The 43,865-nt window shown below is 60.8% G+C and carries 61 protein-coding genes and 1 pseudogene; 38 read left to right on the top strand and 24 right to left on the bottom strand.

Annotation, left to right across the window (positions count from 1 at the left end):
* Window positions 1-24: 24 nt before the first annotated feature.
* Both L286_RS27325 and L286_RS27330 read left to right on the top strand, forming a co-directional pair.
* Window positions 25-2,907 (top strand): Tn3 family transposase, encoded by a 2,883-nt coding sequence (locus tag L286_RS27325; RefSeq protein WP_021222998.1) that lies wholly within the window; start codon window positions 25-27, stop codon window positions 2,905-2,907.
* Between the two features lie 142 nt (window positions 2,908-3,049).
* A complete protein-coding gene (locus L286_RS27330) occupies window positions 3,050-3,916 on the top strand; it encodes a recombinase family protein (protein WP_006953933.1) in 867 nt (288 codons plus the stop codon).
* Between the two features lie 6 nt (window positions 3,917-3,922).
* Here L286_RS27330 and L286_RS47660 read toward each other — a convergent pair whose 3' ends face one another.
* Genes L286_RS47660 through L286_RS0124150 form a run of 9 tightly spaced genes read right to left on the bottom strand, consistent with a single transcriptional unit; the run spans window position 3,923 to window position 9,748 of the window.
* Window positions 3,923-4,207, bottom strand: coding sequence for a type IV secretion system protein (locus L286_RS47660; RefSeq protein ID WP_238559285.1), 285 nt, complete (start codon window positions 4,205-4,207; stop codon window positions 3,923-3,925).
* Between the two features lie 40 nt (window positions 4,208-4,247).
* Window positions 4,248-4,553, bottom strand: a complete 306-nt coding sequence (locus L286_RS27335) for a hypothetical protein (RefSeq protein WP_031293045.1) — start codon at window positions 4,551-4,553, stop codon at window positions 4,248-4,250.
* A gap of 2 nt (window positions 4,554-4,555) precedes the next feature.
* Window positions 4,556-5,269 carry a type IV secretion system protein gene (locus L286_RS27340; protein WP_021223006.1) on the bottom strand — a complete coding sequence of 238 codons (714 nt, stop codon included), beginning with the start codon at window positions 5,267-5,269 and terminating at the stop codon, window positions 4,556-4,558.
* A 13-nt stretch (window positions 5,270-5,282) separates the two neighbouring features.
* A complete protein-coding gene (locus L286_RS27345; protein WP_021223007.1) occupies window positions 5,283-7,667 on the bottom strand; it encodes a VirB4 family type IV secretion/conjugal transfer ATPase in 2,385 nt (794 codons plus the stop codon).
* A complete protein-coding gene (locus L286_RS27350) occupies window positions 7,654-7,998 on the bottom strand; it encodes a type IV secretion system protein VirB3 (RefSeq protein ID WP_006949650.1) in 345 nt (114 codons plus the stop codon). The genes L286_RS27345 and L286_RS27350 overlap by 14 nt, the downstream gene beginning before the upstream one ends.
* 6 nt (window positions 7,999-8,004) lie before the next feature.
* Window positions 8,005-8,346: a TrbC/VirB2 family protein gene (locus tag L286_RS27355; protein WP_004213202.1), complete on the bottom strand. Its 342-nt coding sequence runs from the start codon at window positions 8,344-8,346 to the stop codon at window positions 8,005-8,007.
* Window positions 8,347-8,367: 21 nt separating this feature from the next.
* A complete protein-coding gene (locus L286_RS27360) occupies window positions 8,368-9,042 on the bottom strand; it encodes a lytic transglycosylase domain-containing protein (protein ID WP_021223008.1) in 675 nt (224 codons plus the stop codon).
* Between the two features lie 14 nt (window positions 9,043-9,056).
* Window positions 9,057-9,380, bottom strand: a complete 324-nt coding sequence (locus L286_RS47665) for a hypothetical protein (protein WP_004213198.1) — start codon at window positions 9,378-9,380, stop codon at window positions 9,057-9,059.
* A gap of 59 nt (window positions 9,381-9,439) precedes the next feature.
* Window positions 9,440-9,748 (bottom strand): hypothetical protein, encoded by a 309-nt coding sequence (locus tag L286_RS0124150; RefSeq protein ID WP_004213195.1) that lies wholly within the window; start codon window positions 9,746-9,748, stop codon window positions 9,440-9,442.
* 192 nt (window positions 9,749-9,940) lie between these two features.
* On the opposite strand from L286_RS0124150, the gene L286_RS27365 reads away from it, so the two are divergent.
* The 6 genes from L286_RS27365 (at window position 9,941) to L286_RS27390 (ending at window position 15,307) form a co-directional block, all read left to right on the top strand.
* Complete coding sequence (locus L286_RS27365; RefSeq protein ID WP_235862799.1) at window positions 9,941-10,156, top strand: hypothetical protein; 216 nt, start codon at window positions 9,941-9,943, stop codon at window positions 10,154-10,156.
* Between the two features lie 298 nt (window positions 10,157-10,454).
* Complete coding sequence (locus L286_RS27370; protein ID WP_021223010.1) at window positions 10,455-11,237, top strand: hypothetical protein; 783 nt, start codon at window positions 10,455-10,457, stop codon at window positions 11,235-11,237.
* 111 nt (window positions 11,238-11,348) lie between these two features.
* Entirely contained in the window at window positions 11,349-12,230 is an 882-nt protein-coding gene (locus tag L286_RS27375) for a DUF7146 domain-containing protein (RefSeq protein ID WP_021223011.1), read from the top strand.
* Complete coding sequence (locus tag L286_RS27380) at window positions 12,224-12,814, top strand: thermonuclease family protein (RefSeq protein ID WP_021223012.1); 591 nt, start codon at window positions 12,224-12,226, stop codon at window positions 12,812-12,814. Before L286_RS27375 ends, L286_RS27380 begins: the two co-directional genes overlap by 7 nt.
* 116 nt (window positions 12,815-12,930) lie before the next feature.
* Complete coding sequence (locus L286_RS27385; RefSeq protein WP_021223013.1) at window positions 12,931-13,251, top strand: hypothetical protein; 321 nt, start codon at window positions 12,931-12,933, stop codon at window positions 13,249-13,251.
* Window positions 13,252-13,531: 280 nt separating this feature from the next.
* Window positions 13,532-15,307: a ParB/RepB/Spo0J family partition protein gene (locus L286_RS27390; protein ID WP_021223014.1), complete on the top strand. Its 1,776-nt coding sequence runs from the start codon at window positions 13,532-13,534 to the stop codon at window positions 15,305-15,307.
* Between the two features lie 80 nt (window positions 15,308-15,387).
* Here the strand turns inward: L286_RS27390 and L286_RS48850 are convergent, their stop codons facing one another.
* The gene (locus L286_RS48850) at window positions 15,388-15,534 is read right to left on the bottom strand and encodes a hypothetical protein (RefSeq protein ID WP_021223015.1); all 147 of its coding nucleotides are present in this window, start codon (window positions 15,532-15,534) and stop codon (window positions 15,388-15,390) included.
* Window positions 15,535-16,005: 471 nt separating this feature from the next.
* Here L286_RS48850 and L286_RS27395 point away from each other — a divergent pair, with 471 nt between their 5' ends.
* From L286_RS27395 to L286_RS27425, 8 genes are all read left to right on the top strand, one after another.
* Window positions 16,006-16,878 (top strand): ArdC family protein, encoded by an 873-nt coding sequence (locus L286_RS27395; RefSeq protein WP_021223016.1) that lies wholly within the window; start codon window positions 16,006-16,008, stop codon window positions 16,876-16,878.
* Window positions 16,879-17,026: 148 nt separating this feature from the next.
* Complete coding sequence (locus L286_RS0124160) at window positions 17,027-17,287, top strand: hypothetical protein (RefSeq protein WP_031293049.1); 261 nt, start codon at window positions 17,027-17,029, stop codon at window positions 17,285-17,287.
* 3 nt (window positions 17,288-17,290) lie between these two features.
* A complete protein-coding gene (locus tag L286_RS27400; RefSeq protein WP_021223018.1) occupies window positions 17,291-18,571 on the top strand; it encodes a Fic/DOC family protein in 1,281 nt (426 codons plus the stop codon).
* A 328-nt stretch (window positions 18,572-18,899) separates the two neighbouring features.
* A complete protein-coding gene (locus tag L286_RS27405) occupies window positions 18,900-19,289 on the top strand; it encodes a DUF3768 domain-containing protein (RefSeq protein ID WP_021223019.1) in 390 nt (129 codons plus the stop codon).
* Between the two features lie 11 nt (window positions 19,290-19,300).
* Window positions 19,301-19,588: a hypothetical protein gene (locus tag L286_RS27410; protein WP_031293052.1), complete on the top strand. Its 288-nt coding sequence runs from the start codon at window positions 19,301-19,303 to the stop codon at window positions 19,586-19,588.
* A complete protein-coding gene (locus L286_RS27415; protein WP_021223021.1) occupies window positions 19,585-19,851 on the top strand; it encodes a hypothetical protein in 267 nt (88 codons plus the stop codon). Before L286_RS27410 ends, L286_RS27415 begins: the two co-directional genes overlap by 4 nt.
* A gap of 12 nt (window positions 19,852-19,863) precedes the next feature.
* Complete coding sequence (locus L286_RS27420; protein ID WP_031293055.1) at window positions 19,864-20,073, top strand: hypothetical protein; 210 nt, start codon at window positions 19,864-19,866, stop codon at window positions 20,071-20,073.
* Entirely contained in the window at window positions 20,070-20,603 is a 534-nt protein-coding gene (locus tag L286_RS27425; protein ID WP_031293056.1) for a hypothetical protein, read from the top strand. The genes L286_RS27420 and L286_RS27425 overlap by 4 nt, the downstream gene beginning before the upstream one ends.
* A gap of 41 nt (window positions 20,604-20,644) precedes the next feature.
* On the opposite strand, the gene L286_RS27430 is transcribed toward L286_RS27425, so the two are convergent.
* Entirely contained in the window at window positions 20,645-20,863 is a 219-nt protein-coding gene (locus tag L286_RS27430) for a hypothetical protein (protein ID WP_238559286.1), read from the bottom strand.
* Window positions 20,864-21,400: 537 nt separating this feature from the next.
* On the opposite strand from L286_RS27430, the gene L286_RS27435 reads away from it, so the two are divergent.
* The 9 genes from L286_RS27435 (at window position 21,401) to L286_RS27470 (ending at window position 26,628) form a co-directional block, all read left to right on the top strand.
* Window positions 21,401-21,637: a hypothetical protein gene (locus L286_RS27435; protein WP_008831822.1), complete on the top strand. Its 237-nt coding sequence runs from the start codon at window positions 21,401-21,403 to the stop codon at window positions 21,635-21,637.
* A gap of 135 nt (window positions 21,638-21,772) precedes the next feature.
* Complete coding sequence (locus L286_RS48855) at window positions 21,773-21,919, top strand: hypothetical protein (protein ID WP_021223025.1); 147 nt, start codon at window positions 21,773-21,775, stop codon at window positions 21,917-21,919.
* A 117-nt stretch (window positions 21,920-22,036) separates the two neighbouring features.
* Window positions 22,037-22,297, top strand: a complete 261-nt coding sequence (locus L286_RS27440) for a hypothetical protein (protein WP_021223026.1) — start codon at window positions 22,037-22,039, stop codon at window positions 22,295-22,297.
* Window positions 22,298-22,314: 17 nt separating this feature from the next.
* Window positions 22,315-23,751 (top strand): DUF4942 domain-containing protein, encoded by a 1,437-nt coding sequence (locus tag L286_RS27445; RefSeq protein ID WP_031293058.1) that lies wholly within the window; start codon window positions 22,315-22,317, stop codon window positions 23,749-23,751.
* Between the two features lie 317 nt (window positions 23,752-24,068).
* Complete coding sequence (locus L286_RS27450; protein WP_021223029.1) at window positions 24,069-24,317, top strand: hypothetical protein; 249 nt, start codon at window positions 24,069-24,071, stop codon at window positions 24,315-24,317.
* The gene (locus L286_RS27455; RefSeq protein WP_021223030.1) at window positions 24,314-25,123 is read left to right on the top strand and encodes a hypothetical protein; all 810 of its coding nucleotides are present in this window, start codon (window positions 24,314-24,316) and stop codon (window positions 25,121-25,123) included. Before L286_RS27450 ends, L286_RS27455 begins: the two co-directional genes overlap by 4 nt.
* Before the next feature lie 11 nt (window positions 25,124-25,134).
* On the top strand, window positions 25,135-25,758 hold the full coding sequence (locus L286_RS27460; protein ID WP_031293059.1) for a DUF6884 domain-containing protein: 624 nt from the start codon (window positions 25,135-25,137) through the stop codon (window positions 25,756-25,758).
* 73 nt (window positions 25,759-25,831) lie between these two features.
* Window positions 25,832-26,089: a hypothetical protein gene (locus L286_RS27465; RefSeq protein ID WP_037492888.1), complete on the top strand. Its 258-nt coding sequence runs from the start codon at window positions 25,832-25,834 to the stop codon at window positions 26,087-26,089.
* A gap of 221 nt (window positions 26,090-26,310) precedes the next feature.
* A complete protein-coding gene (locus tag L286_RS27470; protein ID WP_021223033.1) occupies window positions 26,311-26,628 on the top strand; it encodes a hypothetical protein in 318 nt (105 codons plus the stop codon).
* A gap of 94 nt (window positions 26,629-26,722) precedes the next feature.
* On the opposite strand, the gene L286_RS47680 is transcribed toward L286_RS27470, so the two are convergent.
* A complete protein-coding gene (locus L286_RS47680) occupies window positions 26,723-27,061 on the bottom strand; it encodes a hypothetical protein (RefSeq protein ID WP_079651155.1) in 339 nt (112 codons plus the stop codon).
* 183 nt (window positions 27,062-27,244) lie between these two features.
* On the opposite strand from L286_RS47680, the gene L286_RS48305 reads away from it, so the two are divergent.
* From L286_RS48305 to L286_RS27480, 3 genes are all read left to right on the top strand, one after another.
* Window positions 27,245-27,718, top strand: a complete 474-nt coding sequence (locus tag L286_RS48305; RefSeq protein WP_139385175.1) for a hypothetical protein — start codon at window positions 27,245-27,247, stop codon at window positions 27,716-27,718.
* Window positions 27,719-27,949: 231 nt separating this feature from the next.
* Window positions 27,950-28,171, top strand: a complete 222-nt coding sequence (locus tag L286_RS27475) for a hypothetical protein (RefSeq protein ID WP_004213291.1) — start codon at window positions 27,950-27,952, stop codon at window positions 28,169-28,171.
* A 62-nt stretch (window positions 28,172-28,233) separates the two neighbouring features.
* A complete protein-coding gene (locus L286_RS27480) occupies window positions 28,234-28,473 on the top strand; it encodes a hypothetical protein (protein ID WP_037492884.1) in 240 nt (79 codons plus the stop codon).
* Between the two features lie 15 nt (window positions 28,474-28,488).
* Here the strand turns inward: L286_RS27480 and L286_RS27485 are convergent, their stop codons facing one another.
* The gene (locus tag L286_RS27485) at window positions 28,489-28,749 is read right to left on the bottom strand and encodes a hypothetical protein (RefSeq protein WP_238559287.1); all 261 of its coding nucleotides are present in this window, start codon (window positions 28,747-28,749) and stop codon (window positions 28,489-28,491) included.
* Window positions 28,750-28,781: 32 nt separating this feature from the next.
* Window positions 28,782-29,039 carry a helix-turn-helix domain-containing protein gene (locus L286_RS47685; protein ID WP_056379689.1) on the bottom strand — a complete coding sequence of 86 codons (258 nt, stop codon included), beginning with the start codon at window positions 29,037-29,039 and terminating at the stop codon, window positions 28,782-28,784.
* A gap of 155 nt (window positions 29,040-29,194) precedes the next feature.
* Here L286_RS47685 and L286_RS27490 point away from each other — a divergent pair, with 155 nt between their 5' ends.
* The 9 genes from L286_RS27490 (at window position 29,195) to L286_RS27520 (ending at window position 35,626) form a co-directional block, all read left to right on the top strand.
* Window positions 29,195-29,929 (top strand): sigma factor-like helix-turn-helix DNA-binding protein, encoded by a 735-nt coding sequence (locus L286_RS27490; RefSeq protein WP_021223036.1) that lies wholly within the window; start codon window positions 29,195-29,197, stop codon window positions 29,927-29,929.
* Window positions 29,919-30,617, top strand: coding sequence for a recombinase family protein (locus L286_RS27495; protein ID WP_021223037.1), 699 nt, complete (start codon window positions 29,919-29,921; stop codon window positions 30,615-30,617). The genes L286_RS27490 and L286_RS27495 overlap by 11 nt, the downstream gene beginning before the upstream one ends.
* A 393-nt stretch (window positions 30,618-31,010) precedes the next feature.
* Window positions 31,011-31,325, top strand: coding sequence for a single-stranded DNA-binding protein (locus L286_RS0124165; protein WP_004213277.1), 315 nt, complete (start codon window positions 31,011-31,013; stop codon window positions 31,323-31,325).
* A gap of 108 nt (window positions 31,326-31,433) precedes the next feature.
* Entirely contained in the window at window positions 31,434-31,685 is a 252-nt protein-coding gene (locus L286_RS47690) for a helix-turn-helix transcriptional regulator (RefSeq protein WP_007016081.1), read from the top strand.
* 9 nt (window positions 31,686-31,694) lie between these two features.
* Window positions 31,695-32,042 carry a hypothetical protein gene (locus tag L286_RS27500; RefSeq protein WP_235862801.1) on the top strand — a complete coding sequence of 116 codons (348 nt, stop codon included), beginning with the start codon at window positions 31,695-31,697 and terminating at the stop codon, window positions 32,040-32,042.
* A gap of 30 nt (window positions 32,043-32,072) precedes the next feature.
* Window positions 32,073-32,831, top strand: coding sequence for a ParA family protein (locus L286_RS27505; RefSeq protein WP_011627740.1), 759 nt, complete (start codon window positions 32,073-32,075; stop codon window positions 32,829-32,831).
* Window positions 32,828-33,853: a ParB/RepB/Spo0J family partition protein gene (locus tag L286_RS27510; protein ID WP_021223041.1), complete on the top strand. Its 1,026-nt coding sequence runs from the start codon at window positions 32,828-32,830 to the stop codon at window positions 33,851-33,853. Before L286_RS27505 ends, L286_RS27510 begins: the two co-directional genes overlap by 4 nt.
* Before the next feature lie 191 nt (window positions 33,854-34,044).
* Window positions 34,045-34,596, top strand: coding sequence for a plasmid mobilization relaxosome protein MobC (mobC, locus tag L286_RS27515; RefSeq protein WP_021223042.1), 552 nt, complete (start codon window positions 34,045-34,047; stop codon window positions 34,594-34,596).
* A complete protein-coding gene (locus tag L286_RS27520; protein WP_021223043.1) occupies window positions 34,583-35,626 on the top strand; it encodes a relaxase/mobilization nuclease domain-containing protein in 1,044 nt (347 codons plus the stop codon). Before mobC ends, L286_RS27520 begins: the two co-directional genes overlap by 14 nt.
* Here the strand turns inward: L286_RS27520 and L286_RS27525 are convergent, their stop codons facing one another.
* The 10 genes and pseudogenes from L286_RS27525 to linE all read right to left on the bottom strand — a co-directional run bounded on the left by L286_RS27525 (window position 35,627) and on the right by linE (window position 42,857).
* Window positions 35,627-35,857, bottom strand: a complete 231-nt coding sequence (locus L286_RS27525) for a hypothetical protein (RefSeq protein WP_021223044.1) — start codon at window positions 35,855-35,857, stop codon at window positions 35,627-35,629.
* Between the two features lie 217 nt (window positions 35,858-36,074).
* Window positions 36,075-37,220, bottom strand: a complete 1,146-nt coding sequence (locus tag L286_RS27530) for an AAA family ATPase (protein WP_235862806.1) — start codon at window positions 37,218-37,220, stop codon at window positions 36,075-36,077.
* A gap of 8 nt (window positions 37,221-37,228) precedes the next feature.
* The gene (locus tag L286_RS48860; RefSeq protein ID WP_193746228.1) at window positions 37,229-37,369 is read right to left on the bottom strand and encodes a hypothetical protein; all 141 of its coding nucleotides are present in this window, start codon (window positions 37,367-37,369) and stop codon (window positions 37,229-37,231) included.
* A 41-nt stretch (window positions 37,370-37,410) separates the two neighbouring features.
* Window positions 37,411-38,175 (bottom strand): IS6-like element IS6100 family transposase, encoded by a 765-nt coding sequence (locus tag L286_RS27535; protein ID WP_001389365.1) that lies wholly within the window; start codon window positions 38,173-38,175, stop codon window positions 37,411-37,413.
* 60 nt (window positions 38,176-38,235) lie between these two features.
* A pseudogene (locus tag L286_RS0124175) lies at window positions 38,236-38,415 on the bottom strand (helix-turn-helix domain-containing protein); the annotation flags it as partial.
* A 188-nt stretch (window positions 38,416-38,603) separates the two neighbouring features.
* On the bottom strand, window positions 38,604-39,644 hold the full coding sequence (linD, locus tag L286_RS27540; RefSeq protein WP_031293069.1) for a 2,5-dichlorohydroquinone reductive dechlorinase: 1,041 nt from the start codon (window positions 39,642-39,644) through the stop codon (window positions 38,604-38,606).
* 59 nt (window positions 39,645-39,703) lie between these two features.
* Window positions 39,704-40,336, bottom strand: coding sequence for a YciI family protein (locus L286_RS27545; RefSeq protein WP_007686013.1), 633 nt, complete (start codon window positions 40,334-40,336; stop codon window positions 39,704-39,706).
* Between the two features lie 7 nt (window positions 40,337-40,343).
* Window positions 40,344-41,060 (bottom strand): alpha/beta hydrolase, encoded by a 717-nt coding sequence (locus tag L286_RS27550; protein WP_007686010.1) that lies wholly within the window; start codon window positions 41,058-41,060, stop codon window positions 40,344-40,346.
* Window positions 41,057-41,857: an alpha/beta fold hydrolase gene (locus L286_RS0124180; protein ID WP_218847786.1), complete on the bottom strand. Its 801-nt coding sequence runs from the start codon at window positions 41,855-41,857 to the stop codon at window positions 41,057-41,059. Before L286_RS0124180 ends, L286_RS27550 begins: the two co-directional genes overlap by 4 nt.
* A gap of 34 nt (window positions 41,858-41,891) precedes the next feature.
* Window positions 41,892-42,857 carry a chlorohydroquinone/hydroquinone 1,2-dioxygenase gene (linE, locus tag L286_RS27555; protein ID WP_007686007.1) on the bottom strand — a complete coding sequence of 322 codons (966 nt, stop codon included), beginning with the start codon at window positions 42,855-42,857 and terminating at the stop codon, window positions 41,892-41,894.
* 164 nt (window positions 42,858-43,021) lie between these two features.
* Between linE and L286_RS27560 the strand changes: the two genes are divergently transcribed.
* Window positions 43,022-43,865, top strand: an 844-nt coding sequence (locus L286_RS27560) for a LysR family transcriptional regulator (RefSeq protein ID WP_238559288.1), incomplete at its 3' end; no start/stop codon positions are given.

Raw genomic sequence — 43,865 nt, forward strand, 5'->3', positions numbered from 1 at the left:
GATCGGAGTATTCCGGGCGGGGATTTGATCGGACGATGGAGCCTGAGCTTTGCCGATATTGATTTTGTAAATTCGAAGCCGGCCCTGACGCGCCTTGGCCTCGCCGCGCAGCTGAAATTCTTCGCTTCCCTGGGGTTTTTCGCGATCGATCCCGGCTCAATCCCTACCGATGGCCTCTCGTATCTGGCCGAGCAACTCGGTGTCGAGGCTGGCGAGATAGCCGGTTATGACTTTTCCAGTCGGACAGCACGACGGCATTGTGCGGAGATCCTGATCCATCTTGGATATCACCGCATGAAGCGGGTGGATCGCGCGCAATTGACGGAATGGATTGCTGGCGAGCTGTGCCCGGGCGGCCAGTCGATCAATGCCATGCTTGAGCATGTTTTCCTGTGGTGCCGGGACCGGCGTATTTATGGGCCGTCGCGCAAGGAGCTTGAACGTGTCGTTCGCTCACAACGGCAAGATTATCTGGACACCTGGCTGATCGGAGCCAGTGATCGGCTTTCGTCAGATGCGGTGGCGTTATTGGAAGCCTCGCTTGCCGATCCGGACAGCTCGACCGGATTCAACAGGATGAAGGGTGACGCCGGACAGGCAACGCTCGACAACATTCTCGACGTGACCGAGAAACTCGCCTTTATCCAGAGACTTGATCTTCCCCATGATCTCCTGACGGCTACGGGCAAGCCATGGGTCGATCAGATTGTTCGCCGCGTTGCCGGTGAAAAGGCCTCGGAGATGCGCCGGCATGCGCCGGCGCGACAGCTCGGCCTTTATGCGATTTATCTAATGTCGCGGGAGGCGCAACTCACTGACGCGATGATCGACCTGCTGATCGAAACCGTTCACAAGATCGGAACGCGCTCGAAACGCAAGGTGGTGGGCGATATCGCGAAAGACATCGAGCGGGTCTATGGAAAGGAGCGCCTGCTGGTCGAGATCGCCAGCGCCTCGATCAATGAACCATCGGGGCGCATCTGCGATGTCATTTTCCCGATCGCCGGTAAGGCCAAGCTGGCGGCGATCGTCAAGGAGAGCCATGCGAAGGGCGCTCTGGACCGGCGCATCTACAAGGTGATGCGTGGTTCCTGGGCCAATCATTACCGGCGCATGCTGCCAAGCCTGCTTTCCGTACTTGAGTTCCGGTCGAACAACGCGGTGTGGCGGCCGGTCCTGGCGGCCCTCGACTGGATCAGGAGCAAGGTGGATGGCGGATGCCGCTTCGTGCCATTGCAGGATGTTCCGATCGATGAGGTGATTCCAGCGCGATGGCGCAGTTCCGTCATTGATGACGATGGGCGGGTAAACCGGATCAGCTATGAGCTTTGCGTCCTGACGCAACTGCGCGACCGCATCCGCTCCAAAGAAATCTGGGTGGTCGGGGCGGATCGCTATCGCAATCCCGATGACGATCTTCCCAAGGACTTCGAGATCAGGCGAGATGCGTACTATTCCGGCCTCAGCCTGACGCCAGATGCGCAGGCGTTTTGCGCCTCGATCCGGGAGGAGCTTGAACGGGAACTGTTGCTCCTCAATGCCAATATTCCACAAAACGACAAGGTCCGGCTCCTGTGGCGCGGCGACAACCGGATATCGATTACACCGTTCAAGCCCTTGCCCGAACCGAAGGGTCTCGCTTCGATCAAAAGCGAGATCGGTCAGCGCTGGCCGATGACCGGACTGCTGGACGTGTTGAAAGAGGCTGCTCTGGACACGGGATTGATGGATGCTTTCGAAACGTCGGCCTCGCGGGTTACCCTGTCGAAAGCAGCCTTGGCTCAGCGTCTTTTGCTGTGTCTCTATGGCTTGGGCACGAACGCCGGGCTCAAGCGGGTCGCTGGCGCAACACCCGATGTCAGTTACGAGGAATTGCTGCATGTCCATCGCCGTTTCATCCACGCGCCAGCGCTGAGGGAGGCGTGCGCGCGGGTAGCAAACGCGACACTGGCAATCCGCAATGCCGCAGTATGGGGAGATGCGGGCACGGCATGCGCGTCCGATTCAACGAAGTTCGGCGCGTGGGACCGCAACCTGATGACGGAATGGCACGCCCGCTATGGCGGCCGTGGCGTCATGATCTACTGGCATGTGGAGAAGCGCGCGACCTGCGTTTATTCCCAGCTCAAGCGGTGCTCTTCCTCGGAGGTCGCCTCCATGATCGAAGGCGTGCTACGCCATTGCACCGACATGGAAATCCAGCGCCAGTACGTCGATAGCCACGGCCAGAGCGCAGTCGGCTTTGCGTTCTGCCGACTCCTTGGATTTGAGCTTGCCCCGCGGCTGAAAGCAGTGGCACGCCAGAAACTGGCCCTTCCCCAAGCCGGCATGCGCACGCGGCTTTCCAATTTACTGCCGATCCTCTCCAGCCCGATCGACTGGGACGAGATCGAGCAACAATATGACGAAATGGTCAAATATGCCGCTGCCATGCAATCGCGCACCGCCGATCCGGAAGCGATCCTGCTCCGGTTTGCCAGAGCCGAAGTGATGCACCCGACCTACAAGGCGCTGAGTGAACTCGGCCGCGCGGTCAAAACAATCTTCCTATGCCGGTATTTGCGTCAGGAGGCATTCCGCCGCGAGATCCACGAAGGGCTGAATGTGGTTGAGAACTGGAACGGCGCTAATGGTTTCGTGTTCTTCGGCAAGGGCGGCGAGATCGCCACCAACCGCATCCATGAGCAGGAAATCTCCGTTCTGGCGCTACACCTCCTGCAAGCGTCGCTGGTGTATGTGAACACCCGCATGCTTCAGACCGTACTGGTTGAGCCGAAGTGGGCGGGGCGGATGACGCCGGAAGATTATCGTGGTCTCACGCCGTTGATCTACAGTCATGTGAACCCTTATGGCCGCTTCGACCTCGACCTGAACGACCGGATTGATTTTGGACGGCTTGCAGCGTGAGGCGGCTGATCGGCCTATAACATTTGGGTACACCCCAGAGTGATAGGGCCGAGTGACACCATTCGTCTGTCACAAAAGGGTGGGTTTGCGCTCAATGTGACGATACACTGCAAGAGCCACCCTAATGTGACGGATTTTGCACTTGGCTCGTATCGGATATGCCCGCGTCAGCACCACGGACCAGGATCTGGATATCCAGATTGGCCGCCTCAAGAATGCAGGTTGCGAAATTATCCGTTCCGAGACCGGATCGGGGGCCTCGCGGAGCGGGCGCACGGAACTGGAAACGATCATGCAGTTTATGCACACCGGCGACGAGCTGGTCGTGCTGCGGCTCGACCGGCTCGGCCGCTCCACGCGCGATGTCCTGAACCTGGTGCATGAGCTTGATGAAAAGGGAGCTTCGCTGCGCATCCTTGAGCCAGAGGTGACGACGGCGGGCGACATGGGGCGAATGGTCATCACCATACTCGGCATGGTCGCCGATATGGAGCTGAAGTTCATCAAGGATCGTCAGCGCGCCGGGATCGAAGCGGCGCGCGCCGAAGGCGTTTACAAAGGCCGGAAGAAGAACGTCGATGACGATGAAATCCGCCGTCGCCTTGCCGCCGGCGCCAGCAAGGCCCGCGTTGCCCGCGACCTGAAGGTCTCACGAATGACCGTCTATCGGGCGCTCGACATTATTCCGTCACAGACCAAACTGCCGGAAAAGCCGCCCACTGCCAGCATCGCCCTGCATCTGATTATCGAGAACTTCAACAAGCGTGGAAGAGGTAGAAAACCCGCTCGGGAGCGGATTGAGGCGATGCTGGAACGCGACTACGCCATGGTAAAAAACGGCAATTGTGATTACAAACTGACCGTCGCCTATGACCCCGATCCGGATGGCATTTCCCTTGATGAGGAAATCCAAAGCCTCCTCTCCGAGATGTTCAACATCGCAGAGAGCTACAATTGCTCCATGGAAGCCGATATCTACGAGGTCGGTGGTCAGCAACGGTCCTGGTAGAATCAATCAAGCGTTCAGTGTTCGTTCTTCAACCTGGCCAAAATCGCAGCTTCGGGCCGACTGGGCCCAATAGAGTGCAGCGAGCATGAGGGACCGATAGACGTATTCGCGGAATGGGTATTGCACAGCACCGCGCATGATGGCGTAGCCGAGCAGTATGATATAAATCACCATTCCCGTGCGGAGCGGCCCAGCGATCCAGCCAACAAACCCAGCGTAGTTTGAAACTACAGACGAGTTGAGTTCGTTGACGAAGCCCTGATAGGCATTTGTGAATAGATCGTATTCCACCAGATCGCTCCGCGTTATTATTCAATCGAGCTTCGAGCTGTCACATTCCCGCCGCTTTGCGAGCGCGAGCCATCTGATCTTCTCGATCACGGGAATATTTGATGGACGCGATGGCAGACTTGATGCCTCCGCAATTCTTGGCAACGGGAATGGGAAGATCGGATTGTTTGAGTTCGCTGTTCATGATCTTGTCGCACTCCGATACGATCACCGGAATTTGATCTTCATTGGCTTTGAGCCATTCCACGTCGTGATAGGTCATGAGGATTTCGGGAAAAGCGGGCGCGCGTTGGCAGCCGGCGATTATGCCGGCTGCGCTCAATGCTACTAAGGCCATCTTTCGCATTCTTACATTCCCGCCGCTGCTCGTGCGCGGGCCAGTTGCTCTTCACGATCGCGGGAATAGCTGGACAATGCTTCCGCCGTTTTGGCCGCTTGTTCGGCCCGACGCGCCCGCTCCATGGCATCGACGCGGAGCTGGTCGTTCATCATCGACGCACTTTCGAGCTGGATGCGCGCTTGAAGGTCAGCAACTTCCTTGGCCGTTGATGCCGACGCTAGGCGACTGCGCAGCTCTTCCAGGCCTTCGCCGCGCGATGTGGCCGCTTCGCCCATCCCTTCGGCCATGGCCTTGTCCATTGCGATAGAGCGCGCGGACTGATAGCGAACATCAGTCTGATCGCCATTCGCGGACACGCCGAGACGTTCGAGCATGTCCTGATAGATCGCATCGGAACGGCCGCCGTAGCCGCCGCCGCCGCTGAAATCGCCGCGCGCCATGCGTTCGAGGGAGTTCACATCGACGCCGAGCGTGCGAAGCGAATCCGTCTTGAGCTGGTTGGCGATCGAGGAAACATCGGTCAGCTGGTTCAGCCCTTGGTAGAGCTGCTGCGCTTCCGCAATCTGCTGGCGACCTTGCTCGATCATCTGCATGGTCTTCTGGATTTGTTCGATGTGCTTGAGCACGGACGTGCTATCGAACACAGGGATACCCTGCGCACTGGCCGGCGTCGCGGCCGCAAGGCTCCCGATCGACACAGCCGCCAAGAAAAGCTGCTTCATAGTCTCACTCCTTTCAGCTTGGGCGCCGGCGCCGGTGAAATTCCGGCAACCAGAGCTTCGGATCATTGCCCAGTTCGGCAATAACTTCGCGGGCCACGCCCGTTGTTTCAGCGCGTCCCGACAGCACGGCCAGTTCATCGTCCATGCCAATGAGATCCAGGCCAACGACAACGGAGTCATGGCCCTGCTTCACGAGGAATTTGCGGCTTTCCGGCGACAGCTCTTCGCGCACCAGCTTAAATTCGGCCTCCGACAGCGAGAAGCCTTCGATGTAATCCCGGCGCTGGCCGAACGGATTGGGCAGGAAGATTTTCGTTGCGACCTGCTCCAAGATCGAATGGCTGATCGTGGACCGCAGCGCGTCTGCCGGCGACTGCGTTGCAAAGACGAGGAACGCGTTCCGCTTGCGGTATGTCTTGAGGCCATCCTGCGCGAATGCCGTGAACGCCGGATCGGCCAGCGCCTTCCAAAATTCGTCAATCGCAATCACCATGCGCTCGCCTGTCAGGAGCGCGTCTATCCGCTCGAACAGGTAGAGCATGACCGGCGTGCGGATTTCCGCGTTTTCGAGGAAGTCGGTCATATCGAAGCCCACGAAACGAGCTTCGAGCGACATGGAATCTTCCTCATTATCGAAGACCCAGCCAAGGTTCCCCTCGGAGGTCCACTTGACCAGGCGCGCGCCGACGCCGCCCGAGTCCGACATGCCGAGCATGGTCCGCAGCGCCGACAGCGAGCGTTGCTCGCGTGGCAGCTTCATCACGGCTTCAATGCCATCGTCGATCAGGTGCGATTCCTGCACCGTGATCGGCGCACCCTCTTGCTTCACCAGCTGGCGGATGAAGCGACCGAGGAACGCGCGATGGGAAGCCGTATTGTCGAGCGCCTTGAGCGGAGCGAAGCCCGTAGGCTCCCCGTTGCGCAACGCGAGATAGGTGCCGCCGCTGGCGCGAACAAAGATTTCCGCGCCCTGATCCTTGTCGATGAAGATATGGCGCGCGTTGAACTTTTCGAGTTGCGCCATCAGGAAGTTGACCAGCACCGTCTTGCCGCCGCCCGATGGACCAATGACCATCGAATGGCCTAGGTCCGCCGAATGGAAATTGAAGTAATAGGGGCTGCGAGCGCTTGTCTTGAGCAAGGCGACCGCAGGCCCCCAATGATTGCCGTCCTCGTGCCCTGCCGGGAACGTATGGAAGGGCGAGAACGCCGAGAAATTATATGATGTGATCGGCGCGGGGCGCGCCCTCCACGCGAAATTGCCGACCAGCTGCGACCAATAGGCAGCTTCCAGCGCCGCGCTTTCGCGGGCGGCGACCATGCCCGTATCGGCCAGCGCAGCGCGCGCGATCGACATGTTATCGCGCAGCTTTTTCAAATCTTCCGCGAACACCGTCAGCGTGAAATGATGGTCCCCCAGCACAAAGCGGTTCGATTGCAAATCATCGGCCGCGTCGATCAGCTCATCCATCTGACTGATCGCCTTGTCACCGGCGTTCGCCATTTGGGTCTGGCGAAGCCGGAACCGTTCTGTTGCCGCCGTGCGCGACAGGAACGTGAACGACTGCGTTATGGCGAGGCTGAAATCGACCGACAGCAACGATTCAAACTGGCGCGGCGTTGTCGATGACGGATACTCGCGAATGCCGAAAATGCCGCCGAACATCGAATGATCGGCGTCGCGGACCTCAAATGTCTCAGCGCCGATGATCGCGCGGCTCGCATAGAGCGCCGAACCGAGACGGCCACGGACCAGAGGGCAGCGCCGATAGCGCCCTGTCATCACCTGGTTTAAGATTTCCAGCGGTTCGGAGAACAGGAGGCCGCGGTGCTCATAGATGCCGACACGGCGCGGACGAACGCGCAGCAGCAGCTTTTCCAGATCGCGCACCTTGTCTTCCAGCAGCTCTAGGGCTTCCGCGATATTGGCGTTCTTGTCCTCCTGCTTCTTGCGCAGGAAATCCATCAGCTTGTCGGTCGCGTTTGCTGTTGGGCGGATCACGACCGTCATGAAGAAGCGGTTGCGGAACATGCGTTCGGCCGTCATCCGCTCATAATATTTTTGATCGAGCTTCGCGGCGAAATGGGAGCGGAACGTGCCGCCTGGATAGTCGCGCACGCGCATCCGCAGCATGTGCGTCCAGATCGAAAGCCGCTCGTCATGGATATTGCGCCAGACCCCGTTGAGGCGCGTGTGCCAATCGTTCAGATCGCGCACGTCCGAAGTCTCGAAGGGCCGCCCATCCAGTTCGAGCATGAGCATCAGATCGCCATTATCGAGGGCGACCACATGCTCATTGACATGCCGCGAATACGGCAAGAATTTCTCGGGCATTTCCTCCCGCCTGGCCTTGTCAAAAGGCACCTTCTCCGCGAGCGCGCTCTTACCGAACACCACGACCAAATCCCTTTCGCTTGATTCCGTAGAGCGGCAGCGGCGTGTAGCTTGACCCACCCCAAAAGACGCGGTTCCGGTTCGCCGCTTTGGTCCGGCCCCACAGGAAGATCAGCCGGAACGCGTTCACGTCATGCCGAACGATAAGCCGCGCCATCGCATAAAGCGCGACGGCGGCCGCGCCGCCGTAGAGAGGATTGCCCGAACCAACCAACGTGATTGCGCCCGCCATGATGATGAGCGCGCCCGCTTCAATGGGAACACCCGCCCACAAAGCGGGGCGGGTGACGGCCAAGAACAGCGGGTCTTTTGTCATTTCTTCCTGACCGTCCATCCCCGATCACCCCGTAATCGTGTCGACGATCCACGGCGCGGAGAACACGATCACCACGCCAACTACGACCGTGACGAGCATCTGCACCGAAGCGCGGCCGAGGAACCACAGAAGGCCGACGACGATGATCGCGATGATCGCCAGCGTGCGGAGCAAACCGTTGCTCAGCAGGCCGAGAATGTTGTCGGCCAGGCCTTCAAAGTTTGCCTGCGCAAAAGCCGGCTCCGCTACGAGCAGGCTTGCCAGCAGCGACAGGGGCAGCGCGCGCGCCATGAGCGGCGAGGGCTTGAGACGCGCGAGCAGCGCATCGAGCCGGGATTCAGCCTTGATCTTCCAGATACGAAACATTCGACAACTCCTATCTTCGCCTTACGAACCAATCCGCGCGTGTTGGGCGCGGCCGAAAACATCCCACGCAGGCGGTGCAGGCGGTGCAGGCGGTGGAGCCGCCTCCATGTTCTCCGCTGCGATTTCCGCCAGCTCCACCGGCACACGACCGGCGCCAGTGTCGCTCATGGCGGCGCTGGCGGGCTGATCGCCCACGATGACAGTCGGGATTGCGGTCGCAGGCCGACCGCTAACGCGGCGGCCTGCATTCTCCACGCGGGCGACATAGCCGTTGCGGAAACCTCTCGATTGAGAGCCTGTGTTATACATGCTGAGTGCGACCCGAAGGGCCTCTTGCGGGGTGCGACCCGTCTTGGCCGAACGGAAATTGGACAGGAGCACACGGCCTGCCGCTTCGATATTGGCGCACTGCTTGAAAACAGTGTCCCACGTCAGGCCGAGCCAGCCCATGTTGCGTGAATTGATTTGGCCGAGGCCGAGATCCACGCTGTAGCCGCGCGCGACATAGGAGCGCGCGGTTGCGATGGCCTCAGCCTCATTACGCGGACGGCGCGGCTGACTGGCCACGCCGTTGACGTTGATCGCAAAAACATAGTTCGAAGATTCCGCATCCACGATCGCGGCGATCGTATGCGGTGCTACTGCTGGGGCGCATTGCGCCGCCAGCGACAGAACGGCTCCGGTTTCGAGGAACACGCTCCCGTTCCCGGTCAGTTGCGCGGCTGATAGTAGGTCTGTTGCCGCCCGTCAGTCCAAGTGACCGTCAAGCGCCCAGGCCTCCCATCATCCGGCTTCTTGTATTTGGTCTTGGCGATGCCTCCGCCCGTGCATGTCGGGAAGCTGCCGCCGAGAGCCAGCACGCGCCACAGTTTCGTTATCGGTGGAACACAGGCTGGATATTGCGTCGGACCACCCGGATTGGAGATGCACAGCACAACCTCACATGCCCAGGTATTATCCGATGCTACAGCAGGGGTCGATTGCACCGCAGCCCCCACCAGGGCCGTCGCGAGCGCGAAATTAAAAGCTTTCATCGCTTTCTCCCTCGTCATCGAGATTTATGCACATATCACGATGGAGGGGAAAGGGAAGCCTAAAACGCCAATTTGTTGCTGCATTGTTTGTCTGGGACTAATCGGATATGGTCATCCTCATATCCGTAATCGAGCACGACATGCCGCACAGCGCTTGACAGTCGTTTGTAGGTTTTAAGCGTCGGTTGCTCGAATAGGCAGACATTCAGCCACTTATCGCCACGCCACGATACTTTGACGTTGATGATCCATTCACTCGACGGCAGCTGCGCAATCTCGACTGCTTGGATCATTCCGCCAGCGGGGCGGCGGGTGGTTAGTTCGCGCTCAAGGATCGGATCATACTGCCAATCGTCGCTGTGCGGCATCGTGATTTATTCCCTTTTACCGATTATGATATGTCTATCCTCGCTTTGAAGGCGAGGGCAACCCGGCTTGTCATCTCTTGCCGCGCAACGACATTACAGCCATTAAGCGTGTCAACACGCTTATTCCGGCACCACACCAACCTCTTGTGTTTTAGACCTATGGCGCGCCCGAAAAGACAGGAAGACCCGTTGTTGCCGGTCCCGCTGCCGAAGCGGCGGCCAAGCCGTGCGAACACGCGCAACCTTGCGGCTTGGGTAAAACCTGAGCTAGCAGCTGAGATCAAGGGATTGGCAGAGCGCGAGCAAACCTCTGTTGCGGCTCTGGTTGAAGAGGCGACGATCAATCTCTTGAAGACGCGCGGGATCGAGTATCCCGACTATCTCCGTCATTACCGCAAAGCGGTCTAAAGATCGCACCATAAGCGTGTGCACACGCTTATTCTTGCCAATCCTTGAAACTTGAGCCAGTTATGACCCGCTGATTCCGCCTTGGAGTCGGCGATTCATCTGTTGCATTCGGGGTGGCTCCCCGCCTGCAACAGGCAACAAAAAACCCTCGCTTGGCTGAGCGAGGGCTGTTTGTGCCACCGAAGTGGGCGATTGCTTAACCCCTTTATCGGTGGCGCTGCGGCGAAAGTCAATCCTGAAAGCGTGCTTTCGGGAGCGATGGCGCTTGGCCTCGCGGGACCGACGAAGGGAGGTCCGCATGACCACTTCCATAGGCGCCGTGCTGCGTAGCACCGGCCTGGCCACGATCGACCGCGCCTTGCTTGCGCGTGCCGAAAAACCGCGCGTTAAAGTCTGGGCTGGCAGCATCGCCGTAGGCCATGAGAAGCGTGCCAAGGCTTACACGCCGATCCGTAATGCGCGCCAGATGCGCGAGATGATCGAAGCCGCAAAGCTCTACGAGCGGCAAACGCTCGCGCAGCGGCGAACGACCACACCGCGCATTCGCAACGGCGCGATCGGACAGGCCGGCATCCAGATCATTGAGTTCCTGGCCCGCGTCATCGACTATAGCACCGGCGCGCTGTTCCCCAGCCTTCACACCATCATGGATGGAACGGGCCTGAGCAAGAATTGCGTCGTTCAGGCGCTTTCGCGCCTCAAAGACGCGCGCATTATTGACTGGTTCAGGCGCTACGAGCCGGTTCCAGACCACGAAGCGCAAGGCGCTGGCCCGCGCATCAAGCAGGCCACGAACGCCTATCGCTTCCTCTTCCCTGCCTTCCTCTCGAAAATCTTCGCTGCTCGCCGCCGTCGCGGCATCGCGGCCGATCCAGCCCCCGCTTGCGAACAGTATCGCCAGATCGAGGCGGCGCGCGACATGGAGCGCATGAGGGATCAGCTGCCCCTATGGGAGCTTACCCGCGAAGAGCGGGACAAGCGCGAGCTGAGGGACATTCTCGCCAGCTTGGGCGAAGCGATTGAGGCGAAAGAACGCGAGTCATCCGCAAGTGAAGATAACCGGCGGAGATATTTATATTGAATGGCCCTAGTCGGGCCATGCGCGATATTGGCATATATCCCGACCGTTTGCCCGCCTCCGTGAAATGTGTATAAATCCCAATGTCGGGATACCGTTGACGAAAGAAGTTCGATGCAGATGGACGTCGAAGCACGCGCACGTCAGATCGTAGCGGATATGGGCGGCCACTGGCGCGGCTCATATGGGATGGTTTGCTGCCCAGCCCACAACGACCGCAACCCGTCGCTCCAAGTCACCCCCGGCAAGAAGGCGGTCCTGTTCAAATGTTGGGCCGGTTGCAGTCAGGAAGCCGTCTGGTCCGCGCTCAACAGCCGCAAAATCAATCGCCACACCAGCGGCGAAGCGGTCGAGCGCGCGCCCGAACCTTCGCGCCGGAAGCTCGCGCTGCAACTATGGGATTCCGCCGTGCCGATCGCAGGCACCGCGGCTGAACGCTATCTGCGTTCGCGCGCGATCGACCCGACCGGCCTCAAGGTCCGCTTCGCTCCGCGCTGCATCGTTGGTCCGCCCGACGCCCGCGAAGAGCATCCTGCCCTTCTCGTGCCGTTCGAGGCCGACGAAGGCATAATCGCCGTGCAGCGGATCTTGCTCGATCCGGCAACCGGCGAGAAACGCTACCATGCGGCGCTGCGCGAGGCGAAATTGACGCTCGGCCTGGTCCGACACGCCGCCATGCGGATCGGCGGCCAGCCAACCGGCGATGTGCTGCGCCTCGCGGAAGGCTTCGAGGAAGCCGTTTCCGTCACCCAGCTTAGTGACGGGAAATTCAAGGTGTGGGGCGCTGGCGGCATTCGCCGCTATGGCCTGATCGCGATCCCCGAACGCATCCGCAAAATCGTCATCTACTCGCAACACGGACAGGAAGCCGCACAGGCCATAGAAGACGCGCGCGACCACCTGACTGCAAACGACCGCGAACTGAAAATCATCCTCCCGCCAGCCCCGGCGCCGATGGACTGGAACGACATTCTTCAGGAGAGAGCCAGGTGCTGATCCGAGGTTTCAAAAAATGGCCGCGAAATCAGCAAATCGCGTTGCCCATTCTCTCTGTTTTCGCTTTCGGCGCGCTGTTCAATCAGATGCAGGCGAGGAATAGCGAGCCGGTTTCGATCCACGTCGAGAACCCGCGCATTATCGACGGCGATACGCTCGAAACGCTCGATAAAAAGCGGGTGCGATTGTCGGGAATTGATGCGCCGGATGAGGACGGTAAGGGAAATGTGCCCAAGATCGCAGCGGGCCTCTATCTGGAAGAGCTGGTGAAGCAAAATGGCGGCATGGATTGCACGAGCGATTTTCAGGACGAAAAGCTGACGATCGAACCGATATGCAACACGCGGCGGACAAGCTGGGGCCGGTCTAACCTTTCGTGCCGGTTTCGGTCGAATGGGGCATCTGTTTCGGCAACGATGGTGCGCCATGGATATGCCGTTGATTACAGGCAACATTCAGGGCTGGCCTATGCCCGTTTCATGAAAGACGCAGCCGATGAGCGCCGGGGCCTTTGGGGTGTCGATTACGAGGCGATGAGGAATCTGGCGATCGAGAGGGGCCAGCTGCCGAACAAGTGCAAATGATCGGAGCCGGGAACCTGCCCTATTCCACCACACGGCTGCGCCGCGCGGCTCCACGGAGCCAGCAAAGCCGTCTCCGCCCATTCGGGTGACGGTCAGGGCTATAAGGGAAGATCAGCATGAATGATGCGACGCGAACGACGATGCAGGCCGCGCCCAGGCACGGTGTATCGCCGCGCGTCGAGGCTATCGCGGCATGGCTGATCGCCGCGCTCATTCTCGCAGGCGGCGGGATCGTCGCACGCCTGATCGTCGATTATCCGCAGTTCCTGCCGAACAGCGATATCGGCTTCCTGATTTACCGCGCTGGACCCACAATTGCCCTGCTATGGGCCTGTGCCGGCGCTGCGATCACGATCAATGCCACGAGGATGCGCCTGATGCTCTTGTCCGCCTTGTGCGGTTCTATCGTTGCGGTTCTCGCGCTCGCCATTCTCTAGCCGCTAAATGAGCGGCCCAGGGCCGCACCCCGTCAGTGGTGGCAGCTGCCACCGGGGGAACACCAAGGGCACCCGCCCTTTCGTTCCCGAAGCATAATCGACAGGACCGGGTTGCCCGACAAGTTCGGCCAGTTCCGGCGCGCTCGCGCGCGCCGGGGCCTCCCTAGTCGTGCCGCCCGCACCACTCCCATCGATTTTGCTTCCCCCTCCCCATCCCGCGCTTCGCCAGCGGGTCAGAGCCGCAGGCCGCAGGCAGCGGCTTCGCCTAAAGGAGTGAAAAATGACCATCCAGACCATCCAACTGAACAAGCTGGCGCTTTCCGACCTCAACGTGCGGAAGGTGAAGCCCAAGGAAATCGAAGCCCTCGCCGCCGACATTCAGGCGCGGGGCGTGCTGCAAAACCTGATCGGCTATGACGAAGACGGCAAAATCAGGATTTGCGCCGGAGGGCGGCGCTACCGGGCCTTGAAGCTGTTGCAGAAGGCAAAGGCCATCCCCGGCACTTTCGAGGTTCCCGTTGAAATCCGCAGCAAGGACGAGGCGCTGGAAATCTCGCTTGCCGAGAACGCGCAGCGCGAGGACATGCACCCCGCCGATGCCATCGCAGCCTATCGGGCGATCATCGACAGCGGCAAGGACGTTGACGATGTTGCAGCATCGTTCGGCGTGTCCCCCGCCTATGTCCGCCGCGTGTTGAAGCTGGCGGCGCTGCACCCGACCATTCTCAAAGCCTTCCAGAAAGACGAAATCGGCATGGGCGCGGCGCAGGCTTTCGCGCTGACCGACGATCAGGACCGCCAGCTTGAGGTTTTCAAGCGCGCCGGCGACAACGCCCACCAAATCCGCGCCATGCTCACCCAGGAGAAGGTTGCTGATACCGACAAGCATTTCCGCATTGTGGGCGAGGAAGCCTATTGCGCCGCAGGCGGCACCTTCACCACCGATCTTTTCGGAGAACGTCGCTATTGTGATGATGCGGGCCTTGTCATGGACCTTGTGCAAGATCGGCTCGACGCCATCGCCAAGGCGGCGCGCGAAGATGGCTGGCGCGATGCAGAAGGGCAGCTCTACCGGCCCGATTCCTACTGGATGCGCGGCCATCTGGAACCCGCAGGCGAGCGCGACCCGACCGAGGAAGAAACCGAGCAGCTGGTCGAGATCGAGGCGGCAATCGCCAAGCGGGAAAGCGAGGTGGACGAGGACGAGCACGACTATGACGACGAGTTGCGCGCCCTGACCCGCAAGCAAGACGCCATCGTATCGGCTTGCCGCGTTTTCACTGCCGAGCAGAAGGCCGAGCACTCCCTTATCGTCTTCATCGGCCATGACGGTATCGAACAGGTCGCGTTCACCCGCAACGCCAAGAGCAGCGCTGCCGATGGCCCCAAGCCTCCCCGTCCCGACTACTCGCAGAAGGTCATGGATCAGCTGGGCGGCATCCGCACGATGGCGGTTCGGGAAGCCCTTGCCAGCGACCCGGAACTGGCGCTGGACGTGCTCTTGACGGGCCTCTTGGGGCAGGTTCGCGGCAACGCTTATTCGTGGCAACAAGCCGCCGAAATAACCGCCGAGAAGAACCGTTTCCATGTTGACGATGCGGTCATGGGTCATTCCACGATTGCCGACATTGACGAGATCGCGAGGGCCGATCTTGACCGCTTGGCCGAAACACCCACGCTGGACGACATGCGCCAGATGGATAGCGAAGCGAAATTGCGGCTGCTGGCCTACTGCGTTGCCTCGCAGATCACGAGCCTTTCGTTCCACAGCGACCGCGACCGCCAGCTGGCGCAGATCGTCGGAGCCGCGCAGATCGACATGGCCGACAAGTGGGAACCTAATCAGGTATTCTACGACCAGCTTAGCAAGGCCACGCTCTTGAAGCTGCTGGCCGAAGGTTGCGGCAACGACGCTGTAGAGAATTGCCAGACCATGAAGCGCTCTGACCTTGCCGTGACGGTCAACGAGCGCCTTGCGGGGCGGCGCATCCTGCCCCCCGCCCTTCGACCCTCTGCCTTGCCCGATGCCGCTGATAGCGAAAGCCAAGCGGCATGACGGCACGGGGAGCGCGCTTCACTCCCGCGCTCCCCGCAAACTTCGGGGCGGTGGCAGCTGCCACCGCCCCGCCTTTGCGATTAGCGAATGCGCCTGTTGAGGAAGAAAATTCCGATGGGTGCGACGAACAGCGCAAAGCACCACAGCATCATGTTGATGAACAGCTTGAGCACGATCAGGATCAGCGCTGGCATGACGAATATCGTGTTGCCGCGCATCGTATCCATTGCCGTGTCCCAAACCATCTTGGCAAATGGGAATAGCGCCGTGCAGATCAGAAAATAGATCAGAAGGATAGGATTTCTGATCCACCTGTTGTTTCATCTGGCAACTGGTTTAGATTCCACACAAAATCATGCAACCCGCCGCCATAATGAGCGGCCAGGGCCGCGCGCTTAATCGTCTGTCAGCTGCCACATAGGATCGAGCGGCCCAGGGCCGCGCCCCGTCAGTGGTGGCAGCTGCCACCGGGGGAACACCAAGGGCACCCGCCCTTTCGTTCCCGAAGCATAATCGACAGGACCGGGTTGCCCGACAAGTTCGGCCAGTTCCGGCGCGCTCGCGCGCGCCGGGGCCTCCCTAGTCGTGCCGCCCGCACCACTCCCATCGATTTTGCTTCCCCCTCCCCATCCCGCGCTTCGCCAGCGGGTCAGAGCCGCAGGCCGCAGGCAGCGGCTTCGCCTAAAGGAGTGAGGAAAATGGCCAAGGAAACGAACCGGATCGACATTTATCAGGCTGTCACCGACGACATTCTTGCGATGCTGGAAGCGGGGACAAAGCCTTGGGTGAAGCCGTGGAGCGGTGGGCCAACCATTCCGCTCCGGCACAATGGGGTTGCCTATCGTGGGATCAATGTCCTCAGCCTTTGGGCCAGCGCCATGCGTCAGGGCTTCGCCTCGCCCTATTGGCTGACCTTCAAACAGGCATTGGAGCTTGGTGGCAATGTCAGGAAGGGCAGCAAGGGGACCACCGTTGTCTATGCCAACAAGCTTGTCGTGAAGGACTCCGAGACGGACGACGAGCGCGCCATTCCGTTCTTGAAGCGATACACGGTTTTCAATGCCGATCAGGTTGAGGGACTGGACGGCAAATATCCCGCGCCCGCCCCGATCATCACCAACCCCGAAACCCGCGACGTTGAGCTTGAAGGGATGTTCTCTCGCATCGACGCAACCGTTCGCATTGGCGGATCGCAAGCCTATTACCACACCCGCGACGATTATATCCAAATGCCCGCTTTTGAAGCGTTCCATTCCGCCGACGACTACTATGCCACGCTTGCGCACGAGGCCGTGCATCATGCAGGGCATGAAAGCCGCCTCAACCGGAAAACCCTGATTTCAACGAGCCGCGCCGACTACGCGAGGGACGAACTCGTGGCCGAGCTGGGCGCATCCTTCATCGGTGCGATTGTCGGTTTCAAGGTCGAGGAACGCGAAGATCATGCTGCGTATATCGAGCACTGGTTGACCGCGCTCCGCAATGACAAGCGCGCGATTTTCGAGGCCGCCCGTGAGGCACAGAACGCCGCCGACTACCTGTTAGCGATGATGACCGACCAAGCGGATTGAAATGCCCCGCCCTGCAAAATGCACGAGACGCCGCGCAAGCGCGGCGTCCCGCTTTGGGAAGGTGAAATATGGGGGCTACTCAATGTGGTTTATATACAAATCCCGACATGTTAACTATGGCTGGGAGCAGGTCGTTTTTAGGTGCAAAATGGAAAATATCATCGACACCTACAGGAATCGCATCAAGGCGATGGGGTATGAGCCTCGTCGGCAGGAAGACATTCCTGCCGTGATGGCAGCTTATTGCGAGGCAATCGCAAATTGCAAGATTGAAGGACTTGAATTGGTTTCGGATGACCACTCTTTTTGTTTGCTGTTGGTCGAAACCCAAATTCCCGTCGATATGGCGATTGGTCTGGCGCAGGACTACAACCGTGATGTTCTGTCCCGCCAGAAACTCGCTGCATGACAGGTGAGCGACCCTTACACCTGGCGTAACAGCGACGTTCTTCGGAACAAGCTGGGAATCCGCGACGATAATATCCTCAAGGAGCGAGAAGCTTTCTTCTCGGTTGTCCGACATGGCGAGCTGGTCGTGCAGCGCGCCGCGCCGGCGACGAACGCGCGCGAGTATCGCGAACTGCACAATCATCTGTTTCAGGACGTATATGATTGGGCGGGGCGCTTTCGGACTGTGGACATAAGCAAACCCGGCAGCACTTTTGCCCGAGCGCACTTCATTGCCCGCAGCATGGAGCACGAATTTAAGCAACTGCCCGACCTCCACACCCTCAAGTCGATGGATCGTGATGGCTTTGCCGATACCATGGGGCGGCATATTTCTGAATTAAATGCCGTTCATCCGTTCCGTGAGGGCAATGGCCGCACCATGCGGCTGCACTTGCAGCTACATTCCCTTGCGGCCGAAAAATTCGTCTCGATCCAGGCAATGGGGCCGAAGGACTGGATGGAGGCGAGCCGCGACAGCTTCCATACCGGAAATCACGCCTCCCTCGCCAAAGTCATCCGTGATGCAATGCCGCTCGAACAGAACCGCGTCGAGCCAGCGCGTGGGCCAGCGGGCATCGCGTTTCCGCCCTCGATGGAATCTCTCATGCCAGTTGGCGAACGACGCGCAATGAGTATTGAGCAGGCCAAGGATCAAATCAGCCGTTACCTACCTACTGCGCAAACCGTTGCATCGCGGCAGCATGAGCAGCTTAACCGGATCGCGGAAACGTCCGCTGACATGCGCCAGCTGGCCGCGCGTTCAGCGCAGGAGCTTGCCTTTTTCCGAGACCCCAAAGGGCCGATGCACCACCTTCAGCTGATTGAGCAACGCCGCTATCATCAGATCGAAGTCAATTGGTCCGAGGGCATGGACCCGCTGCAAAGAGTCCGCGCCATCAGCGCGGGCGCCGCAGATTTCCTTTCGAAAATGACCGACCGCGACATTCAGGCCGCCGATCGCGCGCTACGTCTGCAAGTCATGCCTCCCGGCGTCAGCCAGGTTGATCTACGCCTTGCTGCGCAATTCGAGAAAAACTCGCCTGAGCAGAACCGGGCCGATGCCAGGTTCGCGCAATTCCAGCTCGCCATTGATAAGCGCGTCGCCACAGCTACCGAGCGCGGCGCATCGAAGGAACAGCTGGCGCAGATCGTCGAAAGCGCAAAGGCCCATGTCGCCGCAACATTGCGGGAAGGCAAATCACCGACGCCGACCGCCGAGAAAGCAAAGGACCGCGAGCGCTGAAAATGAGCGGCCAGGGCCGCGCGCTTAGTAGTCTGTCAGCTGCCACATAGGATCGAGCGGCCCAGGGCCGCGCTCCGTCAGTGGTGGCAGCTGACACCGGGGGGAACGCCAAGGGCACCCGCCCTTTCGTTCCCGAAGCATAATCGACAGGACCGGGTTGCCCGACAAGTTCGGCCAGTTCCGGCGCGCTCGCGCGCGCCGGGGCCTCCCTAGTCGTGCCGCCCGCACCACTCCCATCGATTTTGCTTCCCCCTCCCCATCCCGCGCTTCGCCAGCGGGTCAGAGCCGCAGGCCGCAGGCAGCGGCTTCGCCTAAAGGAGTGAGGAAAATGGAAGCGACGACTGACCAGATCGCCACCGTTGCGGCGCTGAACGACATTGCGCGGCGAACGATGGGCGTGACTTGTCGCACCGTGATTACGCAAGGCATCGCGGCGCTGGACGAGAACACGCAGACCGACATTCTCAAGATGATCGAGGGCTTTGAGGATTTCACACCCGATAACGATCCTCACGGCGAGCATGACGCCGGTTTCCTTTATCGCGACGTGATCGGCCAATGGCATACTCGCTGGACCGACGACAGCACGCGCCCTGCCCTCTCGGTCATGTGGAAGTTCGACTATTACGACCGCGATCTTGAATTTGGCAGCGCCGAACCGTGGAATCCCGATGCCACAACCCGCGTGCTCACCATTCTCCTGACCAGCGAATATTGAGGGAGGCCACCATGACCAAATCGCCCCCGGTGATCGAGCTTAGCTGGCGTGATGAGAATTACGGTTCCGTCTGCGCTGTAGCCGCCTTCCGCAACTATGCGGGCACACTGGATTGGAGCGACCGCACCCACCAGCGGTTTCGCGGATGCCTGAAACGCGCAGGCTTCGCCTTCCACGATGGCCGGTGCAGTTACATCGCCACCAGCGGCACCCGCGAGGATCGGCAGCTCGCCCTTTGTGACGAGCTGGCCCGCGCAGGCTTTCAGATCGACAGCGGCGACGTGAGGGCAGAGGCATGAACCGCGAACGCCGCAAGCAGATCGCCGCCGCCCGCGAGCTGATCGACAAGGGCAAAGCCCTATTGGATGAGGCGCGCGACATGCTCGAAACCATCAAGGATGACGAGCAGGCCGCCCGCGAGAATCTGCCCCCCAGCCTTGAGGACAGCGAACGCGCGCAGGCGATGGACGCCGCAATTTCCGAACTGGAAAGCGCGATTTCAGCCCTTGAAGACTTCGACGCCGACGAGATCGGCACGCAACTCGACACCGCCAGCGAATAGGAAGGATTGACCATGCAACCCATGCGCCACCTAGATCGAGACACGCGCCGCGCCCGCCTTCTGGCGGCGCGCACGCGCCCCGTCGGCGGGATCAACCGGCGCGGCATCTTCACCGGCCATTGGGACGGTGGCGATGTTGTGCGCCAGTTTCGCGGCGATAACGGATCGTGGATTGGCCTTGCCGCCTACAAGGCGCAGGAAGAGCCGGAGCCGCAGCCATGAAGATCAGCAACACGGCGAGCGCCGTTCGCGTCACCCTTTCCCCCACAGAGATCAGCGATTTGCAATTTGTCATCGAGGCGGCCGAGCGCGCGGGGCATTACATGCCCGCGCGCGTCCCGAACATCATGGCGGCGCTGACGCGCAGCGCCGACGATGTTCGGATGAAGCAGGCCATGAAGCGGGCGGAAAAAGATCGCGTGACGCGGATCGAGAAGGATCGGCGCGCGCGCGAACGTCAATTCATGCTAGGGGACCGATACAGCGTCATGGCGAGCCGCGCCGACTACGCCGATGCGTCTTCCGATCCGGAGGCACGCCAATGGGTTGACCTAGTGTTTCATAAAATCATGCAAAGGCCGCTTCCCGATCAATACGAAATCCGGCGCGACGTGTGGCGTGTCCACGTTGTCCAACTGGACGTCGGCACGCTCGGCGCTGTTGTAGGCGGCGATTGCACTCAAACCGCCGATCCCGCCGAAATTACTTCCGTAGCGGAGCAGCTGATCGCCCGCTTCGAGGGCAGAGCTTGACGCGCGTGGAGCGGTGGCAGCTGCCACCGCTCCAAAGAGATCTAGAATCTGGCGATGAGAGGCAGCAGCGCCGCCGCTTGGCTTCCCAGGACCGGCACCCAATAATTCGCGGCGCGGTAATCAGGGCCGAAATCGACCGCCATCACCCCAAAGACATATCCGATCATCGGCAGGGTCCACAGCAGACGCCCGCCCAGGTCCACGCCCATCAGCACCAGCGCGACGCCAAGCACGGCCCAAAGCGGAATCAGTCGTTCCATGATTTCGCGATGACGGACTATTCGCCATGCGCTTTCCCGGTCATCGGCGCTAACCTGCGATACGAGGCCCATAGCTTCCCCTTTTCATCAACGGTCGCTGGCGATCATCCCACGGCTTTATAAAAATATGAAGAGCGTTTCGCGCGCGTTGCCGCCAATCCGTTGTATAGCCCTCATCGAGCGAGGGCGAGGGACTGTGACAGCGGCCCTTCGCAAATCCTCTCGCTCAAAGGAGGTGATGTGATTTGACAGCATATGAAGCAGCTCAATTGACGATCGCAGCCGTTGCGCTCGTGATCGCAATTGTGAAGCTGGGGAAGTCCGATAAGGGCTGATCCAGCGGGGCGGGTGGTCTGACAGGGCCGCCCGCCCTAAATGTTTGAACCCGCCGTGTGACAGCACGGCGGGTTCAGGTAGGTGCGTGAAATGAATCAGCACACGAAGCATTGCCTATATAGCCCTTTTCCCTTGCCAATCCAATAACCGGCGTGCGCGCGGCGCGTTCCCCTCCTGTTCCGTTTGGCGCATAAGCGCCCAATGGCTGCGAACTACAACCGCCCCAAGCCCATTGATCCTATCTGGTATCGGCAAGGCTGTTATCTGCGCATCCAGTGCGCTTGCGGTCGCCGCGTCGTCGCCCCGCTGGGCGACTTCGCCCGCTCGCGCCGCATTTCTTTCGATACCCGCATTTACGAGCTGATAGCGCGGCTTCGGTGCAGCCAGTGCCGCCGCAAGCCTTATGCGGACGTATCGCGCAACCGCTCGGGCAATTAAAATGACGGAGGATCCGATTGCTCGGATGCTTCCGGCGCTATCCGTTGGGCATGTCGCCGGCGACATGCCGCAGCGCCCGCCAGGTCGCCGCTACGCTATGACCTGGCGGGCGCTTTTCCCTAGATTGAGGCGGCAATGCCGCCGCGTCCGCTGTTCGACTTTGGGGCCTGTTCCTGCCCCCTGCCGCAAGGGCTGGACCGTCTCGGCCGCTATGCGGCCTCGCTTGGCGATCAGGCGGGTTTCCCCGCCCTTCCTTCGCTACGCTCCGTGCAGGACGGGTGATCCCCCTCCCCCCTGATCGGCCCTGATTTGCGGCATTCCCCGGCCCTGCTCGCCGCTGGGCAGAAGTCGATGACCCGTCATCGCCTTCGGCTCCATTCTAGGCAGGGAAAACAGCACATGACCGACATTCCGCTGGCAACGATTCTTCGGATCAACGCCGCCCGCACCATCCCGCTCGCTCGCTATGAGGAAGAGGGCAATTTCGACCGCTTCGGCTACATCAAAGACCTTGCCGGAAATCATGGCGCTGACCTTCCCGCCGTCATCGAGATTGCCGACCTACTCGGGCCGGATGAAGATTTTGACGGCCTTGTGACCACCATCGAGGACGCCGCCGAGGGCTTCGGCTTTGGTGCTCTTATTGTCGGGGGGGCGTGAGCATGGGCCAGGAGCTTATGACGACCGCGCAGATTGCGGATATTTGCGACGGCCGAGACAAGGCCATAGCCCTTTGGCTGGGCCTCTATGACACCTACCATGCAACCCGCGACGAGGCGGCGCGCCTGACCCTTGGCGGCGCACTGTCGCTTTCATGTGGCCGCGATTGGACCGAGGACACGTTGACCCGCGCTTTCATCCAGTCGCAGCCTATCGACCAGCGCGACAAGGAGACGGGAGCGCGCCAGACCATCGACGCACGCGCCAATTTCGAGCGCGTCTTGACGCACACGATGGACCGCCGGTGCTGGGCGGCCCTCATGGAGCAGCTGGGTTTTGACCAGCTGCTAGACCAGCAGGCCCGAAAGGAGTTTCATGACGGCTTGCGCGATGCTCCCGTGCCGTTCACGCCCGACAACTGCGCCGCAACTTTCGGGAATATCTGGACCAACCGGCGCGACCTCTATTTACGCGGCATTGCCAACGTCTTCGCCAAGCTGGATCGCCGCTTTCGCTCGCACAACGGTTTCAAGATCGGCGCGCGTCTCATCATCGACCGCGCCTTGAACGAATGGGGATCATGGGACCGATACGAGCGCCGCGACACGTTGCGGGACGTGGAGCGCGTCTTTCTGGAACTGGACGAAAAGCCCCCTGTTTCAGAGGGCCAGAGCATCGCCTCACAGGTTGCCGATGCCGCGCGAGTGCGCGGATCGCTGCCAACGGTGATCGAGGGCGACTATTTCCGCGTTCGCGTCTTCAAGAACGGCAATCTGCACATATGGTTCGAGCGTGACGACCTTTTGCAGAGCGTGAATCTGTTGCTCGCAGAATATTACGGCGAGGCTATCGGTGACGGCTATGAGACGACCGAGGCAGAAGCGGCCCCGGCCTATCATGTCACGCCCGCCAAAAACTTCGGCGCGTTCATGACTTCTCCAGAGATCGCCGCCCAGGTCATCGAACATGCGAGGATCAGCATAGGCCAGCGCGTTCTAGAGCCTAGCGCGGGCAAGGCCGCGCTTGCTTCGGCCGCGCGCACCGCTGGTGCCGATGTAACTTGCGTGGAGCTGCAACCCGGCTTCGCCCATGAACTACGCGTAATCCATGGCTTTGCCGATGCGATCGAGGGCGATTTTCTCGCACTGGACCCGGCCCATTATGCACCGTTCGACGCGGTGATAATGAACCCGCCTTTTGATCGAGGCCGCGACTGTGACCATGTGCGTCATGCCCTCGCCTTTCTCAAGCCGGGAGGCGTGCTGGTGGCGATCATGAGCGCGCGGGCAGAGTATGGCGAGGATCAGCGCCACAAGGCGCTACACCGCATGATCGCTGCTTGCGAGGCGATCTATTTTCACAGTCGTAAATGGATCGACCTTCCCCCCGGTTCTTTCGCCCACGCCGGAACCAACGTGAACACCGTTTTGCTTGCGATCCGCAAGCCTGGCTGATCGGTGCAGGCGGTGGCAGCTGCCACCGCCTGTCCTGGCGGAGATTGAGGCGGCAAGCCGCCGCGCTGATTTGTCGCGTTTTGGGGCCTGTTCCTGCCCCCTGCCGCAAGGGCTAGACCGTCTCCGCCGCTGCGCGGCTCCGCTTGGCGATCAGGCGGGTTTCCCCGCCCTTCCTTCGCTTCGCTCCGTGCAGGACGGGTGATCCCCCTCCCCCCTGATCGGCCCCGTTTGCGGCATTCCCCGGCCCAGCGTCGCCCGCTTTCGGCAGAAGTCGATGACCCGTCATCGCCTTCGGCTCAATTAGGAAGGGAAAGCCCATGAAAATCCGTATCTACCGCCAGACCGAGCAGGACTTTGACCGGATCGAGATCGAGGGCGCGACCTTTGAAACAATCGTTAACCGGGCAGCGGTCGAGGGGCTTCAATGCAGCGGTTATAACAGCAATCCGAGCCAGCGGCTTGAGTTGCAGGGCGCACCGAAATTCAAGGGCGTTTGCGGTCCTATGTGGGATGGCGATGCGATCCGCTACGAGTGCAGCGCCACCTATGCGGAGTTGAGCGCATGAGCGCCGCCGCCGCGATCCGCACCGCGCAGGCCGACGAGCTGGGCGACCAGATCATTGCCGCAGGCTTCGCGCCGAACGGCTTTCTGCTGGACATTAACGGGGCGCTTGATGTGCCCCGCGACTTTCCCCTTTCTGCGCCGTGGAATCTGCCGTCGCGCCTGTTCCAATTCCCCATCGAGGTTATCCGCGCAGAGCAGGACGAACCGCGCAAGATCGGTCTTCGCCATCCTTTGCTTGCCGCCCATCCTTTTGTGCAGCACGTCGAGCGCGCGCTAGGGATCGAGATCGCTCGCGATGGCGTGACGAACCGCCACGGCTACAGCAATCGCGCTCATTCGCTCTGGCATCATGCGGTGGACCTTATCAGCGCCGGGAAATGGCGGGAATTGCTGGAAACGCAGGAGTTCACCGAACCGCGCAACATCTTCAATGCCGTGGTCTATGGCCTGACCTACTCGCACCATGAGGACAAGAAGGCGAGCGGCCACATCAGCACGGGGGAGGCTCGCCAGATCATGCGGGAAATGGGAGCGACCGAGCCGACCGATCGCGCCGCCATGCTTCGCAGCTTTTCCGCGCCGTCCCCGTGCCAGCAGGATCGCGGGGCCGAGCATTGGCCGATCAATCTTCACGGCCCATGCGCCGAGGATAAGGCATGGTCCTTCATCATCGGGATTGAGGACGGTTGGTTCTCCTATGACCGTTCGGGTTTCCTGCAATGGTCCCCCAAGGGCCGCGACCGCTATGCCGCAGGCGATAGTGACAGCTACACCGAGGCGAGCGGCCAGACCGCTTTCGCCTTTTGACGGGATCGAGCATGGCACGTCATTGCATCCGAGAACCCCGCTACATTCCCCCGGTGCAACGCATCGGGGAACAACCCGACCTGTTCGGCGGCCCGACCCTTTCCCACGTTGCCGAGCGTAAGGGGCCGCCGAAAGGATGGCAGCGCCAGTTGCAGAAATGGGGCCGCTGCACCGTCATTGCTGATCTTGAGGCCGCACCTTTGCCCGCAATTGAACCGGCCCCGCCCCCGCCTCCGATTTTCCTTGTCGCTTGCGTAGCGGCGAAACTGGACCGTCCCGCCCCGGCGCGCGATCTTTACATATCGCCATGGTTTCAGAAGGCACGCGCCTATGTCGAAAGGCAGGGAGGGCCATGGTTCATCCTGTCCGCAAAGCATGGCCTGATCGCGCCGGAAACCGTGATCGCGCCTTATGACGAGACGCTATGCGCGATGAAGGCAAGCGCGCGCCGCCTTTGGGGCGCGCGCGTGATCGAGGCGATGGCCGACCAGATCGACGCCGCCGCGCCGCTGATCGTTCTCGCAGGCCGACACTATCGCGACCCTTTGTGGCCGCAAATCGAGCGGCGCGCGTCCGCGCCGATGGAGGGGCTTGGGATCGGCCAGCAACTCGCTTGGCTCGCTCAAGAATGGTGACGGAGTGCAGCTTGCCGTCAGGCGGTTTGACACCTTAAATCAGCCTGTGATTATGAACGCCCCCTCAGAACCCTTGTGGACGCAAGGTCAGGCCATTGCCTATGAGGCAGCGCTTGAGGCGATCAATGACGTGATCGCCGGTTACAGCGAACAAATCGCACTAGAACAGGACCGTCAGAAGCCAGATGCAGCGCGTATCTCGTGGCTTGAAATGCGGACGGATCATGCGTCCGCAACCAGTCATGCCCTTACCGTCACCGATGATGAGAATGTCCGGCAAGCACTGCTGGAATACAGCGCCATGGTGCGGGCGAGGGAAGCCCCAAGGTAGCGGTCTGCCCTTCGGGCAGGCGTTGATTTGTTAAATCCCCCCGTCAGTGTCTTCCTAGCATGAGGGACGCACCAGGCCGCATCAAGGATCGGCGGTCCCCCCAATTTGCTGCGCAAATCGGCTCCCCCACCGCCCGCTAGCGCGGCCGCTTCGCGGTCCCTGACCCGACCCGGCGCGACCCTCTCCTTGGCCTTGCCAATTCCGGCAACAAGGAGGTTGTTATGTCTCATCGTCTGTTCGCTCAGCTGGCTTTCGAGCGCGCGCTTGGAAATGCAGCGATCGACGCCTTGAGGAATGCGGTCAACGACAAGGACCATTTCGATGCGGAGAGCATGTGGCCGAAAGACCCGATGTTCATCGGCAAGACGAGCGCCGACATCGAGGCTGTTTCGGCCGAGCTGGCGCAGATCATTGCGGATCGCATCAAGGATGTGCTGGACGGTCCCGGCATCCGCAACATCGAGCGCGGCGAGTGCTTTGATCCGCAGCTTGTCGCCTTGGTCCTAGAGGCCAAAGCAAAGCGCGGCCAATCCGGCTGACGCCGGAGGGGCGGGTCTGGCCCGCCCCTTTTCGCCCGTTGACCGAAACCGATGATCTCGGTGCCCCATCCAGTGCGGGCCTAGAGCTTATCGTTTAACGCTGGCTGCATTTTAGGTCGATCGCGCCCATTGTGAGCTGCGAAGGCGAACCGCCTTCGCGCGCCACTTCCTCATCAATGCAACGTTGCCTTGGGCTGCGCGTGTCCTTGGGCTGTTCTTCCACAACGTAAACGGTGCGGCCATCGGGCGTGACTACGGTTCGCACCGGGGGTCTGTTCGTGCGATTAGCCCCCGGCTGCGCCGGCACGACATACACGGTGCGGCCATCTGGCATAGTGACGACGCGCGGGTGTTCTCTGGCAGACTGCGCGGCAACCGGCGCTGCGATCGAGAGCAACGCGCATATCTTCAATGAATTTGCCGCTACGCCCATACGCCTTCCTCACCAACCATCAGGATATGAGCCTGCGCGCCAACGACCGCAAGCAAGCGATCACAATAAGTTGATTGGCGTCGGCCCGCCCGTTCGCGTTACTTTTCAGGGCGGGAAATGATCCCGCTAACGGGAGCCGGATAACCGCGAGGACCGGCCCCACAACCTGAAAAGGAGAGAGCCATGAAAATGGCTGTTCGCGCCATGCTTGGCGCATTGGCGACGCTTGCCCTGGCAAGCCCATCGTTCGCAGCGACCGTTGCACCAACGAGCTACCCGTTCACCCTCAAGGGAGGTGGCAACGTGGTTCAGGGCAGTAATATTTGGGCTTGCGGTTGGACTTGGCAGGCGCAAACCACCTCATCCACGGGCGGAACAATTTCCGGCGGTGTCGGAGATACCAATCCGAATTGCGGCCAGCTTTCGGTGCCCGCCACCACTTGGTCAGCTACGTCAGCTACGACCGGGGTTCTGCATGGATTCAGTATTATTGGCGGCAACCTCAATAGTTGCAGCACGTCGCAGGACGTGCCCTTCACCATTATGAAGAGCGGAAACAACGCAACGTCGTTCTTTTTCAATTCGGTGAATTTCGGGCCTAGCTGCAACTACAATGCTAACCTCAACACTGGCGCAGCATTGACCGTAACTCCGTAGCCGCCTGCACGGGCCGGGGCATCGAACCCCGGCCCGTGCAATCTCTTCTCTCTGTGTGTCGTGGCATTTTGGCATGGGTGCGCGCCAACTTTCAAGGATCGGCGGTCCCCCCAATTTGCTGCGCAAATCGGCTCCCCCACCGCCCGCTGACGCGGCCGCTTCGCGGTCCCTGACAGCCGGCGCCGGTGCCCATGCCGGGTATCTCCCGTCACCAACGAGAAGGAGAACCGGATGCACATCAAATTGTTTAGAGCGCTGAAAGCGGCTAATCTCTCCGACGACGCCGCAGCGGAAGTAGTAGAGGCTATTGAGGAGTATATCGCCGTGAAGGTTCAGGAGGCGAACAAGGGAATCGAAAGCAAGCTGACGGCGCAAACCTGGGTCATCGGCAGCGTCGGTTTCGTCCTCGCAGTCATCGGCCTCGCGCCCGCTTTCATCAAACTGTTCCAGTAAGACAAAGGGAGGCTTCGGCCTCCCTTTTTTTGCCGAACCGCCCGATTGCCAGGAGATGCCATTTGACCGACTTCGCACAAGCACGGCTCGATATGTTCGAGAGCGGTTTGTTCAGCCAGGGGGATGCGTTCTGGCGCTGGATAGCGACCGACGAGGCACGGCCCGATCTGGCCGCGTTTGCCGCCGATCGCGCGCCTCCCCGTGAGGGCGAGTTTTTCGCGGTCGATCTTGCCGCAGAGGATCTACTTGATCCCGATCATCTGGCCGAGCTGGCCCAGCACATCGAGGCGGCGCACGGCTAGCGCCATGCGCGGGGTTTATCCGCGAGCGGCTTTGCGCTGTTGCTCCGCCACGTCGCGGATCATAGCTGCCCAGCATCCCAAGATCATGCCCTCTTCGTTATCGACTTCGCTTGTCGCTACCGCATAGATACCCAACAAGTTTGCGACCTCGCCCGTCTCGACAATGCCTTGGCGCGCAAGCAGCGTGGCAAACATCGAGAGTGCTCCCCCCATTGCCCGCACCAACGGCGCATCTTGTGGCAGGCGGTCAAATTCGCGGGGCGGGTTACTGGACATAGATCGTTCCAATCAAATAAAGCGACTGCCTTTCAGGACTTATCGTCGGAAGTGCTATCCGCTGCCAATAATTCGACAACCGATAATCTGAAAACATCGGCAAGGCTCTCCAAGGTAGCAAGCGTTGGATTGCCTTGTCCGCGAACCATGTATGAAATATGCGACGCCGCAACGCCCGAGCGTTCGGACAACTCCCCTTGAGTTATGCCTAGTTTCTTTAGTTCGCGAGCGATGTTGGCCCCGAGCTGGGTCATCAACGGCGATGTTCGTTTCAGGTGTAGGGTTGGCATCGCGCTCGTTTCCTTTTCGCTAGGCGCAGAATGTCGGTTCCACCGGCATGGCGCAATAGGGTTGCTCAAACGGCTTTCTGCGCCATGGCTTTCGCGCCTAGCGCAGATGGTATAGATTGTGCGCCATATTAGCACGAGCAAGGTTCAAACCCGGCATGAACGGTCAGGACGACGCGATGAAATCGGCCATGGAGCTGTTTGCAGCCCGGCTTGCAAAGCGCGATGTGGCGAGGTCGATCACCGACCATCGAACCGTCGAGCGGTTGATTGCGATGCTGGAACCGCATGAGCAACAGGTTGTCCGCTTGCGGATCGGGCTTGGCCCCTCTCCCGCGCTCACTCTTGCCGCGACTGCAAAGATCGTCGGCGTGTCGCCAAGCCGCATCGGCCAAATCGAGGACAAGGCATTCCGAAGGATAAGATGGGTCTGCAACAACATAGACATTCACGATCGTTCGGCGCTGGATGCTTTGATCGCGCGCAGGCGTGATGAAGCGGCTGAGGCCGAGCGAATCAGGAAACGCGATGCCTTGCAAAAGGCGCTAGATCAGGAGCGGAAGCGCAAGGCCAAGCAAGACCGGGATGAGGTCAGGCGAGCGAAGGCGCGCGATTCCGCTTGGAACCGCAAACTACGCGTGGCGCAGGCTGAGCTTGATCGGATGAAATCCGACGCTCAGTTTTTTGCCGAACAGATCGCTCAAATCGAGCAGCGCGCTAATTGGCTGAGGGCAATTTTGCCGCGCGACCGCCAATTGGCGGCGCTGCGCGAACAGGCCGATGAAATCCGCGATGCAATCGCGAGCGCAGAAGCCAGCATATCCAACATGCTGGCTTCTCCCCCGGATGGTCCCCAGCTAGGCAAGGAAGCTTCAACAAACGATGGCCACTGATATTGAGCCGTCCCCTGCCCTCGCGCCGCAGATCGCCCGCGTTTATTTGCGCGTCAGCACCGATGCGCAGGACTTACGCCGGCAGGATGCCATCGTGGCCGAGGCGAAGGCAGCGGGCTATTATGTCGCGGCAGTCTATCGGGAGAAGGCATCGGGTGCCCGTGCCGACCGCCCCGAGTTGCTGCGCATGATTGCCGATCTTCAACCCGGTGAAGTGGTGATTGCCGAGAAGATCGACCGGATTAGTCGTCTTCCCTTGGCCGAGGCCGAGCAGCTGGTTGAGACAATTCGTGCGCGAGGCGCGCGACTTGCCATCCCCGGCGTCGTGGACCTGTCCGACCTCGCGGCCGACGCCGAGGGCATCGCCCGCATCGTGCTCGAATCTGTTCAGGCGATGCTCTTGAAGATCGCCCTGCAGATGGCCCACGACGATTACACCGATCGCCGCGAGCGACAGCGCCAAGGTATCGCCTTGGCAAAGGCCGCAGGGCGCAGCGGAGGGCGCAAAGGCGATCGGGCAACGCACGCCCGCATTGTGGCATTGCGCGAAGCGGGAAAGAGCATCGCCAAAACCGCAGAGCTGGCCGATTGCGACCGCAGCACCGTCAAGCGGGTGTGGGCGGCCCATCGTGCCGCCCAGGTGCAAGAACCCAGCCCTCAACGAAATCACCATGAGCGGAATCGCTGATCGCCCTTTCTGTTCGGCTTCAAGCCGGTGGCAGCTGCCACCGGCAGTCCCCTGCCCGCGTCATCGGACTACCAGGCAGGGAAAGAGCGGCGGAACCGCGACAGGGTTTTCCAATCGCCGCCGCGCCGATCGAGCGCAGCGATCTATGGGAGCCAATGGCCGGTGGCAGCTGCCACCGCCGCCAGTCCAAATTGCTGCATCTACTCGCGCCGTTTCCTTTGGGCGTTGCTGTCTGACGGATACGAACTCCGCATCGCCACTAATGCGGGCAAGCAGAAAACCGGCCTTCGGCCTTGGGTTTCCGCAAGCGGACCCTCCCATTTTCAGCTTGCCCGCGTGGCTCAGCTCCGCCGCAAAAAATCCGTCAGCAACGCTTATCCAAAGGAGACTACCATGCAGAACATCGCTGAATTTCGGATCATCGGCCGCGTTGGCAGTGTCGATACGACCGATAAAGTCACCCATGTTTCCGTCGCCGCGAACTACAACCGCAAGGACGGCGATGAATGGAAGACCGATACGCACTGGAATCGCGTGACGTTCTTCCGCCAGCTGGCAGAGCGCGCCGCTGACTTGGGCAAGGGCGACCTGGTTCACATCACCGGACGGGTCCGCCAGAACAGCTACGAGAGCAATGGCGAAACCCGCTACTCGGTGGACCTGATTGCTGAGGGGCTGGGTATCTTGGTTCGGGGCGGGGCTGACTAAGCCCCCTCCCCTTTCTCCTAAAACGGGCGGCCTGGTGGCCGCCCTTTTTTGTGGACAATGCCTTTCATAGACCCTAACAAGAATAGGGTCTAACTATGCGAGGCATCTGTGGCGGCCAAACTGTTCAATCGTGTAGCGAGCTTGCGCGTCGCTTCCGGACTTACGCAATCCGAGCTGGCAGCAAGGATTCAAGTCTCACCTGAAACAGTCGCGGCCATCGAGAACGGCAGGCAGGACGCCACTTTGCTGACGGCGCTCCGTATGTCGCGTGCCCTGCGAACCGAGGTGCCGAACATCTTCAGGGAGCAGCCTTTCCCTAAGTTGATCGGCTCCGAGCGAGGCGAGAGCCGAACAGCTTAGGAGGCCGCTATGCGCCGTGAGATTGCCAGCAAACTTCGGCGCGCAGCCAGCGTGCTACGGACCGTCATGATTTGGGCATCGCTTGCCCTGTGGCTTGCGATCGCGGCAATTGCGCTGATCGTCGTCCTTGCAGTCGGTCTCGCGGCCTATTTCGCTTTTGGCTGGCTTGGAGTGGGAGCCGTCGCCGTCTTCGTGATGATCGTTCTCTTCGGCAAAGACCCACCAACCGAACAGACCGGCCCGCGCCGCAAGCGCAAGGGCCTCAACCTGAATGACGATCCGAACCCTTGGTATATGCAGTCGCAGTATCGCTTCGGATCGGGAAACAGCGCCGCCCACAACCGCTGGCACAAGTAGCCCGTGGCGCAGCCATTGAAGGGATTCTCAATGCGAACAATCGTAGTGACCAATGAGCGCGGCGGCATCGGCAAGACCACGCTTACCTGTCATATCGCGTGGCATCTGGCCGAGCAGGGCAAGCGTGTCGTGGTCCTGGACCTGGACAAGCAATGCCACAGTGCCGGGATGCTGAAAGCGGAGTTCGAGCAGATCGGCCCGGTTCAGTCGATTCTTGACTTCGAACCGAACGAAGAACCTCCGGCGCTGGCCTGTTTCAAGAACACACGGCAGATCGTCGAGTTGACGACTGACAGCCCGCAGCAAGGCCAGCACATCGGCGCTTATGTCCGCGCCATTCGTGCCGGCCTTGCCAAGCACTACGACTACTGCGTGATCGACACTGCGCCCGCGTGGGATGGCCGGAACCTCATGGCCCTGATTGCGTCCGATTATGTCGCGGTCCCACTGGACCCCGACAAAACCGCGCGTCAGTCGCTCAACGAAATCTCGCAAAGCATCAGCCTTGCAAACAAGGTGCGCGGGGAGGGGAACGCGACCCGGTTCGGGATCGTGTTCAACCGCGTTCAGACAACGAGCGAAGTTTCAAAAATGCTGATGGACCGCATTGGGCAGGCGCTTCCTGCCAATGTGGTGCCGCACACCATTCCGCACCGCGAGCACATGCGCGAGGCGGCGCTACTCGAAATTCCCGTTTGGCGCTTGGCAAAGGACACGCGGCGTAGCGCGCCGATCGTGCGCGAAGTCGTCTCCTACATTGTCGATCAAGCTGAGAGGGAAGCCGCATGAGCAAGGCAGCTGTCAAACCGGCGAAGAAGAGCTTTGCCGACTTCGATATGGACGCGATGGACTTTTCGGCCGTCCCCGCGAATACCGAGTTCAAGGCAGCTGGACGGTTTCAGCGCCTTCCGCTCGATGACATTGATCCAGACCCCACGCAGGTTCGCCGGGAGTTCGACCAGGCCGAGATTGATGCACTGGCCGCGACCATCAAGGACCGCGGCTTGCTGCAACCCATCGTTGTCGCGCCAACGTCGAACGGCCGCTACATCATCCGCTACGGCGAGCGGCGCTACCGCGCGTGCCGCCAGCTTGGTTTCGATCAGATCGACACCGTTCTGGATCAGGCGGACGCCGAACGCGATATTGGCCTCGACCAGTTTCTTGAGAACGAGCAACGCCAGGCCCTGAGTCTGGCCGAGCGCGTCAGTTTTATCGCGAGCCGCGTCAGTGACACGCTCTCGACAAAGGATCTAGCCGTGCGCATCGCCAAGCCGCATTCGGAAGTGAAGCGGCTCTACTCGCTGCGCACCTTGCCCGAGGACATTCTCGCCGCGTTGAAGAATTGTTCTCCGCGTGCCGCCGTCGCGATCAAACACGCGATCGAGCTGGACGAGCAGGCCACGCGCAATTTCGTGGTCGCAAACGAAAATCCAACAGCCGCCGCCTGTGAGCAGTTCCTTGCTACGCTCCAAGGCATTCCCGAGGAAGAGAGTGCGCAGGCCGGTGCCGCTAAAGCGATTGACGATCCAGCGCCGCCCCAAGGTTCGCGCGCGCCGGTGGCAGTTGCCACCAGTGCGACGGATGAACGTCAGGAGCGGCCCGAACCGGATGCCCGCGACGACGAGCGGGAAGGGGAGGGCGCAACGCTTGCCGATCCTTCCGATCACAAGCCGCGCACCCCCCGTCAGCCGAAAGAGGCCACCGACGCACCGGCCATCATCATTCAGGGCCGTCGCGGGATTGTTCTAGGCGGCCAGGTCACGGTTCGGTTCGACGGCGAGGCCGCGCCCCAAACCTTCGACTTCTGATAGCTTTTACCGTCCACGTTCACTCAGCATCGAGGCGATGTGGAATTTAGAGCGGTGGCAGTTGCCACCGCTTTTTGTTTGTGGGGTAGGTATCTACTGTATGGCAGGATAAGCCTTGCGGCGGCTAATGTTAACCGTTACGCTCAATCCCATTGGATCGCGCTTCACGGTTGGGAGATACCTACCCCCACATGGAAAAGACGCTGGGCTTCAAGATCGAGGCGACCAAACTCGCAAAGATCGACGCGCTCGCGCAGACAAGGGGAGGGCGCGGCCCCTTCATGCGTCAGCTGGTTGACGCCGTGCTCCGGCAGTCCGGGGCGGCCAGCGAGGCCGCGCCTGTTGCCGACCGCGAGGCCGCTGGCGAGCATCGCCTTTATCTTCGTCCGACCGAAACCGAACTGGCCGTGATCCGCCATCGCGCAAAAGAGCGCCGCATGACCCCGGCGACCTGGGCCATGGCTCTTGTGCGGCGACACATCGGCATCGCCGCGCCTGTCGATCGCGAATTGCGCGAGGAGCTGTTGAATTGCCGTCAGGCGTTGCAGCGCATTGGGCGCAACGTGAATCAGATCGCCCGAGCCGCGAACAAGATGGCGCTGGCGGACAATGCAGCGGAGATCGCCGGCGAGCTGCAAAAGGTCAACGATCTGCGCGCGGCGATCGGCGCGGCCGTCGAAGGTATCGGCGCTGCTACGAAAGCTGACCTGTCCTATTGGGAGGTTTCCAGTGAGCGACTTTGACAGCAGCTTTGAGGCGGGACAGCTCGCCGCGCTGTTCAAACCAAAGCTGACCAGCGACCCGAATAGGCGCGGGGCTGACATGTTGCTGCGCTCGCTGAGTTCTAGGCGGGCAGGCCAGGGCGGGAGCACCCGGGCGCGGCTTGCCCGCGTTGTCAGCCGTGCTCCGGAGGTCATGGTCAAGGTTACGGGCAGGCCGAAGGGCAAGAACCATGCGGCTGCGCATTTCGACTATATCGGTCGAAAAGGCGATGTGCCGCTTGAAACGCGTGATGGCGACATTCTGACTGACAAGGAAGATCGGGCGGAGCTGGCGCGCGATTGGGGCGATCCTGTCTATTGGCGCGACAATTCTACCGTAGCCGCCGTGAGCATGGTTTTTTCGATGCCGTCAGGGACAGACCCCGACAAGGTTCTTTCAGCGGTGCGCGAGGTCGCGCGGAGCGAGATCGGGCATGAGTGGGATTACGTCCTGGCGCTGCATACGGACACACCGCGGCCCCACGTTCATGTGACGGTTGCGGCGCGCGGTGATACGGGAAGACGCTTCAACCCGCGACCTCAAACGCTGCATCATTACCGAGAGCGCTTTGCCGAGGAATTGCGGGCGAGGGGGGTTACAGCGGAGGCAACGCCTCGCGCAGCGCGTGGTGTCGGCCGAGCCGGTCAAAGCATGGCCCTGAACCGGATGCGGCAGCGCTACATGGCCGGCACCGCACCTGCGCCGTTTGCCAATCAGAAAATCACTTCCGCCGCACGCGACCAGCTGGCGGGGCGGTCTACCGCTCCGGATTTCGTGGTGCGCGGGCGGCAGGCATGGAATGAGACGCATCGCCGCTATCTAGCCGCCGCCAAGCGGCTTGAGGCAAGCAGCGATCCAGCTGATCGCCAGCTTGCCGACCAGGTGCGGGAGTTTGTGGGGGCAGGGCGAACGCCTACAATCCATGAGCGATCGGTTGCCGCGATCGAGCGGAAGCGGCAGAACGAACGATCTAGGGACCGCGATCGTTCGCGTGAAGGGCCAGAACGCTAGCTACTTGCCGTGCTTGGTCCAACCAACGCTGTTTGCACGTTCCAAGGCCATCAAGGCGTCTGATACCGCCTTCTGCGCGACTAGAAGATATCCTTCGGCAATGCTGGGCCATGTTAGCTCATCGAACGGATTTGTGACGTTGCCGTTGAAATAATCGAGAGCTTCATGGGCGCGTGCAGCCGCCTCGATTACCTTGGCGGTATGTTTCTTTGCCCTGTCAGATTTCTTCATCGTGCCTCATGAGGCCATAGCCCATCAAGAGATCGAGGGCATAGCGTGAAAGGTACGCCAGACAACGCTAAGGGAGAACAGTGCAGGAACGGCAGTGTGATGGCGGTCAACAGCGGAGATCGATGATACCCAGTTCGTTCCACATCCAGGGGTGACGACACGAAAGTGTGTTTTGCGTACGCCAGCGAAGAACGCGAAGTGAACGGCGGAAGGTGGGTCAGCGTGAAGGCCAAACCCAACGGAGGTAATGGTCTTCGTCACTGTGTAGGAATGTCTCGCCGCAGTCCTTCTCCAACCGGTATGTTCTGGTGTCGGGATCACCCGCCAAGGCGGTAAGCAGCCGTTCGCTGTGCGAGACTACGACGATCTGGCAGGTCTTTACCGCTGTGGTCAGGAGCCGGGCCAGCGGGTCCAGCAGGGTTGGGTGGAGACTGGATTCCGGTTCGTTGAGGATAAGGATCTCCGGCTTGCTCGGCGCGAGCAGGGCGGCGCACAGCATGATGTAGCGCAAGGTCCCGTCCGACAGTTCGCTGGCACGCAACGACCGGAGCAGACCGCGCTGCCGCGTGGCGATGCTGCCGTCCTCGCCACTGCCGACCGTCGATCCCGGAAAGGCGTCCTCGATCGCGTCATTGAACGCTTCGCCGTCGCCGATCGCATGGATCGTCGCGATCGCCGCGGCCAGGTCGGCACCGTCATTGGCCAATGCCGGCGTGTAGGTGACGATCTGGGCCTTTCGTGCTGGTGCGTCCACGTCGGTCCGCAAATTGTCGTAGAAGCGCCAGTTGCGCATGCGCTCGCGCATGAGAAGCATCTCCAGCCCGTCCTCGCGATCGGAGGAATGCGTGACATGCTGTCGAAGGGGTGGAGGTTTTCCATCCGCCATTCTCCCGTCGTTGCCCGCCGGACACGGATCATCGGGCCGCGCCGTTCCGCGAACAGGTTCGACCGGCCAAGAACGCCGCCCGTCCACATTGCCTCGACCTTGATCTCTGGGTCGAAAGCAAAGGCCGACCCTGGCAAGGGCAAGCCCAGATCGATGGCATAGCCCAGATCGTCGCCGGAGAAACCAAGGCGCAGGCTGACCGGACCGGACGGTTCCCTGGATGGGGACTTTGCCGGTTCGCATGTCCTGGCTGATGCGTTCCGGGCCTGCCCATAGCGTCGAGTGGAGGCCACCTTCGCGCGCCAGCGAGTTGACGAGGCGACCCTGCGCCACATCGGCGAGCAGGCGCAGAGCACGGTAGATGCTGGATTTCCCGGTTCCGTTGACACCGGTGATGATCGTCAGCGGGGCAAGCAGCAGCTTGATGTCCCGGAGGGAGCGGTAGCCGGAGACGGCCAGTTGCGAAATCACCGGCATTCTTCGCCTCAACGTCTGAACGGGATGACGACGGCCTGGTCGAGAAAGGCGCGCATGCCCTCTTCCTCGACGGTGCGTCGGAAGGCGGCCCATGCGGCATCGTCGGTGGCGAACGGATCGTCCCACACCGTCGAAGGGCTCTGTTGCAAAGATTGGCGGCAGTCAGAGGTAGGCTGTCGCTCTGCGCCGATCAGGCGGCTGCTGCGAAATGGTGGTTGAGCATGCCCATGGCCTCCGTCAGCGCCGAGGGCCCAATGCCAAAAGCTCTCTCCACAAGGCGCACCTCGCCCCTGATGCCGGGCTGCAGGCACCAGGGGCGAGCCTGTCCTTTGCGCAGGGCTCGCATGACTTCGAATCCCTTGATCGTGGCATAGGCCGTGGGGATCGATTTGAAACCGCGCACCGGCTTGATCAGTATCTTGAGCTTTCCGTGATCGGCCTCGATCACGTTATTGAGATACTTCACCTGCCGGTGGGCCGTCTCCCGGTCCAGCTTTCCTTCGCGCTTCAATTCGGTGATCGCTGCACCATAGCTCGGCGCTTTGTCGGTATTGAGCGTGGCAGGCTTTTCCCAGTGCTTCAGGCCTCGCAGGGCCTTGCCCAGGAACCGCTTCGCTGCCTTGGCGCTGCGGGTCGGCGACAGGTAGAAATCGATCGTGTCGCCCCGCTTGTCGACTGCCCGGTACAGGTAGGTCCACTTGCCCCGCACCTTGACGTAGGTTTCATCCAGGCGCCAGCTCGGATCAAAGCCACGCCGCCAGAACCAGCGCAGCCGCTTCTCCATCTCCGGGGCGTAGCACTGGACCCAGCGATAGATCGTCGTATGGTCGACCGAAATGCCGCGTTCCGCCAGCATTTCCTCAAGGTCGCGATAGCTGATCGGATAGCGACAATACCAGCGCACCGCCCACAGGATCACATCACCCTGGAAATGGCGCCACTTGAAATCCGTCATCGTTCCGTCCGTCCAATCTCCGCCAAGCATGCTCAAGCTTCACGATTTTTGCAACAGAGCCATCGCCACAAACCCGTCCAGCTTCGGGCGCTGCGGTACGGACTGGCGCCGGTAACCCGGCGGCGATGAAAACGACAGCATCTTGCGTACCGTATCGCGCGACACATTGAAACGCTTCGCCGCCGCCCGTTGGCTCATGCCATCCGCGCAAGCCAGACGGACCTGAAGATAAAGTTCCACGCTGTAGATCCCCACACCTCCCTGACTCGGCAGAAAGGCTTCAAGGTGGACGACTTTTACGCCGCCCGCAGCAGGACTATCCCGCCGCTACCGTGGTCGAATATTGCTCCGCCGTTCTCACTCGGCCCTGCCGGACGACGCGTTCAGGGCATGGACCGCGTCGCTTGCGGACGGCGCGGTGGTTGCCTTTAGGCGTTGCTCAGGAGATGGATGACATTCTCGCTCGGCGGATGGCCGGGCCACTGGATGATCGCATCCTTGACGGAGGGCCGCGCGAAGAGCCGATTGGCATAGGCCTCGACACGGGGCTTGCCTGCACCGTCTTTCCAGAAACCCGAATAGCCGAGCCAGAGGAAGCGGTAGAGACTGACGGCCCAGAACAGGTCGGCGAGCGTGAAGCGGTCGCCGAACAGCCAAGGTCCGGTGGACGCCCCGAGGTCGCGATCGAGATCGGTAACCAGCTGCTCCGCCTTCGAGATGGCGGTCCGCATTTGCGGCTCGTTGATGACGAACGAGGCGGCGGCTTCCTCCTTCACAATCTTGTGTTGGTAGGCTTCGAGGAGAAGCGGGTCGCCGTCCGCGAGCGGGATATTGCGGCGCACGGCGTCGATCTTGTGTGCGTGGATGCCGGGCATGACCGCCTGCATGCTTTCGGGCCGACGATCACCGTCCGGATCGGCGCCGTAGAGCAGGGCTACATGGGGCGTCGTGTCAGCGAGCTGGACCTGCTTGAGCACAGCCTCCCGTATGTCGGCGGGCAGAAGATCGGTACCGCCGGACAAGGCGTCGCAGAGGTAGAGGCAGATTGCCTTGGAATCGGCGAGGATCCGGCCGGTCTCATGGTCGACGAGGGTCGGTACGACGAGCGGGTCGAACCCTTCGGAATCAACAGACGACTGCCCAGTGAACGAGCTGACAGGACGGTGCTTGGCTGCGGCTTCCGATCGCAACCGCAGCCGGACATATTGCGGACAATAATTCTCACTCTGCGGGGGAAGGATCGTCAACTCGTTGGAGCCGAAGGTCACGCCCTTCTCCATTAGGGTGCCGCGCACCTTTTGCGAGCAGACTGAGAACACGAAGTGGAACAGTTCGAACCGCGGTTCGACCGTCGCTTCGCGGCGAAGGAGGCTCGGTGACTGTCGATCCGGGCTAATCAGAGTCGATTGCTCAGGCTTGATAACCTCTTCACGGACTTTCCTCGCCAGGGTTTCTGTATCAGCGCTCATATTTTTATGATCCTTTTGCCTGGAACTGAGACGTTCGGGGATTTTTGCGGGCTAAATCGTCATGTAGAATGAGTGTGTTCCGCCGGCGGCCGGATGGCTGGTGAACTTTCCCGGCGCTCCTGCCCCACGCAGCGCGCAAGGCCGGTAAGCAGCGGCAGTGCAACATAGGTCGCGGCGGGCACGACAAGCCCCACGACCAAGAAGGAGCGCAGCAAAACGGGAAGATGGGCAATGGTGTCGCCCAAGAGAATGTTGACGAGGGCCACTAGCGGCGCGAGCGTGGTGATCAGCAGCAACACTCTGAGATGGCGTGTGCGGAGCGAAGGTTGGGGCGCAGCGCTCACCCCTTCCTTATTCAGACTTTGATGCGCTGCGTCTTGTCTCTCGACGTTCGCCCCTTGCCAGGGGTATCGCCGATCGAACCCGCCCATCCGCCATTCAAGAATGTCGATGCTTTGACGTGCCCCGGACACGGTCATGGGGTCTTCGGCGATGAAGGCCCGGGCTGCGTTCCAATCGTCGACATCAACGAGATATGTCGATCCGACCAAATCGCCGCCTTCGGCGAAGGTGGTCCCCACTGCCAAAATGCTTGCGGTGTGCGACGCAAGATAGGCGCGGTGTGCCGGTATGGCTGCTGTGCGCTCTGCCAGCTTTTCAGGCGAGATGGTGGTTATGACGGAGAACAGCATGGGACGTTCAATCCGTCAGACTTGGCGTGCTTTGCGGCACGAGCGGCTGATGTCGCGGCCCGCGCGTAGGGACCGGCGGGTTCAGCTCGAAGCGTGCGATCAGGGTGTCTCGCAACAACGCGATCTCGTCCGCCCCAATTCCATGGTCCTTGATCGGTTGAATATACTCGCCGACATCAGCACCAGAGAGTCTAAAGCGCTCAGCTGTCTCCCGCACATGCTCTGCCTTGACCCAATCGTCGTTCAGACCACCTGTGAATATCGCCTTGAGACCGGTAAACCGAGGCTCAACTGGCGCGGTTGGGAGCTCAAAACCCGGGAGGCTTCCGGTCAGCGAGCCCAGGAACCCCATTTTCGCAGCGCCGCACCACATGAAGTGACTGGCGAGGCAGGCACCCTGGCTGAAGCCGACTATGCCCTGACGGTCTAGCGCGACCCAGGCTGCTTCCAGCCGCGAGGAGATCTCAGCCAAGGCGGTGCAGGCGTCAGCCACAGACCTGTCGCCGTCTGGATCGAACCCGTCATATTTGGGCGAGTACCACGCCCCGGCGGGCGCTTGCAGGGCAAGCCAGGCGACAGAGGGCAGATCGAGCTGTCTCGCAAGTTCCAGCATCGCTTGCGCACGCTGGCCACGGCCGTGCAGAAGAATGATCGCAGCATTTGCCTGTTCGACAGGCGGGCCGGTCACGATTGTCCCATAGGGTCCTTCAGGGGAAAACGTCATCGCGGCGCTCCAGCAATATGGCGGCATAGCCGGTCCGCAAAGGCGACAGGATGCTGCATCGCGACCTGGTGCGCGGCACCCGTCACAACTTCGAATGCGGCACCTGGAATGAGAGCGGCGGTCGCGCGGACCGCCTCCGGTGGCACGGCGGCATCGTTCGCACCGGCTATGACGAGCGTTGGCGTTTCGACCTGCGGAAGAAGGCTTCTCGCGTCATGGCCCTTGATCGCTGCGACAGCGCCGGTGAATCCGGCAACTGTCGTGGCCAAGATCATCGACTCAGCAAGATCCAGCAGACCTTGGTCGACCGCTCCGGAAAACCATGCCGGATACACGATCGGCACCTGCGTAATGAGCCCGCCGCTGCGCACTGCGGCCACCCGCTTGTCCCAGATCGGCCAAGCTGGCTCTGGAACGAGAGAACCTGCTGCCACGAGTGTCAGCGAGATAAGCCGGTGTCCCGCCGTGGCGCCAAGATATTGCGCGACCATCGACCCGACCGACGTGCCAACAAGATGAACTCTTGCAAACGCGAGGTTATCCATTACATTAAGCACGTCGGCCGCCAGTTCGGCTAGACTGTAGTCGCCGGCACTCGGCGAACTCGTTCCATGACCCCGCAGGTCCATCGTGATCGCATATACCCCTGAAGGTAAACGACCGGCCACGTCATTCCAGGACCGCCAGTCGGCCAGCAGGGAAGAAAGGAGCAGGATCGGCTCACCGCTCGGCAAGCCAGTGGTATGAACACCGATCCGCGCACCATTTCGGCTATTGACTGCCCGATGTCGCCACATTCTCTTCACCCAGCCTGCGGAGTCATCCTTGCGATCAAATGACGATCGGATCGTTCATCGTCCGGAGGAGCTCGTCCTTTACACCTTCGAGCTGCGGCGCGACCTTGACCTCGCTGCCGAGCTTCTCGGGGCTCTCGTCATGGGTGAAACCAAGCGTGACCGAGGCTTCGAACAACACGCCGCCCGGCGTACGAACGTAGATCGATTCGAAGTAGCCGCGGTGCTTGCGATCTGAGAAATCGGTGTAGCCGAGGCCTTCCACGTCAAATTTGAGCGCGGCCTGCACGTCGAGGTCGGCGACTTCAAACGCGGCGTGATGAACTTGGCCTTCGCCAAGCGCCCAGGTGCCGGGCCTTTCGTCCTCATCGATATAGACGTCTAGCACCTTGGCCGCACCGCCATTGCCGAAAGCGTAGCGCTGGTAATTGCCGTCGCGTCCCTGGGGCTTCAGGTTCCAGGCATTGCGCATGAAGGAGTCCATCTCCTCATTGCGATTTAGGGTGGCCGTCCAGCTGTGAAAGCCCCGCAGCGCGACCTCCTTGGGCACATAGGGAGAGTCCCAGGGCTCGAACTGGCCGTCCGTGTCCTGCTCGATGATTTCGAAGCCGACACCGCAGTCGGGGTGCTCGAACGACAGATATTTCTGCCCGAACCGCTCACGCACTTCCGAGACGGTCACAGCGCGCTTTATGAGATGCTCCTGCCACCAGGAAAGCGTACCGACGGGTGCGTTATAGGAAACCGCCGATATCTGCCCTGCACCACGCTTTCCGGTGTAGCCAGCCTGGCGAACGGGGAAAGTGGTGTACAGCGTGCCCGGTTCGCCAAGCTCATTGCCGAAATACAGATGATAGACCGGCCGTGCGCCGTCGTAGAACATCGTCTTCTTGACGAGCCGCTGTCCCAGCGTCTTGACGAGAAGATCCACGTCGCCTTGCGCGGATCCGGTCGCGACGGTGATGTGATGAAGTCCTTCGACGCGTTCGGGCAGTTGCATCATGATCGCTCTCCACTATTTTCTGCGATTGCGGATCGTCTCTTCAAACCTGCACAACGATCGCTGCTGCAGCCTGTTTGAGGGATCAGGGAGTATTTGACAATTGGCGGACCTTCATAGATACAATTCAGATTGTGAATATAGATGACCTGGATTTTCGGCACTTGGTGCTTTTGGATGCGCTGTTAAAGCGGCACAGCGTCAGCGCCGCTGCACGAGAACTCGACCTACCGCAGCCCACCGCCAGCCATGGGCTGGCGCGCCTGCGCAAAGCATTGGGCGACCCGCTTCTCGTCCGGGCGCGCGACGGCATGGAGCCGACACCACGTGCCGAGGCGATCGCCGGGGTTGTTCAGCAACTGCTGGAACTGCGTCGCGACCTGGCTGAAGGCGGGCAGACATTCTCACCTGACCGTCTCAAGCGCGAATTCATCATTGCCGGATCGGACATCGCCCATCTTGTCGTTTTGACGGCGTTGCATTCGGCGGCGCGGTTCGAGGCACCACACACCAGCTACCGCGCACTCACGCTGAGCGGCGATGAAATGGTGAGCGCGCTCGAGACCGGGCATGTCGATATCGCCGTCGGCGCCTATCCGAGCCTTGTTGCCGGCATCAAGACGCAACGGCTCTACCAGGAGGAATATCTGTGCTTCGGAAAGGAAGGTCATCCGTTCATCAAGTCCGGTGAGACCGATGACTTCATGGCCGCAGATCATATCGTGGTCAGCACCAAGGGTATGGCCCATGCCCATCGTGCCGTCGAACGCGCTCTCCTCGACAAGATCCATCCCGATCGGATCAGGATCGTCGCGAGCAGCTTTCTCGTGGCGTTGGCAGCTTGCTTCGAGTCGGACCTTATTCTTACCGCTCCGGCTCGCGTGATTGGTCGGCTCGCCGAGGTCTACGGACTCCGGGCCGTGCGGCCGCCAATTCTTATGGAAGCATTTGAGGTCAGGCAATATTGGCATGCGAGGAACCAAGACGACCCGCCTCACCGCTGGTTGCGAC

Origin of the sequence: Sphingobium sp. HDIP04, from assembly GCF_000445085.1 — a bacterium.
GTDB lineage: Bacteria > Pseudomonadota > Alphaproteobacteria > Sphingomonadales > Sphingomonadaceae > Sphingobium > Sphingobium indicum.

What these genes read in the sequence shown, in the direction of transcription:
- L286_RS27335 (WP_031293045.1), bottom strand. Translation starts at nt 4,553, where the DNA reads ATGCGAAAGATGGCCTTAGTAGCATTGAGCGCAGCCGGCATAATCGCC.
- L286_RS27340 (WP_021223006.1), bottom strand. Translation starts at nt 5,269, where the DNA reads ATGAAGCAGCTTTTCTTGGCGGCTGTGTCGATCGGGAGCCTTGCGGCC.
- L286_RS27350 (WP_006949650.1), bottom strand. Translation starts at nt 7,998, where the DNA reads ATGGACGGTCAGGAAGAAATGACAAAAGACCCGCTGTTCTTGGCCGTC.
- L286_RS27355 (WP_004213202.1), bottom strand. Translation starts at nt 8,346, where the DNA reads ATGTTTCGTATCTGGAAGATCAAGGCTGAATCCCGGCTCGATGCGCTG.
- L286_RS47665 (WP_004213198.1), bottom strand. Translation starts at nt 9,380, where the DNA reads ATGAAAGCTTTTAATTTCGCGCTCGCGACGGCCCTGGTGGGGGCTGCG.
- L286_RS0124150 (WP_004213195.1), bottom strand. Translation starts at nt 9,748, where the DNA reads ATGCCGCACAGCGACGATTGGCAGTATGATCCGATCCTTGAGCGCGAA.
- L286_RS27370 (WP_021223010.1), top strand. Translation starts at nt 10,455, where the DNA reads ATGACCACTTCCATAGGCGCCGTGCTGCGTAGCACCGGCCTGGCCACG.
- L286_RS27375 (WP_021223011.1), top strand. Translation starts at nt 11,349, where the DNA reads ATGCAGATGGACGTCGAAGCACGCGCACGTCAGATCGTAGCGGATATG.
- L286_RS27385 (WP_021223013.1), top strand. Translation starts at nt 12,931, where the DNA reads ATGAATGATGCGACGCGAACGACGATGCAGGCCGCGCCCAGGCACGGT.
- L286_RS27390 (WP_021223014.1), top strand. Translation starts at nt 13,532, where the DNA reads ATGACCATCCAGACCATCCAACTGAACAAGCTGGCGCTTTCCGACCTC.
- L286_RS48850 (WP_021223015.1), bottom strand. Translation starts at nt 15,534, where the DNA reads ATGGATACGATGCGCGGCAACACGATATTCGTCATGCCAGCGCTGATC.
- L286_RS27395 (WP_021223016.1), top strand. Translation starts at nt 16,006, where the DNA reads ATGGCCAAGGAAACGAACCGGATCGACATTTATCAGGCTGTCACCGAC.
- L286_RS0124160 (WP_031293049.1), top strand. Translation starts at nt 17,027, where the DNA reads ATGGAAAATATCATCGACACCTACAGGAATCGCATCAAGGCGATGGGG.
- L286_RS27405 (WP_021223019.1), top strand. Translation starts at nt 18,900, where the DNA reads ATGGAAGCGACGACTGACCAGATCGCCACCGTTGCGGCGCTGAACGAC.
- L286_RS27410 (WP_031293052.1), top strand. Translation starts at nt 19,301, where the DNA reads ATGACCAAATCGCCCCCGGTGATCGAGCTTAGCTGGCGTGATGAGAAT.
- L286_RS27415 (WP_021223021.1), top strand. Translation starts at nt 19,585, where the DNA reads ATGAACCGCGAACGCCGCAAGCAGATCGCCGCCGCCCGCGAGCTGATC.
- L286_RS27420 (WP_031293055.1), top strand. Translation starts at nt 19,864, where the DNA reads ATGCAACCCATGCGCCACCTAGATCGAGACACGCGCCGCGCCCGCCTT.
- L286_RS27425 (WP_031293056.1), top strand. Translation starts at nt 20,070, where the DNA reads ATGAAGATCAGCAACACGGCGAGCGCCGTTCGCGTCACCCTTTCCCCC.
- L286_RS27430 (WP_238559286.1), bottom strand. Translation starts at nt 20,863, where the DNA reads ATGGAACGACTGATTCCGCTTTGGGCCGTGCTTGGCGTCGCGCTGGTG.
- L286_RS27435 (WP_008831822.1), top strand. Translation starts at nt 21,401, where the DNA reads ATGGCTGCGAACTACAACCGCCCCAAGCCCATTGATCCTATCTGGTAT.
- L286_RS48855 (WP_021223025.1), top strand. Translation starts at nt 21,773, where the DNA reads ATGCCGCCGCGTCCGCTGTTCGACTTTGGGGCCTGTTCCTGCCCCCTG.
- L286_RS27440 (WP_021223026.1), top strand. Translation starts at nt 22,037, where the DNA reads ATGACCGACATTCCGCTGGCAACGATTCTTCGGATCAACGCCGCCCGC.
- L286_RS27445 (WP_031293058.1), top strand. Translation starts at nt 22,315, where the DNA reads ATGACGACCGCGCAGATTGCGGATATTTGCGACGGCCGAGACAAGGCC.
- L286_RS27450 (WP_021223029.1), top strand. Translation starts at nt 24,069, where the DNA reads ATGAAAATCCGTATCTACCGCCAGACCGAGCAGGACTTTGACCGGATC.
- L286_RS27455 (WP_021223030.1), top strand. Translation starts at nt 24,314, where the DNA reads ATGAGCGCCGCCGCCGCGATCCGCACCGCGCAGGCCGACGAGCTGGGC.
- L286_RS27460 (WP_031293059.1), top strand. Translation starts at nt 25,135, where the DNA reads ATGGCACGTCATTGCATCCGAGAACCCCGCTACATTCCCCCGGTGCAA.
- L286_RS27470 (WP_021223033.1), top strand. Translation starts at nt 26,311, where the DNA reads ATGTCTCATCGTCTGTTCGCTCAGCTGGCTTTCGAGCGCGCGCTTGGA.
- L286_RS47680 (WP_079651155.1), bottom strand. Translation starts at nt 27,061, where the DNA reads ATGGGCGTAGCGGCAAATTCATTGAAGATATGCGCGTTGCTCTCGATC.
- L286_RS48305 (WP_139385175.1), top strand. Translation starts at nt 27,245, where the DNA reads ATGAAAATGGCTGTTCGCGCCATGCTTGGCGCATTGGCGACGCTTGCC.
- L286_RS27475 (WP_004213291.1), top strand. Translation starts at nt 27,950, where the DNA reads ATGCACATCAAATTGTTTAGAGCGCTGAAAGCGGCTAATCTCTCCGAC.
- L286_RS27485 (WP_238559287.1), bottom strand. Translation starts at nt 28,749, where the DNA reads ATGTCCAGTAACCCGCCCCGCGAATTTGACCGCCTGCCACAAGATGCG.
- L286_RS47685 (WP_056379689.1), bottom strand. Translation starts at nt 29,039, where the DNA reads ATGCCAACCCTACACCTGAAACGAACATCGCCGTTGATGACCCAGCTC.
- L286_RS27490 (WP_021223036.1), top strand. Translation starts at nt 29,195, where the DNA reads ATGAACGGTCAGGACGACGCGATGAAATCGGCCATGGAGCTGTTTGCA.
- L286_RS27495 (WP_021223037.1), top strand. Translation starts at nt 29,919, where the DNA reads ATGGCCACTGATATTGAGCCGTCCCCTGCCCTCGCGCCGCAGATCGCC.
- L286_RS0124165 (WP_004213277.1), top strand. Translation starts at nt 31,011, where the DNA reads ATGCAGAACATCGCTGAATTTCGGATCATCGGCCGCGTTGGCAGTGTC.
- L286_RS27500 (WP_235862801.1), top strand. Translation starts at nt 31,695, where the DNA reads ATGCGCCGTGAGATTGCCAGCAAACTTCGGCGCGCAGCCAGCGTGCTA.
- L286_RS27505 (WP_011627740.1), top strand. Translation starts at nt 32,073, where the DNA reads ATGCGAACAATCGTAGTGACCAATGAGCGCGGCGGCATCGGCAAGACC.
- L286_RS27510 (WP_021223041.1), top strand. Translation starts at nt 32,828, where the DNA reads ATGAGCAAGGCAGCTGTCAAACCGGCGAAGAAGAGCTTTGCCGACTTC.
- mobC (WP_021223042.1), top strand. Translation starts at nt 34,045, where the DNA reads ATGGAAAAGACGCTGGGCTTCAAGATCGAGGCGACCAAACTCGCAAAG.
- L286_RS27525 (WP_021223044.1), bottom strand. Translation starts at nt 35,857, where the DNA reads ATGAAGAAATCTGACAGGGCAAAGAAACATACCGCCAAGGTAATCGAG.
- L286_RS27530 (WP_235862806.1), bottom strand. Translation starts at nt 37,220, where the DNA reads ATGCCGGTGATTTCGCAACTGGCCGTCTCCGGCTACCGCTCCCTCCGG.
- L286_RS27535 (WP_001389365.1), bottom strand. Translation starts at nt 38,175, where the DNA reads ATGACGGATTTCAAGTGGCGCCATTTCCAGGGTGATGTGATCCTGTGG.
- linD (WP_031293069.1), bottom strand. Translation starts at nt 39,644, where the DNA reads ATGAGCGCTGATACAGAAACCCTGGCGAGGAAAGTCCGTGAAGAGGTT.
- L286_RS27545 (WP_007686013.1), bottom strand. Translation starts at nt 40,336, where the DNA reads ATGCTGTTCTCCGTCATAACCACCATCTCGCCTGAAAAGCTGGCAGAG.
- L286_RS27550 (WP_007686010.1), bottom strand. Translation starts at nt 41,060, where the DNA reads ATGACGTTTTCCCCTGAAGGACCCTATGGGACAATCGTGACCGGCCCG.
- L286_RS0124180 (WP_218847786.1), bottom strand. Translation starts at nt 41,857, where the DNA reads ATGTGGCGACATCGGGCAGTCAATAGCCGAAATGGTGCGCGGATCGGT.
- linE (WP_007686007.1), bottom strand. Translation starts at nt 42,857, where the DNA reads ATGATGCAACTGCCCGAACGCGTCGAAGGACTTCATCACATCACCGTC.